This is a genomic window from Sulfoacidibacillus ferrooxidans (assembly GCF_022606465.1).
Lineage (GTDB): Bacteria > Bacillota > Bacilli > Alicyclobacillales > SLC66 > Sulfoacidibacillus > Sulfoacidibacillus ferrooxidans.
Genome location: NZ_JALBUF010000009.1, coordinates 1 through 57671, shown reverse-complemented (window position 1 = coordinate 57671; position 57671 = coordinate 1). Strand labels below are relative to the sequence as shown.

Below are 57671 nucleotides of genomic sequence, written 5' to 3'. Positions count from 1 at the left end.
TGCGCGCTTGACCTATCAACCGTTATTTGTTACGCTCTTAAAGACATACTTTGTTCCTTTAAACAAGTCCCGTGAGGCTTGTAAGGAGTTCGGCAGATTGGTTTGTTTATATCTTGCATGTCGCTACTAAGGTTGCTAGCGTAGTGCTAGATATAGATTACCACCCTAGGCGTTCTCCTAGGGTGGTTTTTTATGTCTGCGAGAAGAAGGGAGCTTATTATGGGAAACATTCAATTGCATGACCCTGATTCGATGCGTCGGGCTTTGTCCCGTATTGCACATGAAATTGTAGAGCGTTCTGGCAGTAATGAGGATCTTGCATTCGTCGGTATCCGCACAAGAGGATGGTATCTTGCTAAGCGCCTGGCGAATCGAATGACACAGATCGAGAGTTGGGAAGTCCCTTGTTTTTCACTAGATGTGTCCGATTTTAGAGATGATCGAGGGCATAGTGAACGAGATCAACAGAAGACAGTCAGTGCTTATGACCAACAACCGTTTCTACACGTAGATCCGTTGGAGGGAACATTTCATCTGCCGGATTGGTTATCTAATCAATGGGTGCAAGGCAAACGGGTTATTTTAGTAGATGATGTTCTTTTCACTGGGCGTACGGTGCGCGCTGCACTTGATGCACTTAGTCGGTATTCACGACCAGCTGTGATTCAGTTGGCTGTTCTCATTGATCGCGGTCATAGAGAACTACCTATTCGCCCTGACTATGTGGGGAAAAATGTTCCGACAGCTAGAGAAGAGAGGATCTCTGTAAAGATGGAGGAAGTAGATGGGGAAGATTCTGTGTGGTTGCATAAGTCACCTGTAAAATAAAAGGAAGTGAGAAACTTGAGACATCTGATCAGTGCTAAGCATTTAAAGAAGCCAGATATTTTGCATATGATCGAGCAGGCACGACACATGGAAGGTGTTTTGCAACGTGGTGGTAGTCGTGATATGGAACACATGATCATGGCAGCTTTGTTTTTTGAACCTTCCACCCGTACGCGGTTATCGTTTGAAACAGCGATGTTGCGGTTAGGAGGACAAGTGATTAGCACAGAAAGTGCGCGTGAATTTTCCTCTGCGGTTAAAGGTGAGACGCTTGAAGATACCATCCGTGTTGTCGCAGGTTATGTGGATCTCATCGTGCTAAGGCATCATGAGATCGGAGCAGCAGCACGTGCTGCAAGCGTTAGTACAGTCCCCGTTTTGTCTGCGGGTGATGGAGCTGGAGAACATCCAACGCAGGCACTGCTTGATCTCTACACGATCGCTCGGGAAAAAGGGCGATTGGATGACTTAACGATTGCGTTAGTAGGAGACCTTTTATACGGCCGTACAGTGCACTCGCTTGTGTATTTAATCAGTCAATTCCCAGGTATTCGCTTACTTTGCACAGCTCCTGCAAGTACACCACTGCCTGATGATGTACGCCAATTTGCTTTAGCACATGGTGTTTCCGTTGAGTTGCGAGCTAGTTTGCAAGAGGTAGCTGCAGAAGCGGATGTGATTTATCAGACACGGATTCAAAAAGAGCGTTTTGCGTCACTTGTTGAGTATGAATCGGTGAAAGGATTATATGTGATCGATGAGGCGATCGTACATGCTATGCGCAAGGATGCCATCATCATGCACCCGCTTCCGCGAGCAGGTGAAATTGTGCCGGCTGTGGATCGCGATCCGCGAGCGGCGTACTTTCGCCAATCGCACTATGGAGTGCCCGTTCGAATGGCTATTGTGCAACATTGCTTAGAAAACGATTGAGGGATGAAATGAGGCGAAAGTAGTGGGCAGATTATTTCAAGGGGCCGTGGTCGTTGATCCGATGACAGGGCAAAGTCGTGTATTAGATCTATTGGTAGAAGGTCAAATGATTGCACAGATTGGTGTGGATCTTGAAACGTCGTCACATGAGGTGATCGATTTACGAGGACTTCACGTGCTGCCTGGGTTAATCGATCCACATGTTCATTTGCGAGAACCTGGGCAAACGCATAAGGAAACGATTGAGACAGGCACCATGGCAGCTGCCGCAGGTGGATTCACACAGATCTGTTGTATGCCAAATACTTCTCCAATCGTTGATTCAAGTGAGTGGGTCACGTTTATTCGCACGACTGCGGATCGTTTTGGATATGCCACAGTTCATCCAATTGCGGCTATTACGAAAGGTTCAAAAGGGGAAGAGTTAACGGATTTTGACGCTCTTAAAAAAGCTGGAGCGGTAGGTTTTTCGGATGATGGACGTGGTGTGCAATCTGCCCGTGTGATGCGAGATGCGCTGATGGCAGCGAAGCTGCTCGATCTACCGATCATTGTGCATGCGGAAGATGAGACTTTGTCTGGCGCAGGGTGTATGAATGCAGGTGATGTTGCACAGCAACTGCAAGTCCCGGGAATACTTAGTAGTGCAGAAACAGTCATGATTGCGCGCGATGTCATACTGGCACAGGAAACTGGTGCTCATGTTCATATGTGCCACGTCAGTCCAGAAGCTGCCGTCTCTGTAATTCGCTATGCAAAGCAACAACATGTACATGTCACAGCAGAGGTGACGCCACACCACCTGTTGCTCACAGACGAGCTTGTTTTGACATTAGGTGCACAGGCTAAGGTAAATCCACCGCTACGCAGCGAAGCAGATCGTGCGGCGTGTGTACGAGGGCTTTTAGACGGCACACTCGACATGGTTGCAACCGATCATGCCCCTCATACGGAAGAAGAAAAAGCACGTGGATTAGTGTCAGGCCCATTTGGATTTGTCGGTCTAGAGGTGAGCTTTCCGCTACTATATACAGCTTTCGTAAAAAGCGGCATCTTATCACTAGAAAAACTAGCGTACATGATGTCAACGGCACCTGCAAAACATTTTCACTTGCCAGGTGGGCGCATAGAGGTTGGTGGATTAGCTGACTTTGTGGCTGTTGATATTGCACATGAAAGAAGAGTCGATGTCGCGCGTTTTCGCTCCAAAGGACGCAATACGCCATTTGTGAATCGAATGCTCTATGGGTTTCCAGTCATGACCATTCATCGTGGGCAAACTGTTTTTCTAGATGCACAATAGTACGTACTCGTTAGGGGTGAAGAACAATGACAGCAAGATTATTGCTTGAAGATGGAACATTATTTGAAGGGTTGCATTTTGGCGCTAGTGGAGAGTCTTTTGGAGAAGTCGTGTTTAACACTGGGATGACAGGTTACCAAGAAGTACTTACTGATCCATCTTATTACGGTCAAATGGTTACAATGACATATCCGCTTATTGGAAATTACGGCTGTACAATTGATGATTTAGAATCCACGCGCTCACATGTTCGCGGATTGATTGTACGAGAGTACGAACCTGTGCCGAGTCACTTTAAAAGTGAAAGTAGTATCCATGATTTCTTGGTACGGGAAGGTGTCGTTGCTATTGCAGGGATTGATACGCGTCAATTAACACGTATTTTGCGCGTTCATGGGACGATGCGAGGCGTCATCACAAGTCTTGATACACCACTTGAAGAATTAAAAAGAAAGCTTCTTGACTATACGTTACCTACAGATCAGATTGCTCATGTGACGACGAAGGCTGCCTATCGACTTCCTGGTGAAGGGCTACGTGTGGTGTTATTAGACTTTGGTGTGAAAATGGGTGTTTTACGATCATTGCGAGCCCGTGGGTGTGATGTAGTGGTCATGCCAGCTTATAGCACGGCACAAGAGATTATGGCGTGGGGACCGCGAGGTGTCATGATGTCAAATGGACCCGGCGATCCAGCAGACTTACCGGAAATTGTGGATACACTACGTGAATTGATTGGCCGCGTTCCGATATTTGGAATTTGTATGGGCCATCAGTTGTTATGTCTGGCACGCGGGGCGCAAACAGAAAAATTGCGGTTTGGTCATCGCGGTGTCAACCATCCAGTGAAAGATTTGCGAACGGGCCGCGTCTATATGACATCCCAAAATCATGGCTATGTTGTAAAAGAATCGTCACTTCAAGATACTGGTCTTCTGCTCACACATATCAATCAAAATGATGGCACAGTAGAGGGCGTATGGTTAAAACAAGAATCTGCGTTTTCTGTTCAGTATCATCCAGAGGCGCGTCCGGGTCCAGATGATAGTGATGCATTATTTGATGAATTTATTCAGTTGATGGAGCAATTCTCAAGGGGAGGCGTAGCACATGTCTAAACGCAGAGATATCAAGTCAATCCTTGTGATCGGGTCTGGACCTATTGTCATTGGTCAAGCGGCGGAATTTGATTATGCAGGTACACAGGCATGTCACGCTTTACGCGAAGAAGGTATACGAGTCGTATTAGTTAACTCCAATCCAGCCACGATCATGACCGATCCTGAAACGGCTGATCGCGTGTATATTGAACCACTAACGAAAGAATTTTTAGCGCAGATTATACGGCAAGAGCGACCTGATGGAATATTAGCCACACTAGGAGGACAAACTGCGCTAAACTTAGCTGTTGAATTATCGGAAGATGGAGTATTAGAGCGAGAAGGAGTCCAATTGCTTGGCACCTCACTGTCCTCCATTAGAATGGCTGAGGATCGAGAAGAATTTCGCGAGCTCATGAACAGATTAGGTGAGCCTATACCAGAGAGTAAGATTGTAACCTCGCTGCAAGAGGCGGAACTCTTCCTCAAAGAAATTGGACTCCCAGTCATTATTCGACCGGCTTATACGCTAGGTGGTACTGGTGGTGGAATTGCAACCACCAATGAAGAATTTGTAAAAATAGCTGCACTTGGGTTGTCTCTTTCACCGATCGGGCAAGTGCTCATAGAGCAAAGCATTGCTGGATATAAGGAGATCGAGTATGAAGTGATGCGCGATGGCGCAGATAACTGTATCGTCATTTGTAATATGGAGAATTTTGACCCGGTGGGTGTTCATACAGGAGATAGTATTGTCGTGGCACCAAGTCAAACACTCTCTGACCAAGATTACCAAATGCTGCGTTCTGCTAGCTTGCGGATCATCAGAGCACTTGGAATTGAGGGTGGCTGTAATGTGCAGTTGGCATTAGATCCAGTCAGCAAGCAGTATTATGTGATTGAAGTCAATCCGCGCGTAAGTCGTTCGAGTGCACTGGCTTCTAAAGCGACCGGTTATCCGATTGCAAAAGTGGCCGCAAAAGTAGCACTCGGATATACATTAGATGAAATCTTAAATCCCATCACAGGTCAGACGTATGCTTGTTTTGAACCTGCTCTGGATTATGTAGTGACTAAAATTCCGCGCTGGCCATTTGACAAATTTGCAAGTGCGGAGCGCAACCTTGGAACACAAATGAAGGCGACAGGAGAAGTTATGGCGCTAGGGCGGACGATGGAAGAATCATTGATGAAGGCAGTGCGTTCGCTGGAAATAGGGCTCTATTCATTAGAATTACCTGCACTTAAAAACCTATCGGACGAAGAATTGTGGCAACGTGCCATCCATCCTGATGATGAAAGAATATTTATTCTATACGAGCTCTTGAGAAGAAATGTTGGCATTGAACAGTTATACGATGCTACAAAGGTAGATTCGTTTTTTCTTCGCAAACTACAAAATATACTTCGACTCGCCAATGATTTAGAAGCACATGGGCTCACGGATCAGCTTCTATATCTCGCCAAGCGCAGTGGGTTTGTCGATGCGTATATTGCCAAGCTAACAGGGCTTACACTACAAGAAGTAGAGCAACGGCGGCTTTCCAAGCATCTTGTGCCCGTGTACAAAATGGTGGATACATGTGCGGCGGAGTTTGAGGCGCAAACACCGTACTATTACTCCACTTACGAAACAGAAGATGAAGTCGAATCTTCTGATGCAAAAAAAGTAGTTGTACTAGGTTCTGGTCCAATTCGGATAGGGCAGGGAATCGAGTTTGATTACTGTTCTGTTCATGCTTCGCTTGCATTACGCAAAGAGGGCTACGAATCGATCGTTATTAACAATAATCCAGAAACGGTCTCCACAGATTTCAATATGTCTAGCCGCCTATATTTTGAACCATTGTACGTAGAAGATGTAATGAATGTTATCGCACGCGAACGTCCTGAGGGAGTCATCGTGCAGTTTGGCGGTCAAACAGCCATTCATTTGGCAAAACCACTAGCGGACCTTGGAATTAAAATTTTGGGAACGCATGTAGAAGACATCGATCGCGCAGAGAATCGAGAGAAATTTGATGATTTGCTTTCTAAACTAGATATTTTACGGCCGGCAGGCAGGGCTGTAACGAAGCTTTCGCAAGCCATGGATGCTGCAAAGGAGCTCCAATTTCCAGTGCTCGTACGCCCATCGTATGTACTAGGTGGACGCGCAATGCAAATCGTATACACGGATGTTGAGTTATCGCAGTATATGCAAGAAGCTGCGCTTGTTTCACCCGAGCATCCTGTACTTATTGATCGCTATTTACTTGGAGTAGAGGTGGAGGTAGATGCCATCTCAGATGGTGAAACGGTCATTATTCCGGGAGTTATGGAACACATTGAACGCGCTGGAGTCCATTCTGGCGATTCGATTGCAGTCTATCCGGCGCAGTCGCTCACGCATGAGTGGAAAGAAAAGATCATCTCTGATACCGTGCGGATTGCTCGTGAGCTACACGTTGTTGGCTTGCTAAACATTCAGTTTGTCATTCACGATCACAATGTCTATGTATTAGAAGTGAATCCGCGCTCCTCTCGGACGGTGCCATTTCTAAGTAAAGTGACTGGTATTCCAATGGTTGATTTGGCTATGCACGCTGTTCTTGGTCAAAAACTAGCGGATCTTGGTTGGCAGACAGGGCTTGTCCCCGAAAAGCAGCTCATATCTGTTAAGGTTCCTGTGTTCTCCTTTGCAAAACTGCGGGAAGTGGATGTGACACTGGGACCTGAGATGAAGTCAACTGGTGAAGTGATGGGTACCGATGAAACACTAGGAAAAGCTCTTTATAAAGGGATGTTAGCTGCAGGATTTCGCTTCCCTGCACACGGTGCAATTATCGCGACGATCGCTGATAAAGACAAGGAAGAAGCACTCCCGATCTTGCGCGGATTATCTGCACTTGGATTTCACTTATATGCAACAGAGGGCACAGCCAGTTTCCTCATGCGCTATGGTATTGCATCCACGCTTGTCAATAAAATATCGCTTGAAGGGCCGTCACTGCTCGATATGATTCGAAAAGGACAAGCGATGATGGTCATTAACACCCTCACACGCGGTAAGAAGCCTGAGCGCGATGGATTTCGCATTCGACGCGAGGCGGTTGAACATGCGATCCCTTGTCTCACATCACTTGATACGGCAAAAGCGGTGTTTGATGTATTGAGCTCGTTGCATTTTTCTACGCGACCGCTGCAAGCGGTAGAAGAGAGGTAAGGCGAAGGTGTCACTTGTTAAGATCCACTCTCATACCGCCATCGGATCAGAGATTTATGAACTAACGTTTGTTTCGCCTGTCGATTTACAAGCTGTGGGGTGTGAACCCGGACAGTTTTTACACATTCGCGTGACCGATTCATTTGATTTTTTACTGCGGCGTCCGTTGTCTCTGTGTAAAATGGACATTGAACATAATTTGGTAACTGTTGTGTATCAGGTCAAAGGAGCAGGGACCAAACGATTGTCTGAAAAACAAGTAGGTGATGTTCTCGATGTGCTAGGACCGCTTGGTCATGGGTATCCTCTACATGCATTGGATCGGGCGGCACTTTTGATTGGTGGTGGGGTGGGAGTTCCGCCACTTGTTGAATTAGCAAGACAACTGCAAAAAGCAGGAAAAGTCGTTCACACTGTAGTTGGTTTTCAGTCGAATCAACACGCTATACTCATCTCTGAACTAGCGGCATATGGAGCGGTGACAGTTGTAACAAATGATGGCTCTTTGGGTCGTAAAGGACTAGTAACCGATGAATTGACAAATGATTTTTGTTCTTCTTATGATCGTTACTATGCGTGTGGTCCCACACCTATGCTGCAAGCTGTACAACAGATACTTGAAAAACACAAGCTACCTGGTTATCTCTCGCTTGAAGAGCGTATGGGATGTGGAATCGGTATCTGTGTAGGTTGCGTGCACAAGGTTTCCCGAGATGGGCAAGAGATGAACGTAAAAACTTGCAAAGAAGGACCCGTGTTTGCGGCGCAGGAGGTTTTATTTACATGACAGGACAGGAAAATACAGCGAATAGAGAGTTGCCTTATCGCGCGATAAGAAATGTGGATCTTACAGTTCCTTTCTTGGATATGAATTTTAAAAATCCAGTCATGCCAGCATCAGGTTGCTTTTCTTTTGGACGCGAGATGGCAGCGCTGTACGATTTGAATCGACTAGGTGCAATTGTAGTTAAGGCCACAACACTTGATGAGCGACAAGGCAATAAAACTCCACGGCTTGCAGAAACGGCTGCAGGCATGCTAAATTCCATCGGATTACAGAATCCGGGAGTTGAGCGAGTGATGAGTGAGGAACTACCCTATCTCACGCAATTCAATCAATTGCCGGTGATTGTCAATGTGGCTGGAACGGCGATCGAGGATTACGTCATGGTTGTACAGAGACTATCGGACATGGATTCCATTACGGCGATTGAATTGAATATCTCCTGTCCTAATGTGAAGTGTGGGGGCATCCAGTTTGGTACAGATCCAGCTATGGCACAGAGTATGATTCGCGCGATTAAAGAAGTCGCGCGCATGCCTGTGATCGTAAAGCTTTCGCCAAATGTTACAGATATTGTACAGATGGCAGTTGCCTGTGAAGAGGCTGGTGCCGATGCGTTATCGCTGATTAATACACTGATTGGCATGCAAATTGATGTCGAGCATAAGCGACCACTGCTAGCCAATGGTGTAGGTGGATTGTCGGGCCCAGCAGTAAAACCTGTGGCAGTACGCATGGTGTATGAAGTCACTTCTGCTGTTAGCATACCTGTTATAGGCATGGGTGGCATCATGACAGGTGTTGATGCGATAGAATTTTTGATGGCTGGTGCAAGCGCAGTACAAGTGGGGACGGCAAACTTTGTGGATCCATATGCGTGTATTCGAATTATCGATGAGCTTGGTGCATGGTGTGATGCGCACGGTGTACGGGCTGTCACTGAGCTTATAGGTGCGGCTAAAGCTTGAGAGGGGCTGTCATGTGATCAATGAGAAGCAACAACAAGTAGAGGTACCTGTATTTGTAGCATTAGATTTTGCTCACGCGCACGAAGCGCGCGAACTTGTTCAAAAGTTAGGCGAACATCATTCGCACTATAAAATTGGATTGCAGCTATATCTAGCAGCAGGGCGGGCATTTGTTTCGGAACTAGAATCAGAAGGAAAATCTATTTTTCTTGATTTAAAGTTTCACGACATTCCAAACACGGTACATTTTGCAGTAGCAGAAGCTGCTAAGCTTGGCGTGGACTTTGTGACTATCCATGCAGGAGGGGGTAAAGAAATGATGAAATCTGCGGTTGAAGCAGCTCATCATCATTCTTTGCCGCAGCATCAAACAAAAGTACTTGCTGTAACGTTACTTACAAGCTTGCATGTTAACGATCTCGTGCAACTTGGATATATGACTACTGATCTAGTTAAACAAGTGCAACGACTGACTTATCTTGCGCAGGATTGTAATGTGCATGGTGTAGTGTGTAGTGCACATGAAGTAGCTGCGGTAAAAGCAAGCACTGGATTAAAGACTATGGTCCCAGGTATTCGCACAAGTGGCGATGCTAAAGGTGATCAGGCTCGTGTTGCCACACCTGAGTATGCTGTGCAGTGTGGAGCAGATTATCTGGTGGTTGGACGCCCTATAACACAGGCGGCAAATCCTGTGCAAGCGTTGCAAGAACTCAAGGCGTTGATCAGTGGTAGCCAGCATGAAACAGGGGAGATGAATGTATGATTGATCAACGTGCTATTGCTGATTTGTTATTGCGTATCGGAGCTGTCAGTTTACGTCCACAAGAACCATATACATGGACATCAGGTATACAATCGCCCATTTATTGTGACAATCGCTTAACCCTTTCTAGTGTCGTTGCACGCAAACTACTCATCGATCAATTGATAGAAATGATCGCACGAGATTTTCCGCACGTAGAGTGTGTAGCTGGAACCGCAACTGCAGGTATTCCGCATGCAGCATGGATCGCTGATCGTTTGGGATTACCTATGGTGTATGTGCGAGGTTCGGCTAAGGGACATGGCAAACAAAATCAAGTGGAAGGACGTATTATTGAAGGCCAAAGAGTATTGGTGGTCGAAGATACCATTTCTACTGGGCAAAGTGCTTTAGGTGCAGTAGACGCTTTGGGCCATCTAGGTGCACAAGTCATTGGAGTTGTGGCTATTTTTAATTATGGATTTTCTGCCTCAGCACAGGCTTTCGCTGATAAAAATTTGCCATTGTCGACGCTCACTGACTTTGCTACACTCATACATAGTGCAGTGCAGCAACAGCTTGTGGGATTGAAGGATGTGGAAATTCTCGAGCAGTTTGCACAAAATCCATACGGGAGATAAGTGATGCTCGAATTAGAGTCTGATGACGCACGGTATAATGAACGCGTCAGCATTTTGAATGGTAGCTTTGCCAATATAGGAATTAGTATTGTGAGTAACTTCGCACCTCTGTTTATCATTGAGGCACTTCATGCCAATAGCCAAGAAGTAGCTTTGTTAAATGCTCTTCCTTCTCTTTTTACCATCATGGCCACGTGGCTTGGGGCTTTATGGTTGTCCCGTACGGTGAGTAAAAAGTGGTTTTGCATTCGCGCTACAAGTGTGGCGCGAATGTTTTATGGGCTCATTGCAGTGGCGCCTTTCTTTATACATGGTCCGTTATTGCCTCTTGTGATTGTCATTTTAATAGCTATAATGAATATTCCTCAGTCATTTAGCGGACTTTCATGGACGTCATTGATTGGCGATCTCATTCCAGATCGACGACGAGCTGTTTTTTTTGGTTTGCGCAATCAAGTGCTAACAGTGATTGGCATGGTTGCAACGATCGTTCCAGGATTGATCTTACAACACTTTTCACCTACCTATCTTCCACCGTATCAGTGGTTTTTTATGCTTTCTTTTTTATTTTCTGGACTGGAAATTTATTATCTGGTGTTGCATCGAGAACATCCAGCTACGCATGCGGATCAAGCGAGTGTGCTTGTAGTACGCCCCAAACGTCGCATCGCTTATTTGCGACATCAACCCTATCGACAATTTCTAATTGGGTCAATTATTTTTAATTTGGGTTGGCAGATGGCGTGGCCACTCTTTAATATTTATCAAATTCAGATGGCTGATGCGACTGCAGTGTGGATTAGCGCCTTTACTGTTGCTGCACAGCTAACGCAAATTGCTACTTTTCATTTATGGGGAAAATGGTCGGAGAAAAGAGGCAATACGTTCACATTAGCTATCGCTAGTTTAGGAATGGCCATTACGCCAATCGTGACAATTTTAAGTAAAAACCTCGTGTATTTAACAGGAGTCAACTTATTTTCAGGAATATTTGTTGCCGGGGTACAATTATTATTATTTAATCATTTATTAGAAGTTGCACCTAAAGCAGAACGCACATCCTATATCGCTCATTACAATATGACGATTGCTTTTGTGGGGTTTATTGCTCCAGAGATCGGTGTATGGCTGTTGCACTTGCTACACATGGATCAGACGATGGTGATCTCGACTGTGGTGCGGCTAGTGAGTGTTGTGCTATTTCTTATTGTAGCAAAGCAAGTAGTCAAGCGACAAAATAGGATCCGTGTATAACAGTGAAGTTATGAATGTTACACGTATGATAGGACCGATAAATTGCGACATTTGGGGCATTCTTTAGGATATAGCCCTAAATGGAGATGAATGCACTGCTAAAAAAGATGATCTTACATGCTGTGGTGTCGGGTACTGTCATTATTCTTATCTTTACCTTATCACCTAAAGGGTTTGCAGGAGATACGGATACGGCTCGAAACTATTTAAGTACGATTGTTTCAAGTTTGTCCACCATTTTAGCGTTATGTATATCGATCACATTGGTTGCTATTCAATTGACAGCAAGTCGATATACGCATCGCGTGTTGGATTTATTTCTAAAGATGCCATTTAATGTTTCTCTAATCTTGTTTTACTTTGTCACGATTATTCAAAGTTTGTATTTACTTTCGCGAATTTCTGAACCCATTCGAGAGACACTCCCGTCCTATTTGCAGCCGCAAATGACGGCAGACATGGTTCTTGTCGTCTTTTGCTTCGCTATTCTTATCGCGTATCTATATGCAGTTATGCGACTATTAAAGCCAGAGCACATTGTTGCTGAGATTGAACGTGAGTGCCTCTATGCCATTATGCGCAAACGCAAACATGAGGCGTTAGATAAGGTAGAACAAATTTGTGATATTGCAAAGCGCGCTGCAGGTGATATGGATTCAACTACAGGTCTTATTGCAATTGAATCACTTGGGAAAATCGCTATCCATGGATCGCGTGCAACACGGTCTAGTGTGACAAAACAGTTTGTAGAGATTGCAGCAATAGCCGCCAAAGAACGTGAAGGTGGCATGCTTGGTTTTGTGTTATCCGGGCTCTATGCCATTGGTGCAGAGGCATTGCAAACGGATCGCATGCAAGATGCACGTGATGTTGTACATGCATTTGAACGCATTGCGCGGACTGCGTTAGTTGGTCAACAACTGGTTCCTTTTGTAGAAGAAGCGATCGCGGCCATGTATCGCTTGACGAGTGTGGTTATTCAAAAAGAAACGAAAATAATGACGAGAGAACATGTGGAATTTGCAGAAAAAACATTTCGCTCGATTTGTCAAATAGGCGAAGAAGTCCTGCTTAGTGAAGGTGATGGCGGTGCCTATGTGGCGAGAGTGATACTCGCTCATCCATTTGGTCGACTACTCCACCACCTTGAACATTTGCCGGAATTAATCACAGATGATGGGTGGCCGTTGTTAATTGACTATGCAAGGCTAGCTAAACGTCTAATTCATTTGGTGCAATTAAGTGATCTGACACATATTACATCTTGGGTACGGGATGACTTGACGCATGCAGTAGATCATGAAGCGTTGATTCGGCATGAACTTATACTGATGATCTTGCTTGCCGCACTCAGCCATTACGAGGAACAAAAGGCACATGTACGCTTGTTTGTTCATGCCATTGCGAGTAAGGTAGCCTTGCCATTGCCTATCTTCAACGAGATGATAGGCAATTATCGCTTGCTACGCGCTTTGTTTGACTATCGCGATGCAAGGCCGCATGTACTCGCTATACAAACAGTTTGGGAAGAGTATACAGAAAGTCGGTCAGTGGAAGTCAATGCCTCTTTGAGCTTTCTAACAGTGTAGCGATAGCATGTGGCTCAAGCCTTGCAACGATAGTCCGCTGTCCTTCGAAAAGTACAAAACCTGGTCGTGCTTGATTGGGCTGCCAGATGTTTTTGACTAAGACGACATCTACGTCCACTTTTCCTGCGTCGCGATGTTTGCTAAAGTATCCAGCTAACATCGCCCCTTCATAAATAGTTTCTTCTGTAGGGGAGGGTGAACGAATGATAACATGTGAACCAGGAATATCTTTTGCATGTAACCAGGTATCTGTCTTTTTTGCTATTTTTAAAGTGAGCTGATCATTTTCTCGGTTATTGCGACCTACAAAAATTGGAGTTCCATCCGTTGCGTAGAATGTGGCATGTTTGATACTTGGCATCTTGCTCGATGGTTGCTTCTGCTGTTTTGCACTTCTCTTTAAGAGTCCGACTTCCTGCAATTCAAGTTCTATGTTTTTTACGTCTTCAATTTGACAAGATTCTAATTCGTGTAAAACACTTTCTAAATAGGTGGCTTCCGTTCTTGCTAGATCGAGCTGTGTTTTTGTGATGTCGCGCCCTTTTTTATACTTGCTATAGCGTTTGTAATAGGCATTTGCATTTTCTAGTGGCGTTTTAGCAGGGTCTAATTCGATCGCTAAGAGGCGTTCGTCATCATAAAAGTTGGGCAAAGAAATGGTTCGATCTCCTTTTTTGAGTTGGTGGATGTAAGCTGTCAGCAGTTCCCCCGTGACGCGCCACATCTCAGCGTCTTCTTGGGATGCAAGAAGAGTTTCGAACTTCTCGATTTTTTGTAGGACACGCATCCATTCCGTGCGTACGAGTCGAATATATGCGCCTGTTTTTGATCGTGCGATATCGGCGAGAGCCCGCTCTTGATAGAAATCTTCCACACACTGATTGACACTCTCATACGATTGCTGCGTTCCTACCACATGTGTTGGTGGGAAAATATAAAAATCACTAGCAGTGCCCCACTCATCTCGTAAGATGGTTGGGTCTTTTGCCGCCTGTGCTTTTGCAATCAAAGTCGCGAAGACTTCCCATTCAGCATTTGCCGTTATTTCATGTGTCTGTTCACTGTCTGTATGTTCTACACGACTAACGAATTCGTCTGCAAAAAACGGCCCCACTCCAAAGTAGTGAGCGATCAGATAGCGCTTTAGTGGGACAAGAGGAGACTGTAGTCGAGCAGAGACAAAATTATCTTTTGATTCCTGAAATGGATCGACTTTATCTTGAACTGGTGGATACACATACGCCCTACCAGGAAGTACTTCTCGATGACGATTGACTGCGTGTGATGTATGTGTTGTAGCTTCTAGAATGATGCCATCTGGTTGATCAAGTAACAAGATATTGCTATGTCGCCCCATAAGTTCAACGACGATGCGCCTGACGACCTTGTCCCCTAATTCATTGTACGCATCCACATCGATAAAGAGAATGCGCTCACGTCCAAACTGGGTAATCGAGCGAATTCGTCCCCCCTCTAGATGTTTACGCATCAGCATACATAGCATCGGTGCTTGCGCCGGGTTTGGCAATTGTAATGATGAAACGATATGTACGCGTGGATAGGATTTATTTGCGCACAGCAATAAGCGATAATTTGTGCGCTCCGAGCGAATCGTCAAGATAAGATCCTGTTCTGTTGGTTGTTGAATTTTATCGATGCGACCGGCCGTGAGTACATCTTGTAGTTCTTTTGTAATGGCTGATAATACAAGTCCATCTAAGGACATCTCATGTCAACTCCTCAAGCTGATCCACCGTAAATTGAGCTTCTTGATCAGCCGTTTGCACCGTATAGAGGCTGCGGCGGTTGACGCGATCAAGTCGATCTGTCACAGTTGCAACTTTATTCCATGGCAACACATAGACCATAGTTCCAATCTCAAATGCAATTGGATCGAAGACCTCTTTTTTCCCACTGTCGTAGTGTCCAAGTACGTCTTCCCCATTTGTTAACGATAAGATATTGCCTGTGACAAAGCGCGCTTCAGGTTTCACAAGAAAAGAGATCATGGCAGCCAGATCTCCTCCTACAGGAGTGCGATAACCTTCCATTTGCAAAAGTGGCATCGGAGCTTCTTTTTTTGCACCGCGAATATCTCCTGGACAGATCATGTTGGCAGTAATGCCATTTTCTCGTTCTTCAATGGCAACGGTTTTTGTTAGTGATGCTAGGCCAACTTTAGCGGCTGCGTATGCGGATCGATACCCCCATCCAGGGGCTTGTTCGATGCGATCAAAACCAATGGTAACAATACGGCCAAAACCGTGTGGTCGCATGAGTGGGATGATTTTACGAAAAAGATAGAATGCAGATGTTAAGTTTCCATCGATCATTTCGCCCCATTCATGATCAGCATACTCGGTCAATCGTTTACGTTGAAAAATAAACGGACCCGCGCTATGAATTAAAATATCGATGCGACCAAAATGTTCTTTGGTTGCATCAACCAGTTGTTCAATATCCTGTTTCTGTGTCATATCTGCCTGGTGGACGAGCGTATCTATGGCGTAGTGGTGTTCTAGAGTCTGCGCGAGTTGCTCACAGCCAGATTTGTTTTTTCTGTAGTTTAAAACAAGATTAAAACCATCTTGTGCCAGCTGACGGGAAAATGCTACGGCTAAACCGCTCGCGCTAGCAGTGATAAGTGCGACTTTTCGCACGCAACTTCACCCCTGATTGATTGCACTTTCTTTAGTATAACACAGGCATAACAAGTGCCCGTATTAGCAGTTCACAATGTGTACAATCGGTACTGTTTGTCCATTAAGACGCATAGGAAGTAGTAATAGCGCAAACTGTGTAAGGACGGTGTATTCTCTTGAAACATGGGCAACTGTGGCATACCCAATCATGGGAAGAAGTATTGACGACTTTGGAAGCTTCAAATGATGGATTAGTGGATGCAACTGTTGAACAAAGGCGGCTTGTGTATGGGGACAATCAGTTGCAAGAGCGTACACGCGTGTCTCTTGTGAGTACTTTTTTTGATCAATTTCGCGATTTTATGGTGATCGTGCTTTTAATTGCGACACTTATTTCTGGACTGCTAGGAGAATTTACGGATGCCATCACGATTATCGTGATTATTGTCGCAAATGCGGTTCTAGGATTCATCCAGCAGGTGCGCGCAGAGCGCTCGCTCGCATCGCTAAAAGAATTGACGGCACCGACTGCAAGAGTGCTGCGCTCTGGAGAGTGGCGAGAAATTCTTGCGCGCGAATTGGTTCCGGGTGATGTTATCGGTATTGAAGCGGGTGATCGCATTCCAGCGGATGCGCGCATTTTGCACTCGGAAGAGTTAGAAACTGTGGAATCCTCATTGACAGGTGAGTCACTACCTGTGAGTAAGCACGTGGCACTCGTTCATGATCCAGACGCTCCACTTGGCGACCGTACAAACATGCTTTATATGGGTACCGTGGCTACACGCGGTGTCGCACAGGCGGTGATCGTGGCCACTGGTATGGCCACTGAAATGGGTAAAATTGCAGATCTGATACAATCCAGCGAAGATGCGATGACACCACTTGAGAATCGTTTAAATCAGCTTGGTCACGTTCTTGTGTATGTTTCTGTGGTGATAACGATCATTGTAGTGATTGCAGGCCTCTTTCACGGGCATGAAATGTACGAGATGTTTTTGGCGGGAGTTAGCCTTGCCGTGGCGGCGATCCCGGAAGGACTGCCGGCTATTGTGACGATTGCTTTAGCACTTGGCGTACAACGTATGATTAAACGCAATGCGATTGTCCGCAAACTTCCAGCTGTTGAAACGCTTGGCTGTGCCACAGTCATTTGTTCTGACAAAACAGGTACGTTAACGCAAAATCAGATGACAGTAAAAGAAGTTTTTATTGAGGGTCGCGCTATTTTAGTAGAAGGGGATGGTTATGATCCAATCGGTCAATTGGTGGATCGAGGGAAACCATTGCAGTCTTTCCCGCCAAGCTTGCAACGTTTAATCGACATTGGGATTACATGTAATAATGCTCACCTTGTCGTTGAAAATGACAAACAGGTTGCACTTGGTGACCCGACAGAAGCGGCTCTTCTTGTGCTTGCTCAAAAGGTAGGGCGCACTGACGCGTTTGCTAGAGTAAAGGAATTCCCTTTTGATTCGACACGTAAACGGATGACAGTAGTTGTTCGCCACGAGAATGGAATGACTGCATTTGTTAAAGGAGCTCCAGATTTACTGTTAGGTCAATGCGCGTTTGTACAGCTGGGGACTGAAGTTGTGCGTCTGACAGAACAAAAGCGGCAGGAAATTGTGCATGGACTCGCGAATATGGCAGGACGTGCGATGCGAACATTAGGGTTTGCTTATCGGGACGTCAAGACGATGCCCGCATCTGTAGAGGCAGCAGAACGCGATTTAGTTTTTGTTGGTTTTGTTGGCATGATTGATCCACCGCGACAATCTGTACGCGAGTCAATTCAAACCTGTAAGCAAGCAGGGATTCGCACAGTCATGGTCACAGGGGATCATCAACTCACAGCGGAAGCTATCGCGCGCGATCTTGGCATCCTACCGCGACATGGAGTTGTTATGACAGGAGTAGAATTGGACCGCTTAACGGATCGCATGTTAGAAGATCAAGTGGACGATGTGTATGTATTTGCAAGAGTATCTCCATTGCACAAATTGCGGATCGTGAAGGCACTACAAAATAACGGTCATGTCGTGGCGATGACGGGGGATGGAGTCAATGATGCTCCTGCTATTAAAGCGTCAGATATTGGTATCGCGATGGGCAAGTCTGGTACCGATGTAGCTAAAGATGCTTCTGCTCTCATTTTGGCAGATGATCATTTTGCGACTATTGTAGCTGCTATCGAAGAGGGACGCGCTATTTATGATAATATTAGAAAATTTATACGGTATTTGCTCAGTTCCAATGTAGGCGAAATTATTACTATGTTTATTGCCATGATTGCGGGGTTACCGTTGCCTTTGTTGCCCATTCAAATCTTGTGGGTCAATCTTGTCACAGATGGTCTTCCTGCGATTGCGCTTGGTCTTGATGCACCCGAAGAGGGAAGTATGAATCGACCACCGCGTAGTGTACGAGAAGGAATTTTTGCCCGCGGATTAGGCCGTAAAATTATTACTAGGGGTTTTTTAATAGGTATCATGACACTTCTTGTATTCTACGGAGCACTTTCTGTCTATCATACAGGACTGCAGACAGCCCAAACAATGGCTTTTGCTACACTCGTCATTGCGCAACTTATTCATGTTTTTGCTTGTCATAGTGGAGATGACAGTCGCTTTATTCTTCATATGTTTGAAAATTTATGGCTTGTTGGTGCTGTTGCGAGCTCACTTGTCATGCTCTTAATCGTGATTTATATTCCTTCATTACAAGTGATTTTTCATACGTCCAGACTGCCGCTGTTGTCATGGTTAGCTATCGTTTTGGCAGCACTTATTCCAAGTCTTGCACTTTCGCTGCGACGTAGATCGAGGTCCATTCGAACCGTTTCTGTTCGTACAAGATAGTTGCTTCTTTTTCCCGTGCTTGTCATGCAGATCTGCGCTGCGCTACAATATAAGTGCCGGAAACACGGAGGGATTCATCTGATCGTTAGTATGACAGGCTATGGTCGCGCAGAGATGACGCTACCTGAACACAAATTGTTAGTAGAGATGAGGGCTGTAAATCATCGCTTTGCAGAGGTGATCGTTCGTATGCCTCGCGAATGGATGGGAATGGAAGAACGTGTGCGAAAGCTAGTGGGATCGGTTGTTGCACGTGGTCGGGTTGAGGTTTTCATTAGTGTGCCTACCTTATCTCATGTGGACAGCTCTGCAATTGAAGTCGATCGCGAGCTACTTTCTAGGGCTTTAAAGTTGATTCGCGAGGTAAGTGTTGGTAGTGAAGTCGACTTTGAACCGCCAAGTATTGGCGCTTTACTTGCGATTCCAGGGCTTTTTCGCCAAAAGGAGCAAGAGATTGACGCTAGTGCGATTGAAGAAGCTCTATTTGAGACAGTAGGTACTGCTCTTTTGCAATTGCAACATGCGCGAGAAGTAGAAGGAAAGCATGTAACAGAGCATGTATCGACTCGATTACGGGAACTGTTGCGCACGGTGTTACACATGCAAAAGCGAGCGCCAGAGTTGGTTGACGGTCTTCGGGATAAGTTGACATTTCGTCTCCAGCAATTGCTTTTAAGCGACGTGGCTCCTGAACGCATTGCTTTAGAAGTTGCCATCGCAGCTGAAAAGACTTCTGTTGAAGAAGAAACGGAACGATTAAAGAGTCATGTGGAACAATTTTTAAAATTGATGCACAGTGAGGAACGCGCAGTTGGGCGTCGCTTGGATTTCTTATTACAGGAGATGAATCGGGAGGTCAATACCATCGGTTCAAAATGCTCCGATCTTGAGATGACCGATGCGGTGCTGCTGTCTAAACACGGAATTGAGCAGATGCGCGAACAGGTACAAAATATAGAATAGCGTTACGGTTTGAAACCCGGTTAAGGGGGAGAAGCTGTGAGTGTTCGCTTAATCAATATAGGTTTTGGCAGTATCGTTTCAGCTAATCGGATCATCTCAATTGTCGGTCCAGAATCAGCTCCTGTTAAACGTCTCATTCAAGATGCCAAGGATCGCGGTAGATTAATTGACGCCACATTTGGGCGACGTACGCGAGCAGTCATTATTTGTGATAGTGATCACGTTATTTTATGTGCAGTGCAACCGGAGACAGTAGCGAATCGGTTATCAAACCAACCGAAAGATGGACCATCGGATGAAGAAGAAGAGGAGTAGTTGCGACTATGATTTTGTATCCATCTATTGATAAGTTAATTGACCTCGTGGATAGCAAGTACACACTTGTCATCGCATCTTCAAAGCGTGCGCGGATGTTGCAAGAAGGAGCTCGGCCTCATGCAACTGCAAAGTCAGGTAAGTTTGTGAGTGTGGCGTTAAAAGAACTTGAAGATCAATCCATGACGTACGTTCGTACGCGTGAAGGTATTAAATGATAGAGGGAAAGCGCATTATTCTAGGTATTACAGGAGGTATCGCCGCTTACAAAGCGGCGATTTTAGCAAGTGCACTCACAAAGCGAAAAGCAGTGGTTACTGTAGTTATGACGCGTGGGGCAATGCAGTTTATTACGCCCCTTACGCTTCAAAGTCTGACGCGCCAACCAGTCTATGAAGATGTGTTTGATGAGCGCAATCCTGCTCGCATTACTCATATAGAACTAGCAGATGAAGCGGACCTTGTGGTTGTAGCACCTGCAACAGCGGATGCTATAGCTCGTTTCGCACACGGCATTGGTGATGATATGCTGACAACGCTACTATTGGCGACTAGAGCGCCAGTGGTGATTGCACCTGCAATGAACGTTCATATGTACGAAAATGTAATTGTTCAACATAATATGAACAAATTAATAGAAGCTGGATACCATATTGCGGAACCAGGTGTAGGTCCGCTTGCTTGTGGATATACGGGCAAAGGAAGATTGATGGAGCCTGAAGACCTTGTGGAATTTATTGATATGATGTGTACAGATAAGATTCTAGCTGGCGAACACGTGCTTGTAACTGCCGGACCTACTCGTGAACGCATAGATCCTGTTCGCTATATTGCCAATGATTCAACGGGTACCATGGGTTATGCATTAGCTCAGATGGCTTGGCGAATGGGTGCAAAAGTTACTTTGATCTCAGGTCCAGTAGATAAAGAACCATTGATGGGTGTGGAAGTTATTTATGTGACATCTGCTACAGAGATGTACGATGCAGTGATGCATCATGTGCCACAAGCATCGATTGTGTTAAAGGCAGCGGCTGTTGCAGATTATCATCCTACTGAAGCATCAGATAGTAAGCTTAAAAAACAAGGGTCAGATCCACTCACACTGACACTTGTACAGAATAAAGATATTTTAAAAGCGATAAAAGAACAGCGGACTACAACTCAGTTCATTGTGGGATTTGCAGCGGAAACGCATCATGCAGATTATTATGCACGCAAAAAATTGGTTGAAAAAGGCTTGGATTTGCTTGTACTCAATAACGTACTTGAGCCTGGAGCAGGATTTGGAACAACGACTAATCACGTTTCTCTCTACTATCCAAACCAGGTTGTGGAGACTTTACCACTTGCGCCGAAACTAGATGTGGCGCACGATATTTTGCTAGCAGTTGCACGAGAGGTAAAGCGTAAGCGAGAGCTTGCCCATCTAGTTGTAAGTGAAGAGGATGCATGAGTATGATCGCAAAAGTTGCGGTGGACATGCGGGCAAAGCCAGTCGATCGTCTGTATGACTATATCATTCCTGATCACGTATCGGTAGAAGTAGGTAGTTGTGTTGAAATTCCATTTGGTCAGCGCGTTATAACAGGATACGTTCTTGCGCTGATTGACGAGGATGGATCTTCTGGTGATTCTCATCCACTACGGCCTATTGTGCGTGCATTAACTGCGGAAGCTTCATCACTTCATCCGGAAATGATGGGAGTCATGGCATTTTTAAAGGATCGCTATCTTTGCACGTGGGGAGCTGCTTTGCAAACGGTGTTGCCGCCTATGACAAGAGCAAAAGCATCTGCTCGCTATGTTCTTTCTGAACATGCGGATGAAGGGCAGCTTGATGCGGCTCTTTTTTCTTATATCAAACGGTATAAAGGGATTACCAAAAAAACTCTTATAGACAAATTTGGTATAACCAAACGTCAACTCGACATGTGGGTGGCACAAGATGTACTGCAATTAGATATACGCCATACGGCTCGGCTCGGGAAAAAACGTATCAGCAGTCATGAACATGCTGTGACTAGGGAAGAACAACTTGAATCTGCCTTACCTTTATCTATAGCACAAGAAGAAGCGTATCAACAGCTAAGTGTTGCATTGCATGAAGGTAAGATGCGTACGTTTGTATTGCATGGTGTAACTGGCAGCGGTAAAACAGAAGTGTATTTGCAAGCGATAGAGTGTGCTTTACAGGCAGGGCACACAGCACTGATGTTAGTTCCGGAAATCGCGTTGACAGCGCAAATGACGACGCGGTTTCGTCGCCGTTTTGGACAGCGGATAGCTGTGTTACATAGCCGACTCTCTGATCGAGAGCGTTATGAAGAGTGGAACCGCATCGTGCGCAAGGAAGCAGATGTAGTGGTTGGGGCTCGTTCTGCCATCTTTGCTCCATTGTCACATGTGGGGCTCATCATTATTGATGAAGAGCATGAACAAACCTATAAGCAGGAATCTGATCCGCGTTACGTGGTGCGCGAAGTGGCTGAATGGCGAGCAAAGTATCATCGTGCAGTGGTGGTTCTAGGGAGTGCTACCCCATCACTTGAAACCATGTACCGAGTGGAAAGAGAACGCTATACTCTACTTACACTGCCTGATCGCATCGGAGCGCGTCCGTTGGCTGAAGTACAGGTAGTGGATATGCGTGCGGAATTTCGCAAAGGACTTCATTCACTTTTTAGCGAGCCATTAAAGCTTTCATTGGAACAGGTATTAGAGCGAGAAGAACAGGCGATTTTATTTTTGAATCGACGAGGATATACGACTATTTTATTATGCCGGGATTGTGGGGCTGCAGCGACATGCCCTGATTGTGATCTTTCTTTAACTTTGCACAAGGTACAGGGAGCTTCTGTTTTACGATGTCACTTTTGTGGACACATGGAGCCATTGCCAACGCACTGTGTGAATTGTGGGAGCACGCGAATACGCCAATTTGGTGCAGGAACGCAAAAAGTAGAGCAAGCCTTAGTAGAACAATTTAGTGGTGTTCGCGTGATTCGTATGGACGTTGATACCACAGGGACTAAGGGTGCTCATGAGCGTATGCTCGGTGAATTTGAGCGCGGTGAAGCAGATGTGTTATTAGGCACACAGATGATTGCCAAAGGATTAGATTTTGGTCGCGTGACTCTTGTTGGTGTGGTGGCTGCAGATACATCCTTGCATATACCGGATTTTCGTGCTGCAGAGCGCACATTTCAATTATTAGTGCAAGTAGCAGGACGAGCGGGGCGGCATGATTTACCAGGGAAAGTGGTGATTCAAACATTTTCTCCTGATCATTATGCGATCATGGCTGCACAAAAACATGATTACGCACAGTTTTTTGTTACAGAAATGGCAGCTCGCAAAGCGATGCAATATCCTCCTTATACGGAGATTACTCAGTTTTTAATTGCCCACGACACAGAACAAGTTGCTTTGCAAACAGCGCAGACGCTTCATGAGGCATTGCTAAGTGAACTATCATTGCAAAAAGATGTACGTATATTTGCAGCTGTACCGGCATCGGTTCCGCGTCTGCGGGGAGTGTATCGCTATCAAATTACCGTCTTATATCCCTCTTTTATGCGCGTAAAAGAGGGACTTAGTCGGGCCTATCAAACAGTACTTGGGTCAGCAACATTTCATGCGACCATTGTAGTTGATGTCAATGCACAAATGCTTTTTTAAGTTGAGTGGTGGATATTCTCTTGTGAAACGAAGGGGGTTTTTGCGTGCAAAATGAAAAGCCAAGAATTCTTTTTATGGGAACTCCGCAATTTGCTGTGTCCGCATTAGAGTTGTTAATTGAACATCACTATCCAGTGGTTTGTGTGGTTACGCAACCAGATCGGGCGGTTGGCAGGAAACGTATTTTAACACCTCCACCTGTGAAAGAGGTCGCTTTGCGTCACGGGTTAGAAGTATTTCAACCTGAACGTATTAGGCGCACTGAGGCGCTTGAAAAGATCGCACAATATCACCCGGATTTGATTGTGACGGCCGCCTATGGTCAAATCCTTCCTGTTCAGTTATTAGCGTTAGCACCTGTTGGGGCACTGAATGTACATGCCTCTCTATTACCGAAATATCGCGGGGCGGCTCCTATTCAGTGGGCGATTATGCGCGGCGAAAAGCAAACGGGTGTGACAATTATGACGATGGTAAAGGAACTGGACGCAGGTCCTATATGGGATTCCGTTTCAGTCGATATCGGTGCGGACACAACGTATGGTGAATTGCAAGATATGCTTGCACAAGAAGGTGCTAAATTGCTCATTGAGGTATTGCCTAAGATTGTGCGCAAAGATTTGCAAGCAAAGGAACAAAATGCACAAGAAGCCACTTTTGCACCACCAATCAAAAGAGTAGACGAGCAACTGGATTTCACACAGTTATCTCAGCAGGTATATAATCACGTGCGGGCATTATCACCGGTTCCTGGGGCGTATACACACTTAGGGGATCAATTATGTAAAGTGTGGTCTGCTAAGCCTCTACACGATTGGCATGGTGTTGCAGAACCTGGCATGATCGTCGAGTTGTCAAAGGAAGGTCCTGTGATTGCCTGTGGACGTGGTGCCATCATCGCAACAAAAGTTCAATTAGAAGGAAAAAAAATACAGTCAGGTGATGAATTTGTGCGAGGGCTGCATCATGTGGACGATTTGCGGTGTACCAAACAATGAAGACGAAGGTTTCTGCGGCGCGCTTGATGGCGTATGATGTATTATGGGCAGTAATCAAACATAAGGCGTATGCGCATGTCGCTTTACATGAGGTATTGGAACAGTATCGTCCAAGACCAGAAGATGCTGCGCTTGCGAGTGAGATTGTTCACGGAGTATTGACATGGGAGCGTTTGCTGGATCATTACATTAGTGAGCACAGTAGCGTACCTCATCAATCGCTTGATATGAAAGTACTTGTAATTTTGCGTATGAGTTTGTATCAGTTGCGGTTTTTTTCGCGCGTTCCATCGTACGCTATTGTATCGGATGCAGTTGAACTTACAAAAGATGTCGCAGTTCGGGCGCAGGGATTTGTTAATGGAGTGTTGCGCGCAGCCACACGATCAACAAACTGGGTCATGCCACTGACAAAGGATGAGTGTCCTTTATGTGATAAAGGACAGTGGGGATTGCGTTTATCTTTTCCACAATGGATGGTAGATCAGTTGATCGATCACTTTGGTGAACAGGAAGCTTGCCAACTCATGTGTGCTTTGAATGAAAAGGTGCCACGGACTGTGCGAGTGAATTCTGCACACTATACGCGTGAAGAGGTACTTAGCGCCTTAGAACAAGAGGATGTTCGTGCAGAACCATCACCTATCTCACCTTATGGAATAAGGTTGCCTGCAAAAGTGAGTCCTATAGCAAAACTCGCTTATCGAAATGGCATGTATTCTCTACAAGGGGAAAGCTCCATGTTAGTTGCACCGCTCTTTGGAGATCTCACAGGTAAACGCGTTCTCGATGCTTGTGCAGCTCCAGGTGGTAAAGCCTTGCATATGGCGGAACTCGCCAAGGATCAAGCGATGATTGTGGCAGTAGATGTACATGAGCATCGCGCAAAAATGATAGATCAACAGGCAAAAAGGTTGGACTTGTCATCTGTGCAAACGATCACTCAAGATGCGCGTTCAATTGAAGGGCAATTTGACGCTGTTTTACTCGATGCACCCTGCTCTGGGTTAGGTACCATTGCTCGAAAACCAGATATTAAATGGCGAGTAACGTCACAAGATATCGATAATTTGACTAAAATACAAGCTGAACTCTTGGATGCAATGTCATTGCGGGTGCAAACAGATGGTTTATTGATATATACTACATGTACATTGTCAGCATGCGAAAATGAATGGCAAATTCGTCATTTTCTTTCGCGCCACCGCGAGTTTGAGCTTGAAGAATTGAATCTGCCCCTGGAACTAAGAGCTAATGATCAAGTAAATAACAATGATCGTAGCTTGGAGCCAGGCATGGCTTATATCTTCCCGCAACAGGTAGGCTCTGACGGATTCTTCTTTGCAAAATTACGACGGAAACATGTTGAGATCAACGAATGAAAAAGTAGGATATTCGGTATTGGAGGAGGGGTGAATTTGACAGTATCCTTATATGGTATGACATTTGCTGAGTTGGAAAGTTGGTTAGTGGATCAAGGTGAACCCAAGTATCGTGCAGCACAAATTTATAAATGGCTGTATCAAAAAAGAGTAACAAGTGTAGAACAGATGACTGATCTGTCGAAGAGTCTGCGTGAACGTTTAAAAAATCAGACACAACTCATGACACTAAAAGAGATTACACGCCAAGTGGCTAAAGATGGAACGGTTAAATTTTTATTTGCTTTAGCTGATGGATCGACGATTGAGACTGTGATCATGCGCCATGATTATGGAAACAGCGTGTGTGTGTCGACACAGGTCGGATGTAAAATGGGTTGCAAATTTTGCGCATCGACATTAGGTGGATTGATTCGCCATTTAGATGCAAGTGAAATTGTTGAGCAACTCGTTATTTGTCAACGCCTTTTAGATGATTCTGCACAGCGCGTATCGAGTGTAGTACTGATGGGGTCGGGTGAGCCATTAGACAATTATGATGCATCACTCAAATTTGTGGATATTATTACGGAACCGGAAGGCTTGCGGATCGGGCAACGCCATGTCACAGTCTCTACTGTGGGGCTGGTACCGGCTATCTATCGCTTAGCAGATGAGATGCGTGGAATTACACTTGCCGTATCACTTCATGCAGGGGATGACGAAACGCGTAGTAAAATGATGCCTGTCAATAAAGCGTATGACATCGATGCACTTCTCACGGCGTGCTCGTACTATTATGAAAAAACAGGGCGCAGATTAACCTTCGAATACGCTTTGATTCGTGATCACAACGATCACTTGGGGGATGCGCGAAAATTAGCGAAACTACTTCAAGTGTTGCCTTGCCATGTCAATTTGATTCCCGTCAATTATGTGCCTGAACGAAACTTAACGAGAACATCCAAAAATCAAATTCAGGCATTTGTTCAAGAATTGCAGCATTTAGGCATTAACGCAACGGTTCGACGAGAAATGGGTAGCGATATCGCAGCTGCATGTGGTCAGTTGCGCGCTGAGCATTCTTCGCAAAGCGTTTAGGGAGTGAGGGGCATGCAATGTGCGGCTGTGTCCCATGTGGGACTCGTGCGTAAAGTCAATCAGGATGGTTATTTAGTTCGTGAAGAACCAGGTAAAGAATATCTTGTTTGTGTAGCTGATGGTATGGGCGGCCATGTAGCAGGTGAGGTTGCGAGTGCGATGGCTTTACAAACGATTGAACAAGAAGTGCAAAATAAAACAGAGATCGATCCGCTCAATCGTTTAGTGGGAGCTGTTTTAAGTGCCAATAAACAAGTTTATGAGCAGTCCACGCATACTGAGATTTATGCGGGGATGGGTACGACCATTGTTGCGGCATTGCTCCAAAAAGATGTGCTTTGGATTGCACACGTGGGTGATAGTAGGGCTTATATGGTAAGAAAGAATCAGGAGTTTGCACTACTTACAGAAGACCACTCACTTGTCAATGAACTTTTGCGGCGTGGACAGATTAAACCAGAAGAAGCGATACGCCATCCGCAGCGCCATATGTTGACACGCGCGCTTGGTACATTACCAGATGTTGTGGTTGAGTCAAGAGAAATCGCTTGGCAAGAAGGTGATATTCTTGTTATTTGCTCAGATGGTCTAACGACACATGTTTCTGATGAACGAATGCAGACCATTCTTTCAGGGTCGGGAGAATTACAGAGTAAAGTGGATCAGTTAATTAAAGAGGCGTTGGATCAAGGTGGACATGACAATGTGACTGTGGTTGCCGTACAAAATGATGGGCGTCTGGAACAGGAGGTTGACGAATGACTGAACGCACTCTAGGCGGTCGCTATCAAATATTGGAGCGAATTGGCGGGGGCGGGATGGCGATTGTCTACCGTGGCATGGATGTATTGTTGCGGCGCCCAGTAGCCATAAAGACATTGCGCTCAGAATATGCACTAGATATGGATTTCGTTCGCCGTTTTAAACGGGAGGCACAGGCTGCAGCAAGCTTATCGCACCCAAGCGTCGTCAATATTTACGATGTTGGGCAGGATGAGGAAATTCACTATATTGTGATGGAATATGTAGATGGCAAAACGCTAAAGCAAGTGATCGAGGAACGTGCGCCATTACCAGTAGATGAGGCAGTAGAAATCGCGCGCCAAATCTGTGAAGCGCTTGCACATGCACATGAACATCATATTATTCATAGAGACGTGAAACCGCATAATATTTTAATTAGCAAAGCAGGGCGTGTGAAGGTTACTGATTTTGGCATTGCCCGTGCGATGTCTACCAATACGATTACACATAATAGTTCGACTGTCCTGGGTTCTGTTCATTATTTTTCACCTGAACAGGCGCGCGGTGCACTTGCCGATGCTAAATCAGATGTATACTCTCTAGGTATAGTACTATATGAGATGTTGACAGGGAAACTACCGTTCTCGGGTGAAACACCAATTAGTGTAGCCTTAAAACACTTACAGGAATCATTTATTGAACCACGGATATTGGCTCCGCGCATCCCTCAGAGTGTTGAAAATATTGTTTTGCGCGCTCTTATGAAAGATCCGCGTGAACGGTATCAGTCAGTTCGGGCTATGGCTGACGATTTAGAGAGAGCCTTATTGTTACCAGATGTACCGAAATTCATATCTACTGCACAAAGCTTTGATGATAGTCCATCTATACAAATTCCTATTATTGCAAGCGATGCATTTGTTCCTCATAACACCTCAGACGAAGCTGTAGAACAATTGGAAGAACCACCGCGGTCTCTTAAACGCAAGATCTTGACGACGCTTGCGTGGATTTTTGGATTTGGGGCACTCGTTGTTCTTGCGGCTGTTGCAGCCATTTATATTGTAGTCACTTATTTGCGCGTACCGACAGTACAAATGCCAAATGTTGTAGGTATGCCCTATATGCAAGCTCGGTCAGAACTTATTACTCATGGTTTTGATGCAGGGAAAATTCATGAGGTTCTCGATTCGAAGTCGACTTCAAAAGTGGCACAAGGGGATGTGGAGTCGCAAAGCCCTGCAACTGGGATGGTGCAAGCGACGCAAGATATTACGTTAACCGTAAAATCTGGTTCTGCACAGATGACGATGCCACCTTTAGTCGGGTATTCTGAGAGTGAAGCGGAACAGCGTTTGAATGATATGGGCGTACCGAGTGGCAATATCTCTATCCAGTCGGTTCCAAGCTCAAGTGTCCCATCTAATCAAGTTATTTCTACTACACCTGCATCCGGTGCAAGTATAGCAACTAATAGCTCACAGCAGATTACGCTTGTCGTTAGTTCGGGTACACAATCAGCAGCAGTGCCAAATGTCCAAGGACAATCGGTAAGCAATGCTTCATCTATGCTAAAGTCAGACGGATTTGCTGTTGGTCAAGTAACCAACACGCCTTCTTCAACAGTTCCCTCAGGTCAGGTCATTAGCCAATCACCGCTACCTGGACAGCAAGCCGTGGCAGGATCTGCCGTAAACTTAACGGTAAGTAGTGGGGAGCCAGCAGGTTCAACACTTGTAACAGCTAATGTGAATGTTTCACTACCACCAGGGACTGCTCTTCCGGCGACTGTAAAAATAGTTGTCACAGATGTGCTTGGTACACGCACAGCAGTAGATACATCGCAATCGACTGCACAAGCAAGTTATGCCGTGCAGGTGACAACAACGCCATCTCATCCGGCGCAAATTGATGTGTATGAAAATGGCCAACTGATTGGAAATGATGAGGTCAATGGCAATCAAGTGACAGCAAACGGTGGTGCGGGGCCTGCGCAAAATAACCCTGCGCCACCTAACCCAGGAAAAGGTAAAAATAATTAGCGTGGTGGATGTATACCTTCCTTAGTGCGTGTAGACGTGCCAAGAAAGGTATACATCCGCTTACACACTGGATCTGCTGTATGGGTACTGTCGATAGGGGGGTAAATGTGACTGGACGAATCGTAAAAGCCATTTCGGGATTTTATTATGTGCGCTTAGAGGATGGTCGCGTTCTTCAATGCAAGGCGCGGGGTGTGTTTAAAAAACGCGACATCAATCCATTGGTGGGCGATCTAGTAGACATAGATGCACAGGGGACGCAAGAAGGTACGATTACTGAAGTGCATCCTCGCCATTCAGCACTGGTGCGACCGCCGGTTGCAAATGTAGATCAAGCGCTACTTGTCGTATCGCTTGTCCAACCCCCACTATCGCTGTATCAACTTGATAAAATGCTGGCGATGCTCGCTTTGTCAAATATTGAAGTGGGGATCGGGTTTACCAAGGTCGACCTTCCTTTTGCGCAACAAGTGCTTGATGAAGTAAAGCCTGTTTATACGCAATTGAATTATGAAGTGCTAGAATTAAATGTGCGCAGCGGTGTAGGGTTGCAATCTCTAGAGCGCTTTTTAAAGGGTAAGATCACTGTATTGACAGGACAATCTGGAGTTGGGAAATCCACTATGTTAAAAACATTAGTACCTGAGTCAGGTGCTTTAACAGGTCATGTGGGACATCGTTCCAAACGCGGTCGGCAAACGACGACACACGTCGAATTGTATCCCTATACAGATGGATATGTTGCGGATACACCAGGGTTTTCTCAATATGACTTTGATAAACTTGAGCCTACACACTTAGGGTCGCTATTTAGGGAGATTGCACAATATAGCGCAGATTGTGAGTACCGTGGGTGTCTTCATATCACGGATTCTGGGTGTGCGGTGCTCGCTGCAGTGGAATCTAATCAGATTGTCAAGTCACGCTATCATAGTTATGTGCAACTAGTAAAAGAATTGCAGGAAGCTAAAGCGAGGAGATATTAATGTTTGTACAAGTGGCACCATCTATATTATCTGCTAATTTTGCAGCGCTTGGACGTGCAGTGGAAGAATTGACTACGGCTGGGGCAGATATTATCCACGTAGACGTGATGGATGGGAGATTCGTACCTAATTTAACGATAGGCCCGCCAGTGATAGCTGCTATTCGCGAGCACACAAATCTGCCTCTTGACGTACATTTAATGATAGAAGAACCTTCGCGATACATTTCTGATTATCGCAAGGCAGGTGCAGATATGATCACCGTTCATATGGAAGCGTGTACTCACTTACATAGGACGATTACGATGATTCGCGATTCTGGAGCAGAAGCCGGTGTTGCGCTTAACCCTGCTACTTCTGAAGAAACGCTGAAGTATATTTACGAAGAGATTGACTTAGTATTGGTAATGAGTGTGAATCCTGGCTTTGGTGGTCAAAGTTTTATCTCCTCTAGTGTGCGTAAGGTAGCCAACATTCGCAAATTATTAAATGATTCTGGGTATCGTAGCGTACGCATTGAGGTAGATGGCGGGGTTACTGCATCGAATGCACCCAATCTTGTAACAGCTGGGGCGGGGATTCTTGTTGCGGGTTCATCTATTTTTTCTGCGCCTACATTGAACGAAGGAATTCGAAGTTTAAGGATAAAGTAGGCACATATCTGCAGTAGCATTCATATATTGAAGTGATGGATCTGGACATGAAAACTAGGTTGTGGGTGTTGGTTGCTCGCCTTGTTGATGCGTCTGTTGTGTACGTGATCGTGATCGCAGACAGGATGTAGGAGGGGTGTATGGATGCGGTTTTATACGATTAAATTGCCAAGGTTTCTTGGAGGCATTGTCAAGGCACTGCTCGGGGCGCGAGGGCGCAATTGAATCATTTATCATTTTTCCCACGCTCTTTACGCAAAAAAGCACCCTAAGCGGTGCTTTTTTCGGGCTATACACCTATATCGATGCTAGACCGCACGAGCAACTCTTCCACTCTTTAAGCAACGTGTGCAAACGCGTACGCGCTTGACCGTTCCGTTAACGTTGGCTCTAACAGATTGTAAATTCGGGAGCCAGCGCCGTTTTGTAAGGACGTGGGAGTGACTGACTGCGTTACCCACTTGAGGTCCTTTACCACAGATATCACAACGTTTTGCCATGCTGTGCACCCCCTTTTATAGATATTCAACCTGCACATCATAGCATAAGGAATAATGGGACGCAACCGCCTTTTCTTCCCTGGAGTGGTGTAGTACACTTATAAAAACTCAATGTATTGTGAGGTGGGATTTTATGCCGACAGTGACTGTGAATGAGATGGGTAAAATCGTGATTGCTGATGAAGTGATTGCAACGGCAACAGGAATTGCTGCACTTGATTGCTATGGATTAGCTGACATGGCACCGCGTAAAGTGATGCGGGATAGTCTTTCTGGATTTTTAGGGCGTGAGAATCCGGCACGTGGCGTAGATATTACATCACTTCCCGATCGCTTAGAAGTTGAGTTATCCATTGTAGTGAGTTACGGCACGCGTATCCCAGAAGTCGCAGAAAATCTTCGTGAAAAGATAAGATATACATTGCAAGATACATTTGGAATCCAGGCAGATAAGATTAACATTCACGTTCAGGGTGTAAAAGTGCCAGGAGAACGGTAGGGGGGCACGAACGAGTGCAGCAACAGGGAAGGCTCGATGCGGCAGGGTTTCTTGCTATGTTACAGAGCGGACAGCAGGAATTAGGCAAACATAAAGAAGATGTGAATGCGCTCAATGTTTTTCCGGTACCAGATGGTGACACTGGCACCAATATGTACTTGTCCTATACATCTGGGATTGATCAAGTGCTGAGTTTACCCGAGGGGACAGCACTAGAGCAAGTAGTATCTGCTTTTTCAGCAGGTCTTTTGATGGGGGCACGGGGTAATTCAGGCGTTATTTTATCGCAATTATTTCGCGGCTTCCAGCTCGCCTTTGGGAAAGCTACAGAGGTTGATGCACCATTATTCGCTGCGGCTTTACAAAATGGTGTACGAATCGCCTATAAAGCGGTATCACGTCCAGTAGAGGGAACGATTTTAACAGTTGCTAGGGAGGCTGCGCTTGCAGCTGAAAGTGCTGTGAAAAAACAAGATGTCACGATCGAAGCGGTTATGTTAGCAACGCTTAAGCGAGCAGAGCAGGTATTAGATAAAACACCGGATATGTTGCCTATCTTGCGCCAAGCAGGTGTGGTTGATTCTGGTGGACAAGGGCTTGTGTATATATACCGAGGATTTTTATCTGTACTAAGTGGGTCATTGACGCCACTTGTAGAGCGTTCTTCAAACAAGGATGATACACACAGTACTGCTACATCTACTGCATCCCTTGCATTTGCTTCGTCTGAAGTTCACGGTGAAGGAGAATACGGGTATTGTACTGAGTTTATTATTCGTCTTGATTCAGACAAAATATCTGAGGTTGCTGAACGACAAGTGAGTGATGTCATGGAAACACATGGTGATTCACTATTAGTTGTGCAAGCAGATGATTTGATTAAAGTGCACGTGCATACTCTGCATCCAGGTGCTGCGCTAGAATCTGCGCAACATTTTGGTGCCCTGATACGCATTAAAATAGACAATATGACAGAGCAAAATCAAGCATTAATGGAAAAGCCTAAAGTGGAAACAAAAACCTTAAAAAAGGTTTGTGGTTTAGTTGCAGTTGCAGCTGGAGAAGGTTTTTCGGAGATCTTTCGTGGCCTTTCTACAGATGTAGTGGTACACGGTGGGCAAACGATGAACCCGTCAACTGAAGACCTCTTAGCTGCGGCCAATAACGTCGCTGCGGATTACGTTATCTTGTTGCCTAATAACCGCAATATTATTATGGCGGCGCAACAGGCTGCGGCTGTTAGCAATGGTCGCATTCATGTTGTAGAGACGCATTCCATTGGACAAGGTTTAGCAGCTGCTCTTGTATACCAGGAGAACCATACCGTGTCAGAAAACGAAAAGGCGATGAAAGAGGCTATTTCGCATATTATGTCAGGCTCGATCACAACGGCTGTTCGTGACACTATGGTAGGAGATCATGCTATTGTAGAAGGCGATTACATTGGCATATCCGAAGGTGAAATCACATTTGTACATTCAGTTCGCGCTGATGTTCTGGTATCCATGCTTGAATATTTCTGTGGGCGTAAAGCCGAAATCTGCACCGTATTTTATCAGGAGTCAGGGTTAGTATCAGAAGTAGAAGAGGCTTTTGAGTCACTTTCAAAACGATATCCAGAAGTGGAATTTGAGCTTCAATATGGCGGGCAACCCCTGTATAGTTATCTAATTGCTGCAGAGTGAGATCCCTTGCGACATTTGGGGGAGGGTAGAGTTTTTGGATCTATTTACAGTTGACGTAACGAACATTCCGGGAATTGGGCCAGCACGAGCAAAACGGTTAGCTCGCCTGCAGATCACAAGTGTGGGTGATGTTTTATTTTACTTCCCAGCACGTTATGAACGTGTACATAGGGAGTCTGATCCACTACAAGACGGGGTACAGGCGGTCGTAGAGGCAGTCGTATCTGGAAGTGCTTCTGTGAAACTTCAAGGTAAGCGCTCAACGATGTCTGTTCCCATGAAGATAGGCAATAGTAACGTAAAAGCGCTTTTTTTTAATCAACTATATCTTCGTCACCAGCTTATTGTAGGTAGAAAGCTGCGATTATACGGAAAGTTTCATGAATCTACACAAAGTTTCATGGTCAATCGATACGAAGTGATCAAGCCAGGAAATCGAATTCCAGAGTTTATTCCTATATATAAATTGACAAAGGATCTGACTCATTCGGCTTTTCGTGGGATGATTCAGGATGCGATGAGAGTGTATGCGGATCATGTTGAGGATAGTTTGCCTATGAATATACGAGAGCGGTTTAAACTTCGTTCACTTAGAGAGGCTATGATTTGTGCACATGAACCCAAATCAGAAGAAGATATTCGGCAAGCTCATCGACGGCTAGTGTTCGGTGAATTTTTACATTTTCAGTTGCAGGTGCTCGGTTTTAGACGTATGCGAAGTCAGACACAGCAAGTAACATTGGATGAACAAGATTTGAAAGAAAAAGCCTATTCTTTTATTGAACAGTTGCCTTTTGCCTTAACTAAAGGACAACAACACGCGATTCAAACGATGATCCCTGAGATAGCCAGTTCAAGTCCTATGCATCGCTTACTGCAAGGAGACGTAGGTTCGGGTAAAACTGCTGTTGCCTTTGCCGCAATTGCCGCTGTTGCAGGGCTTGGATGGCAGAGCGCCTACATGGTTCCAACAACGATTCTAGCTATGCAACAATTTGAAGTTGCCACGTCATGGTTAGTGCCACTTGGCTTGCGCGTAGCGTTGCTCATAGGGGGACAAGATGTTTCGCTAAGGCAAAGCATTCTTGCTGATTTAGAAGCGGGAAAACTGGATCTTGTCATTGGCACACACGTATTGGCACAAGAGCAGGTGCATTTTAAAAACCTGAGACTTATCGTTACAGATGAACAACATCGTTTTGGAGTGACTACACGGAAACTACTGCGCGCGCAAGGCATATATCCCGATGTATTGCAGATGACCGCAACACCTATCCCTAGAACACTTGCCCTCACACTATTTGGCGATATTGCTGTAACGTCTATTCGGGAGTTGCCGCCTGGACGTCAACCTGTTGAAACAAAACTATACTCACGGGCACAGGATGCGGCCGTGATTACACTTGTGCGCACTGAGCTTGCTAAAGGACGGCAGGCTTTCATGGTGACTCCTCGCATTGATCCAACGGAGGAGTCAGATATGACGAGCGCAAAAGAATTATATGACATTCTAGGCGAGGAATTGGCCGGTTACACGGTGGGTTTAATTCATGGTGGAATGCCCGAACGAGAGCGTACCTTAGTTATGCAGAAGTTTGTGCACGGGGATATCGCAGCTCTTGTTGCAACGACGATGATTGAAGTCGGGGTTAGTGTTCCAAATGCGACGATGATGGTCATTTATGATGCCGATCGATTTGGCCTTGCCACATTACACCAACTGCGTGGACGTGTAGGACGAGGCGCATATCCTGGTCAATGCATTCTTTTAGCTAACAAAGGTAGTGATGCTGCACAAGAACGATTACAAGCCATGCTACACACGCAAGATGGGTTTATATTGGCTCAACAAGACCTCACGTTGCGAGGCCCTGGTGAACTTTTAGGCGATCGCCAAAGTGGGATGTCTGTTTTTCGACTAGGTGACATTGTGAGGGATATGAAGATTATGGAGGTGGCGCGTCAAGTTGCATCTGAATTAGTGCATGATGAGGAGTTTTGGTTGCTGCCTAACTATCGCTCTTTACGTAAGTATGCATATGTGGGTAACACGAAAGATTTATATGTAGATTCGTAATCCGGTTAATGGCCACACCGTTGCATGATTGAAAAGGGATTGGGCAAACTACTTTTCAATAGGGGGTGATAAGTGTGGCTACAGGTCAACATTCGAACACTCATCTGGTAAAAGGTATTAGCAAGGCAATGGATCAATTCAAGTATGAAGTAGCTCAAGAACTCGGAATTACGCCTCCGTCAGACGGTTATTGGGGCATGATGACTACGCGGGACACTGGTACAATTGGTGGACATATGACGCGTAAACTTGTCGCGATGGCGGAGCAGCAGTTGTCTGGTCGGCAATGATTGTACGATAAATCATTTTAAGATAAAAAGAAACCATGTCCATCGCAGGACATGGTTTCTTTTTATCCAAGTTGATGATCATAGGAAAGAACAGATCAAAAGAATCGGACATTCTCTATATGGTACAATAGTAAAGTTACGCGATGATGATGGGGAGCGTTTTATAGAATGAACCGATGGGACCCATGGCGACTAGGGTTATTAGTTTTGCCTAAAAGGCTGCTCACTGCTTTGGCGGGACGGGTATGTCGCAGTTCATTGAGCCGACCACTTATACCAGCATTTATTTGGATGTATCACATTGATTATAAGGAAGCAGAAAAGCCATACCAAAGCTATCGCTCGCTCACGGAGTTTTTTTCTCGTCGCGTGAAACGAGCAACAGATCGTTGCGACAAAGAGACGGTGGAATCATTTATTGTGTCACCAGCAGATGGACACATTGCTGAGGTTGGACACATTGAATCAGATCGAGCCATACAGGCAAAAGGTGTCTATTATTCTGTATCAGCTTTGCTCGCTGAGAACGCCATGCAATTTAATTTAGGAACGTATATCACTATTTATTTAAGTCCGGCTGATTATCATAGGATTCATGTGCCTGTGAATGCAAGCGCACGACGTATCGTGCATATTCCCGGAACACTATTTCCTGTGAATCGCTTAGGGGTTAAACATATTACGTCTCTTTTTACACGCAATGAAAGAATGATTACTTGGTTTCACAAAAATGCACAGTCTATTGCAATGGTGAAAGTTGGGTCAACAATTGTGGGCAGTGTGCAATTGGATCGGGAGTTTGGTGTTAATGCGTCGTTGTATCAGAGAAGTATAGGGAATCCTGTGGTTGTTTGGAATGGAGACCGCATGATGCATCAAGGTGATGAGTGTGCGTGGTTTGAGTTTGGCAGTACAGTGATTTTATTGTTTCCTCCGCAAGCTGCGATTATTTCTGTTCAGAAGGGGGATCGCGTAAAAGCACTACAAATTATTGGTACATGGATTTCACCTCAATGTGCAGATGAAGAAGATAGGAAGACAGCAGGAGATGGGCTAACGTAAGTCCATCTCCTGCTGTCTTGAAGAGCTTTAAAATCTAGTAGACTGCGCCAGGTGCCATAGCTGCTGCGCCTGTGTTGTAACCAGCGTAACCTGGTACAAGTAAGAAGAATAGAACGAAGATAATTAAGAATACAACTGCCCATCTTGTATATCCGCCAAATGTGCCCATGTTAAAAAACCTCCTTAGTATGGTTGGAAATTTTTTTAAAGCATGTTACTTAGTACACTGGAACTGTTGTGCATTGGGTAGTATAGGTTGGGATGAGCAGGAAGAAAAGCACAAAAATGATTAGAAAAACAACTGCCCATCTTGTGTATCCACCGAATGTTTCCATGTTGACCTGACCTCCTTTTCTGTCTGATCACCACATGAGTATAGAATGCAGGGACAAGATACTTTGTAAGGGCGTATGTCTTTGGTTATGAAAATAAAAAACCCCTCTCGCCCGGGTACGCGAGAGGGGTTGCCTGATGCGGCCTTTATGTAATACTCCGCATTCGGCTACTGGGAGAGGAGAAACCGGAAGAGAGTGCATTTGACTGACTCTCTCTGGTTGCCTATGCGACGTTTGGCGTCGCTATCCCATATTGTGGTCAATGTAAAAGGTCTTTATACAAAAAACACGTTGTTTTTTTTCATTTGAGACGAGTAAATTTAATGTGTTAAAGTAGGATGAAGAAGGTGATAAGTATGCGTGTAATTGCTGGTGATTTGAGGGGGCGTACCATACACGCACCGAAGGGCACAGCAACGAGACCTACAACAGACCGCGTTCGTGAAGCCATTTTTTCAATGATTGGACCCTTTTTTCATGGTGGGATATGCCTTGATCTATTTGCTGGATCTGGTGCACTTGGCATAGAGGCGATTAGTCGTGGGATGGATAAGAGCATATTTGTTGACATTTCTAGTAGTGAAACCATTGATGACAACGTAAAAAAACTTGGCATCGATAAGCAGGCACAGGTGTATGCCCTTTCTTATTCAAAGGCAATACAGAGAATAGCACGTATAGGACTGCAAGTGACGGTGGTGTTTCTTGACCCTCCTTATCAGTTGGGTGTACTTGAAGATGCTTTGCGTTCTCTTGTAGTAGCAAAAATTTTATCTCCGCACGCTGTACTCGTTGCAGAAATGGATCAAAAAACAATGACTCCAGATATCTTGTCACTGCATGTGCGTAAAGAGGTTCGGTACGGATCAACAAAAGTGGTGATTTATGATTATGACGCGTCTATTGATGAGTAACAACGACTTTGATCTGAGGTGATGATTGATGCGTACAGCTGTCTATGCAGGGAGCTTTGATCCACTCACAAATGGACATGTAGACTTAATTGAACGTGCTGCCTCTCTGTTTGATATGTGTATCGTTGCAGTGCTTGTCAATGTAAAAAAACAGGCTTTATTTAATCCTATGGAACGTATAGAACTCATTCGAGAAGCTACGCAGCATCTAAAAAACATACAGGTTGACCAATTTCCTGGGTTACTGGTGGATTATTTGAAGACTCAGCAAGTACATATTGTTGTGCGTGGAGTACGCACATTCGTAGACTTTGAGACTGAAATGCAATTGGCTGCGTTAAATAAAGATTTACTTCAAAGTGTAGAAACCATTTTTCTACCTGCAAGCCGTGAGTTTGCACATGTGAGTTCAAGTATGATCAAGGAAATTGCAAGCTATCATGGTGATGTCAGTGCATTTGTACCACATCATGTGGCAAAAGCACTCAGCAGAAAGTATGCATAGAGGCGGTAAAGGAGATGAGCGCGTGCAAGATCGTCTGCATATTGGACTAGCACTTGGTAGCGGAGGCACCCGCGGATTCGCTCATATCGGAGTGTTACAAGTTCTTGAAGAAGCAGGGATTGAGGTTGAGGCGATTGCGGGTTCGAGTATGGGTAGCTTAATTGCCTCTGTATACGCTACAGGAGCACCTATTGATCGAATGGAGCAGTTGGCACTGCATTTACCTTTAAAACGATGGGTTGATGTGACGGTGCCAAAGTTAGGACTGGTAGCTGGCCGACGCTTTCATGAATTGATCAAATTATTAACCAAAAACATGGATTTCTCAGATACATCGATTCCTTTAGCCGTCGTGGCGACTGATATTGAGCTTGGTGAGCGCGTCATATTTACGAGTGGTGCCATTCACGATGCGGTGAGGGCAAGTATTGGCATTCCCGGTATTTTTGTGCCTCATCGAATAGGTGATCGCATGCTTGTCGATGGAGGGGTAATTGAGCGAGTACCCATACAAGCAGTGCGCGATCTTGGCGCGGATTTTGTTGTTGCTATAGATGTCGGGTTATTTGAACGTTTACCTCCTGTGAAAAATACCTGGGATGTGATTGTGCAAACTATGGATATTATGGAGCGTGAAGTTTTTCGCAATCGCATCTTACACGCTGATTTTGTGGTTCGTCCTAAACTCGATTTAATGAGTTCCATTTCTTTCACAGGGGTTAGTCAAGCGATTGATGTAGGTCGTCAAGCGATGAAAGCCGCGTTGCCAGAGCTTTTATTAACACTGCAAACAAAGCGAGGTGTGTCGTAAATTGGGATCGGATAGAACGCTTCGATTTAAATCACGTAAACGTTGGCCCCTTTTTACTGGGGTGATCGTATTGGCGATCGTGCTCATTCTTATGAACTTCATCTCACTACCCTATTACATTTATTCGCCAGGTGAGGCGTTGCCATTACAATCGATGATTAGCGTAAAGGGTGGCCATAAACCAGCTAAAGGCGAATTTATGATGACGACTGTATATGTTGTGTATGCGTCCAATATATACAATTTTTTGTATGGACTCATGTTGCCGCATCATCAAATATTACCGGCCCCTACGGTCAATGGAGGATTGACCAATACAGAATACAATCAACTAGAAGCATACATGATGACATCGGCACACCAAGGTGCGGAAATCGCAGCCTTACATTACTTACACAAGCCTATTTCAGTCACTACGACGGGTGTCATGGTACTATCAGTACAACGTGGAACAGCGGCATACGGACATCTTTTCCCAGGTGATATTATTACTGTAATGGACGGAGAGTCTTTAAAAGATCCAAATCGCATTTTAACAATATTACAACACGCCAAAGTGGGTGAACGAGTGTCGCTTACGGTGATTCGCCAAGGACACATCAAACATCTACTTTTGCATCTTATGGCGCTACCTCCCTTACCGGGTCATCACCACGAACGACCTGGACTGGGTATTTTTCTGGCACCTGCGCAAGTCGTACATACTCCTATTCACATTGTCATTCATAGTGGTGATATTGACGGCCCTTCTGCGGGGTTGATGTTCACATTAGAAATCATTAATCAACTGGGTTCGGTGAATTTAACGCGGGGATATCGCATTGCCGGTACAGGAACGATGAGCGCAGACGGAACAGTTGGTCAAATTGGCGGCGCAGCTCATAAAATTATTGCTGCATCGAATGCAGGTGCAAATTATTTCTTTGTTCCGGCAGACACAGCTGCAGGAGATACAAACGCTTTGCATGCAGAAGAGGAAGCAAAAAAAATTGGTACAAAAATGAAAGTTGTGCCTGTCAGTTCTCTGCAACAAGCTATTTCCTTTTTAATGTCACTTCCACCAAAGACATCTTAACGGTGATAAAGCAACAGATGTTTGACAGGTTGTATTTGACTAGGTATACTATGACATGTTGTGATCGGGGTGACAGAGATCGTGAAGGTGTTATGGACTTCTGCCACGAAGCTAGGTGGAGCAGCCTTTTCGGGCACGTTGGACGATATGTCGTTGTTTCGTGATGAAAAAGATGTTGTTCATATTGCGCCACTTCAGGTTCAAGGCATAGCTTCAGTGACGATGCCAAACATTTGCGAAGTGAACGGTACCGCTTCAACGGATGTAACGTACCGATGTGTTCGTTGTCTGACAGAATGTACACGATCGTTAGATATAGTGATTCATGAGGTGTTATCAAGAACTCCGCTTACTGCAGCGCAAGAAGAAGCTGATGTTTTTTATGCGCCCGAGGAAACGATTGATCTTGAGCCGCTGATTGAGCAGGCACTTGTTTTAGCTATTGAGGTGCAGCCTCTCTGTCGTGATGATTGTCGGGGCTTGTGTTCGGAATGCGGGACTGATTTGAACGTTTCGACTTGTGTATGCCACGTGCAACAGGTGGATCCACGCTTGCAAGCTCTATCTCGGTTTTATGATGTATCAAAAACTGAAGAGTGATCGATGCAGGTGTGTTTTGGAATGGAGGTGTTCGCAGATGGCAGTACCGCAGCATCGAGCGTCGAAGACAAGAAAAAGATTGCGTAGAACGCATTTTAAATTGTCAGTGCCGGGTATGGTTGAATGCCCGCAATGTCATGAATTTAAACTGTCTCATCGCGTGTGTCCAAACTGTGGAATGTATAATAAACGCCAAGTATTGGAGAAACGTGCATAGAGGCCAAGAGGGTCGGGGCGCTTTGCGTCCAGGGCGCTCTTTTTTTATCTAACAGTACATAACATGAATGTTTCTAATGTGATATACGATGGTAGTAGATCGTGTAAGTAAAAGAGGTGGCTCTGACGTGGCAAAAGTGAGTAGGCGAGCGCGACAAGAGCGACTCGTAGAAACGTTAGAGCGGGAGCCGTTTTTGACTGATGAGCAACTTGCCTCTCGCTTTGATGTCAGTGTACAGACCATTCGTCTAGATCGCTTAGCACTTGGCATTAAGGAATTGCGTGAACGCATAAAGGGAGTGGCTGAGTCTCGGTATCCACACGTGCGATCACTTGCTCCAAATGAAGTATTTGGAGATATTGTAGAATTGGATCTCGGCGTACATGGATTGTCGATATGGCGAGCTGATGAAGAACATGCTTTTTCTCGCTCACAGATCGTCCGTGGGCATTATCTTTTTGCACAAGCAAACTCCCTGGCTGTCGCTATTGTAGATGCGGATCAAGCGCTAACAGCAAGAGCGGTTGTGAAGTTTATGCGTTCTGTTCAAGCGGGGTCCTATATGATTGCACACGCACATGTCAAGGGTGAACGGCATGGCTATATACGAGTCAATGTAAGAACGACAGTAGATCAAAAAGATGTTTTTATAGCAGATTTCTTAATTATGCGCAAAGGCTTAGACATGACAGGGGGAAGTACCGGTGAGAATCGCGATTGACGCTATGGGTGGAGATCATGCGCCGAATGCACCTGTTCTTGGCACAATACAAGCTGCTCGCGACTTGCCTGATGTAGAATTTATCTTAGTTGGTAGAGATGCTGAGATACGGGTAATTACGAGTGAATTTCCGCCAAATGTAACGATTGTTCACGCAGAAGATGTGATTGCTCCAAATGCAGAACCTGTTAAATCTGTTCGTAAACAAAAAGATTCCTCACTTGTTGTGTGTACTACAATGGTTCGTGATGGTACTGCTGATGCGATGGTTTCTGCAGGAAATACAGGTGCTTTTATGGTTGCTGGTTTATTTGTGGTTGGACGCATGGAGGGGATTGAACGACCTGCTCTGGCAGCCATGATGCCAACATTTAAAGGTCAAGGCGTCTTGTTAATGGATGCAGGTGCCAATACGGATTCGACGGCTAAAAATCTTGTTCAGTGGGCGCACATGGGACAAGCATATATGCGGTTAACGCATGGATTATCCCATGTGCGCGTCGGACTTTTAAATATCGGGTCAGAACCTGGTAAAGGAAACGAACTATCGAAAGTAGCATACGAATTATTGGAACACGATTGTTCCCATTTTGTGGGGAATGTCGAAGCGCGCGAACTTCTAAATGGCGCATGTGACGTTGTTGTATGTGACGGATTTGTGGGGAATGTGTTAGTTAAATTTTACGAAGGAGCAGGAATGGGATTTCTCGAATCTCTCAAACACATTTTTTTTGCAAATCCTCTTACAAAACTTGCAGCTCTTTCGATGCGTAGTGGATTAAAAGCATTTAAGAAGCGCTTTGACTATGCAGAATATGGTGGGGGTCCATTTTTGGGCGTGCGTGGTGTGCTAGTTAAAGCACATGGCTCTTCTAATCCAAGAGCGTTTGAGATGGCCGTGCGACATGCCTACAACATGCAACATAGCGGTTTAATTCAAGATCTTGAACAATCCATACATGGGTAGAGTAGTTGGTAAAGGCATCTTACATCCATTTCTTTGTATGATCGGATATCGTATAGGGTGGTGAGACAGTTGGGGGTAGCATTTGTTTTTCCCGGTCAAGGTGCACAGTACGTTGGCATGGGGAAGGAATTGATGGAGCATTCGAGTGAGGCGAAAGATATCATCACGCAAGCAGATGAGGCACTTGGTTTTTCACTTAGTAAAGTGATGTTTGAAGGCCCAGATTCTGATTTGCGTTTGACTTATTATACGCAACCGGCTTTATTGACGGTAAGCATTGCTTGTTTGCGAGCACTCCAGGCGCAAGTAGACATCTCGCCTGAAGTCGTTGCAGGTCATAGCTTAGGTGAATATAGCGCACTCGTTGCCACAGGGGCACTTCCGTTTGTGGATGCGGTGCGCGTGGTCCATTTGCGTGGAAGATACATGGATGCTGCGGTCAATGCCGGGATTGGTGCCATGGCTGCATTACTAGGTGGAGATTTTGAGATGATTCAGCAACTGTGCACCGAGATTTCCGCGGCGCATGAGTTGCCTGTGGAACTTGCAAATATAAATTGTCCCGGCCAACTAGTTGCCTCAGGAGGCGCAGTTGCAGTTGAAGAATTGATCAGGCGGGCAAAAGAGGCACAAGTCAAACGTGCTATTAGACTTGACGTAAGTGGTCCGTTTCACTCGTCGCTCATGCAACCTGCTGCCGATCAGTTAAGTGACGATTTACAGCGCCAATCGTTCTCTGTACCGAGTTGTCCTATAGTCGCCAATTATTCTGCAAAACCGATGACAACCATTGACCATATGCAAGTAGCACTTGAAAAGCAAGTGGCTTCTCCAGTACTATGGGAAGCGTCAGTGCGCGAAATGATTAAACTTGGGGCGACGACCTTTATAGAACTTGGTGCGGGGACGGTTTTGTCTGGTTTGATTAAAAAAATAGATAAAAGTGTACGTCTTTTGCACGTTGAAGATATTTCTTCGCTGATGGAGACTGTAACTGCTTTGCAAAGCGAGGGGACATCGATATGAATGAATCTTTGAAAGATCGCGTAGCACTTGTTACAGGTGGATCAGGAGGAATTGGGAGAGCCGTTGTCGAAGAATTAGTGAGTGAACACGCTAAAGTGGTGATTGCTTATTCGTCCAATGTTGCTAAAGCTACTGAACTTGCAGATCGGTTGACTGCTCAAGGAGCGCAGGTAGCTATAGCGCAGGCGGATGTCTCGACTAGTGATGGAGCAAAGGCGCTCGTCGATGTGGCTGTTAAACAATTTGGTCACCTAGATATCTTAGTAAACAATGCGGGCGTGACGAAAGATGGCTTATTTTTGCGAATGAAAGAAGCAGATTTTGACATGGTTCTTTCTGTGAATCTAAAGTCTGCATTTCTATGTACGCAAGCAGCCTCGCGGCAACTACTGAGATCGCCACATGGACGCGTGATTAATATGTCGTCGGTGGTGGGTATAACAGGTAATATTGGACAGGCCAATTATGTAGCTGCAAAGGCAGGTTTGATCGGTCTTACAAAAACGCTTGCGAGGGAGCTTGCGAGTCGTGGAGTGACCGTCAATGCCATTGCACCAGGCTATATAGAAACAGATATGACGGCAGGTCTAACACCGGACATTCAGACTAAGTTGTTTGAACAGATTCCTTTGCAACGTTTGGGTCAACCACATGATGTCGCGGCATTAGTGCGATTTTTAGCTTCTGATGATGCGGCATACATAACTGGTCAAGTATTACAAGTCGACGGCGGACTTGCGATGTAATATAATTCGGGAGGAGGTGAAAGTATGTCCGATGTTTATGATCGCGTAAAGCGCATTGTGGTTGATCGTCTTGGGGTCGAAGAACCGCAAGTGACCATGGAGGCTTCCTTTAAGGATGACTTAGGCGCTGATTCTTTGGACGTGGTCGAGTTAGTCATGGAGTTAGAAGACGAGTTCGACTTAGAGATTTCTGATGAAGATGCGGAGAAGATCACCACAGTGGGCGATGTAGTAAAATATATCGAATCACGTGAGTAACTTTAGGCGTTATCGTTCATAGAAGATGAAACCCCGTGCTTTGCGCGGGGTTTCACATATAAGGAGGGCTAACGATGAGACGTGTAGTTGTCACTGGTATGGGTGCTATTACGCCAGTAGGTACTGGGGTAGAGAAGTTTTGGAACGCTCTGTTAGCTGGTCAATCAGGAGTAGGGATCATCGATCGTTTTGATGTATCTGAATATCCCACTAAAATTGCGGCGCTTGTAAAAGACTTAGATACTGATGATTATATAGACAAGCGGGACGCAAGAAAAATGGATCGATTTGTCCAATTTGCTGTTGCCGCATCTACGATGGCGATGGCACAATCAGAGTTACAAGTAACTGAAGAGTTGGCACCGCGGATCGGAGTTTATATCGGTTCAGGCATCGGTGGGTTACAGACATTAGAAGATCAACATCGTATATTGCTTGAACGTGGACCAAAGCGGGTGAGTCCCTTTTTTATTCCAATGATGATTGGGGATATGGCGTCTGGACAGGTATCCATACGCTTCGGGGCAAAAGGCCCAAATAGCGCACCCGTTTCGGCCTGCGCTACAGGTTCGAATGCTATAGGTGACGCTTTTAAGATTATTGAACGCGGTGCAGCTGATGCAATGATTTGTGGTGGAGCAGAATCGACCATTACGCCACTTTCACTTGCAGGCTTTTGTGCAGCTAAGGCACTCTCTGAACGCAATGATGATCCAGCAGGTGCTAGTCGTCCCTTTGATGCACAGCGAGATGGGTTTGTCATGGGGGAAGGTGCAGGGATTCTCGTTTTGGAAGAGTTGGAGTTTGCTAAGGCGAGACATGCAACGATTTTGGCTGAAATTGTAGGCTATGGTATGAGCGGAGACGCTTACCACTTTGTTCAACCAGCACCCGGAGGTGCAGGTGCTGCGCGTGCTATGAAAGCAGCATTAGAGGATGCACACCTGCGACCGGATCAGATTGATTATATCAATACACACGGTACTTCAACTCCCATTGGCGATGAAGTAGAATCGATTGCCATTCGTTCTGTCTTTGAACAACATGCAAGTAAACTGGCAGTTAGTTCCACGAAATCGATGACTGGGCATTTACTTGGTGCAGCAGGTGCCATTGAAGCAATTGCCTGTGTGATGGCACTACGTGATCAGATCATGCCACCTACGATTAATTATGAACATCCTGACCCACAATGTGATTTGGATTACGTACCGAATGTAGCACGGAAGCAAGAGCTACAGTATGTGATGTCTAACTCATTTGGTTTTGGTGGACATAATGCAACTTTGATTATTAAAAAATTTCAAGAATAGGGCGTAGAAAACGTGAATTCTTTGCCACTGTCTCAGCTATGTAGCAAATTAGAAGTAACTTTTTCGGATCTTACGCTATTAAAGGCTGCATTTACACACTCTTCGTTTCGCAATGAACATAAACGTGAACATATGAAGGACAATGAACGGTTAGAGTTTCTTGGTGATGCTGTTTTGGAATTATGTGTAAGTCAATATTTATTTCAAGCTTTACCTGATGCACCTGAAGGTGAGTTAACGCGGATGCGATCGACAATTGTATGTGAATCTTCTCTTGTTGCTGCAGCTCGTAATCTTGATTTCCCACGTTATCTCCGTTTGGGTAAAGGAGAAGAATTATCAGGTGGTAGAGAGCGTCCAAGTTTGGTGGCGGATGTTTTTGAGGCGTTTATTGGAGCGCTATTCTTGGATCAAGGGTTGCATGTTGTTGAACAATTCATGACGCGACACTTTTATCCGCGCATTGAGATTGTTGGTGAACGATTGCACAGAGACTATAAGACCATGCTACAAGAATACGTTCAAAAACAGAATCTAGGCGTCCTCATGTACGATATTATTGCAGAACGCGGTCCAGCACATGATCGTGAGTTTGTCGCTCAGGTTATGGTGGGTGGCACATTGTGGGGAGAAGGCGTTGGCCATTCTAAAAAAGAGGCAGAGCAAAACGCCGCTCGTAAAGCCCTCCATCGTTAGGCAAGTATGTAGCAAGTACGCGTTGTTGGAGTGCTTTTAGATCACGCCATGGCGAGACTCGCATATAGGGTGGAGTAGATATGTTTTTAAAACGGTTAGATGTTTTTGGATTCAAGTCGTTTGCAGATCGCATAGAGTTAGAAATCGCACCTGGAGTCACCGCAGTTGTAGGTCCTAATGGTAGCGGTAAAAGCAATATTTCGGATGCCATTCGGTGGGTGCTTGGTGAGCAAAGTGCACGATCGTTGCGCGGTGCGAAAATGGAAGATGTTATTTTCTCAGGTAGTCAAGCAAGAAAAGCTGTGAATTTTTGCGAAGTAACGCTCACACTCGATAATCGTGAGCGTGTTCTTCCACTTGATTACGCAGAGGTATCCGTAACTAGAAGAGTCTATCGGTCTGGAGAAAGTGAGTATCTGATCAATAAGTCTCCCTGTAGATTGAGAGACATCTCTGAATTATTTATGGATACGGGTGTGGGTCGAGAGGCGTATTCCATTATTGGACAGGGTCGTATTGAGGAGATTTTATCAAATAAATCAGATGAGCGTCGTGGAGTTTTTGAAGAGGCGGCTGGAATTGTTAAGTTTAAGTGGCGAAGGCGTGAAGCAGAACGCAAGTTAGCAGAGGCTGATCAGAATCTTCTCCGGGTACAAGATATTTTATCTGAACTAGATGGGCAAGTGTTGGCACTTGAGAAAAAAGCGGAGATTGCAAAACAGTATAAGCAAGTAGTAGGCGAAGTAGAACGGCTTCATATCATGGTACTGGCTGCGGATATTCACGATTTATCGCAAAAAAGAATGGCTATGATGGCTGAACAAGATGCATTGCAAGCAAAATTGATGTTACAGGAACAAAAAGAGGCTGAGTCTGAAAATCAGATGTCAGACATTAAAGCTCAATTTGATGACGTAGAGACTGAGTACTCTGCTTTATCGTCGGAGTTTATCGATGCTACGTCGGCTATGGAACAATGTGAAGCCAATCGACGAGTTAGTGTTGAACGTCAAGAACACATGATAGCCCAAGTAGAGTCATTGCGTGAACAACGTGTTCGAGTCATCGCTTCGCAAGCGACTTTAAAAACAAATGTGGAATTAAATGCACATCAGGTAAGTGTACTTGAACAGCAAGTGAGAACACTTCGTGAAGAAGTTCGCGTGAAACTTGATGAACAAGATGGTCAAGGTGTTATTGCTTTATTGCGTTCTAAGATAGCTGAATCTCGCGCCACTATGATTGAAGTGATGCGGCGTCAAGCGAGTGATCGCAATGAACAAAAGACTTTGTCTCAAGAGCGTACAAAGCATGTACAAAAGCTGGAGCGTTATGACAGGGATATTGTAGAATTGGACACATTGATTACACAATTACAGAAAAATGCAGAGGATCTAAATAGCGATAGACAAGCATTGGAGTTATCTTCTAAAGATGTCGCCATGCAATCTGAAGCTCTCTATGAAGAACTCTTAAAAAAGGAACAATATCTTTCGCAGCTTGGTGTTACAGCAGAACAATTGGAACGACACAAGGTCGAACTTGAGAGTCGACATCGAACGCTACAAGATTTACAGAGAGATTTAGATGGGTATGCGAGTGGACCAAAGGCCATCCTAAGATCTAAACAGCGGGCAGAGTTACAAGGGATTCACGGAGTTGTAGCCGATCTTGTACAAGTATCAAAAGAATACGAGATTGCCATTGAAATAGCGCTCGGTGGGAGTTTGCAACATGTTGTCGTTGAAACAGAAAGCGATGCGCGAGCGGCGATTGAATATCTAAAAAAGCGACAATTGGGGCGGGCAACATTTCTTCCTCTTGTAACGATTACTGGGAGGAAATTGGCTGTTCGCGACGTGCAAGCCATGTCAAACATAGATGGCTTTCTTGGAGTTGCAAGTGATCTCGTTCAAACTGATATAAAATATCAGGCGGTTATTGAATCGTTACTTGGAAATGTAGTGATTGCAAAGCAACTTGCGCAGGCCAATGTGATTGCAAAGATGATGCAATATCGCACTCGTATAGTTACAATCGCCGGAGATGTAGTAAATCCTGGTGGGTCAATGACAGGTGGTAGTATAGGCCGCAGAGGTACTGCATTACTTGGGAGAGCACGCGAAATTCAATTACTTGAAGAGCAGATGCAGGAAGTAACTGTAAAACTCGACTCCGTACAAATGAATAAAAAGAATGCTCAAGTACACGTTACAACACTTCGGGATAAACGGGAGAAGTTGCAAACGGAATTAGGTAGCCTGGTAGAGCAAGTTCGTGCTTACGATCTAAAACAAAATATGCTCATAGCCGAATGTAAAACGGTGGAGAGTAAACGGCAAGCACTTGAACAGGAACGTGAATTTGTTACTGATGAACTGAGAATTTGTGAAACTCAATTGGACGCACTTGCATCTGCTTTACAGGTGATCAGTGAAGAAGGGGCTCGCTCAGAAAGTGAATTAAAGGCGCTTGAAGATCATATGTTGCAGGAAGAAGCCAGGGTGATAGGTCATCATGATTTGCTAACTGACTTGCGAGTTTCTCTTGCAGAGCAAGAAGAGGCATTGCGAGGTGCAATTGTTGCAGGCGATCAACTTTCACTTCAACTAGATGCATTAAGGGTTGAAAGTGAGAGACTTGATGGCGAACAGCAGAAGATGATCTTGCGCATGGGAGAACTAAGTCAAGTGTTGCAGGAACAGGAGCGCTTAGCCACAGAGGCAATCGCAGCGCGAAGTGAGGTTAGTAAGCTGCTCGAATCGGTTCGTATGATTCGCACTAGTTTGCTTCAGCAGATAGAAGCGAGTGACCACTTTTCTCAAGCTATTCGAGCTGAATCTTTAAAACTTAGACAGAAAGTGCATCAGGTTGACGTTCATTTGAGTAAACTTGATGGAGAACTTGAAACTAAAACTGAAAGCCTTAGGAATGATTACGAACTTGGTTTTGAATTAGCTCAACAACGGTACCCACTTATCGAACCACTAGATGGTGCTAAAGTTCAATTAGCAGATCTGAAACGCCAATTGGATGCGCTAGGCGAAGTAAATATATTGGCTATTGAAGAATATGAGCAAGTGCGTGAACGGCAGTTGTTTTTGCAAACAGAAGCTAGTGATTTGACGCATGCTAGAGAGCAATTGCAGGCATTAATTAGCGACATCGATTTAGAAATGTCTACACGTTTTATGGAGTCGTTTGCAGATATTAGACGACACTTTCGAGAAGTCTTTGCATCGCTTTTTGAGGGTGGACAGGCAGATGTGTTCTTGCTCGATGAGGCGAATCCGCTTCAATCAGGAATTGAGATTACTGCTGAACCACCAGGGAAAAAGATGCAAACCTTATCCTTGCTTTCAGGGGGTGAGCGTGCACTTACTGCGCTAGCCTTATTATTTGCGATTCTACACGTGAAACCAGTACCTTTTTGTGTGCTAGATGAGGTTGAGGCAGCTCTTGATGAGGCGAATGTGAGTCGATTTGCAGATTACTTACAAAGCTTTGCGCGACAAACGCAGTTTGTAGTGATTACACATCGTCGTGGTACTATGGAAGCGGCAGACGTGCTGTACGGTGTGACGATGCAAGATTCTGGTGTTTCGAAATTGGTGTCAGTACGAGTTTTAGAAGAAGAAACGGCTTCTGCATAACGCCACAAAGGCGAATGATAGAAAGAGGCAAAGCACATGGGTTTTTTTGAACGCCTAAAAGATGGTTTATCAAAGACGCGGCAACGATTTACAGAACGAGTAGAAAGTGCTTTATTTCGTCGCAAAATTGATGCACAGGTGTATGAGGAATTAGAAGATGCACTTTTAGCTGCAGATATGGGCGTAGCCACATCACAATATTTACTTGAACGCATAGAAAAAGAAGCGCGTAAACAAAAGCTTAGTACTGCAGATCAATTGATTCCAGTTTTGCGGCAATTGATCGTTGATATTTTACATGAAAATCCCACAGCCATGAATATGGTAGACACAGGCCTTACAATTGTACTTTTAGTCGGTGTCAATGGTGTGGGAAAGACCACGACAATTGGCAAAATGGCACATTATTATCGCTCACAAGGTAAAAAAGTAATGCTAGCTGCGGGCGATACTTTTCGTGCAGCTGCGATTGAACAGTTAGTTGTATGGGGGGAACGAGCGGGCGTTGAGGTGATTAGGCAGACGACCGGCTCTGACGCAGCGGCAGTTATCTATGATGCGATCGCCGCGGCTCGTTCTCGGAAGGTGGACATTCTTTTTTGTGATACTGCAGGAAGATTACAAAATAAAACTCATTTAATGGCTGAATTAGAGAAAATATATCGCGTCATTACGCGCGAGATTCCCGATGCTCCACATGAAGTGTTACTCGTCTTAGATGCTACTACTGGGCAAAATGCGATTGTACAAGCTAAGTTGTTTAAGGAAATCGCTCATGTTTCTGGCATTGTGTTAACAAAGCTTGATGGTACAGCAAAAGGTGGAGTCATCATTGCGATTAACCAGGAGCTAGGGATTCCTGTGAAGTGGATTGGTATCGGTGAACAAAAGGATGATTTACAGCCTTTTTCTGCTGATGAATTTGCAAAAGCGCTATTCCCGAATGAAACATTGTCTAGTTCAGAAGAGTCCATGGATGACAAGTAATTATGCTTGACAGCTGAAGAGTAGAAGGGTAAACTAAGCCTATACTACCATGAGCGGTGAGCTATATGAGCGGGCAGTGGAACACAGTTGAAACCCATTTGCTTTTTGATTATTACGGGGCACTACTTACGGAACGACAGCAAAAGGTACTTTCTATGAGGCTCTTTGATGATCTTTCGTTAGCTGAAGTTGCGCAAGAGCTAGAGATTAGTCGCCAAGCTGTACACGATCTGGTTCATAGGACGATTGATCAGTTGCAGGGTTATGAAGAAAGACTCCACTTGATTGCAAGTGAAAGGCGACGTTTAAAGTTGCTTGATGAACTGATTGATCAGCTTAAAAGTGAGTTTCGTGTGACTGAGGAAGTAGCTGGAGTATTGCGTGAACTTATGCGGGGTTAGATAGAATAAGAGCGAGAGGTGCTATATGTTTGATACATTGACGACTCGCCTGCAAGGTGCATTTCAAAAACTGCGCGGCAAGGGGCGTTTGTCTGAAGATGACGTTAAAGACGCTTTGCGTGAGATTCGACGCGCTTTACTTGAGGCGGACGTCAACCACGTTGTTGCTAAAGATTTTATAGATCGCATAAGAGAACGCGCTGTGGGCCAAGAGATTTTACAGAGCTTATCTGCTGCACAGCAAGTCATCAAGATTGTGAACGATGAGATGACAGAGCTTATGGGTGGAGAACAGGTGAAGATCGCTCATGCGGCTAAACCTCCTACTGTGATCATGTTGGCAGGGTTGCAGGGAGCTGGTAAGACAACAGCCGCCGCGAAACTTGCTCTTCATTTAAAAAACACAGAGCATCGTCATCCATTATTGGTGGCAGCAGATATTTATCGACCTGCAGCAATTAAACAGTTACAAGTTCTCGGCGGACAAATTGGGGTATCTGTTTTTTCGCTAGGAGATCAGGTGAGTCCGCAAGATATTGCACGACAGGCCATGGATGAAGCGAGACGTGGAGGTTTTGATTACGTCTTGATTGATACGGCTGGGCGATTGCATATCGATGAGGCATTGATGCATGAGTTGCTAGATATACAAAGAGTTGCTGAACCGGATGAGATTCTTCTTGTAGTAGATGCGATGACTGGGCAAGATGCTGTCAATGTTGCACAACATTTTCATGAGCAACTTTCATTGACTGGTCTGATTATGACGAAATTAGATGGGGATACGCGTGGTGGTGCTGCCCTTAGTGTGCGGCATGTAACAGGCTGTCCCATCAAGTTTGTTGGGACAGGTGAGAAACCTGAAGCGCTAGAGCCTTTTTACCCAGATCGCATGGCGTCTCGCATTCTTGGCATGGGCGATGTGATGACTTTAATTGAACGTGCGCAAGCTACGATTGATGAAAAAGATGCGCGTGAGTTGGAAGCAAAGATTCGACGCAACGAGTTTACTCTTGAAGATTTTTTATCGCAGTTGCAACAGGTTCGCAAGTTGGGTCCACTCGACCAATTGCTTGGGATGATTCCTGGAATGGGCAAGATGAAACAATTGCAAGGTGCATCTGTAGATGAAGGGCAGATCAAAAAGATCGAAGCTATTATTTATTCGATGTCTCTCGCTGAAAGGCGTAATCCTGATCTTGTGATGAAAAGTTCCAGCCGGCGGCAAAGAATTGCAAAAGGTAGTGGCATGGAAGTTCGAGATGTGAATCAATTATTGCGCAAGTTCGATGAGATGCGTAAATTGATGAAACAGTTCTCGTCGCTTGGGAAGAATCCATCGCGCGCATTAGGTGGACTTGCTGGTCAATTTAAGGGTGGCGGTTCATCATATGGTGGTTCGCGCAAAGGAAAACGAAGGCACTAAGTGAAGAAGTATTTGTAAAATCCTTGTAAGGAGGTGAGAAAAATGGCAGTGAAGATTCGTTTGAAGCGTATGGGAGCAAAAAAATCCCCGTTTTATCGCGTGGTTGTGGCAGATGCAAGATCACCTCGCGACGGTCGTTTTGTGGAAGAAATCGGAACTTATAATCCACTAACAGATCCAGCGCAAATTAAAATAAAAGAAGATCGTGCGATCTATTGGCTACAAACTGGAGCGCAACCTTCTGATTCAGCTCGTAATTTATTGAGTCAGATTGGTATCATGAAGAAAGTTCATGAAATGCGTCAAGGTAAATAAGAACTCCGTCACATTTAATCTCGCGTCTTTTAGTGGGGGCGATTCAGGTGAAAGAACTAGTTGAACTTATCGCACGTGGATTAGTTGAACAGCCTGAGGCTGTCTCCGTGCGAGAGGTGCAAAGAGAACAAGTGACTGTATATGAAATATCCGTTTCTCCATCTGATGTTGGCAAGATTGTAGGCAAGGGGGGACGCTTGATAAAAGCGTTTCGAACATTGCTATCTACAGCGGCAATCTCGGATGGAAGACGCGTTAGTATTGAGATTGTGTAGGGGCGCTGGCGGAAACGCCGTGTCCCTATTTTAGGTTATGGTATGTGTGACCTTGTTATCAGATATGGAAGGTAGATACTTGATTTCACGCGGGAGTAGTCCCATTTTATTTGAACTAAGGAGTGTATGAGTTTGTTAACTATTAGACAACCTGTTGCTGTGAAAGTGATTTTGACTGAAGAAACAAAACAAAGTTGGTTAGCGGAATTGCGCCGTCACATTAATACAACGATTGCTGAACTCGAAGAACTTGAATTTCGTGGAAAACAAATGTTGAGGGATGCTGAAAAACAGGGTGATGGAGCTGTCCAAGCGACAGAACAACATCTAGAAAATGAACGAAATCAACGTATTACTAGACGTGAACAATTGATTCAGCAACTTACGCAGATTCAGCAAATGGATTTGAATGCGGAAGTTCCGAATGGGACGCTGGAGACAAGTGCGGATATCCGTGTTGGGGATTCGTGGGATCAAATTTTATTAGGTAGCGAGATCGTTTTAAAAGATGGTGTTGTAGTAGAGATTCGTCGTAATGGCATGAAAATTGAATAGTAGTACTCGTTATAGGAAGGTGAACTAGTCTGAGTGGGGAAACGTTGTATACTGTTGGGGTTATTGTTGGTACTCATGGACTAAAGGGAGAAGCGCGCGTATTCTCCCGCACTGACTTTCCAGAAGTCAGATTTACTAAAGGCTCAAAACTTTTACTAGTTAAACCATCGGGTGATGTGATTCCGGTTACAGTTAAGACCGGAAGACCGCAGGGACGCGTCTACGTAGTGAGTTTTCATGAATATGAAGGAATGGATGAAGTAGCTAAACTACGTGGATGTGAATTAAAAGTTGTTGAGTCAGAGTTAGTTTCTTTACCAAGTGGGCATTACTTTATCCATGAGTTAGTCGATTGTCAAGTTTATGAGAACGGCATTCTTTTGGGGATAGTGCGCGAAGTGCTAACTCCTGGAGCAAATGATGTATATGTTGTGAGGACACAGGAAGGTAAAGATATACTACTTCCTGCTATTCCTGATTGCATTTTACAAGTAGATACGAAAAACAAACGGATGGATGTTCACATCCTACCAGGATTACTGGATTAAGTCGGAGTGGAACAATAGTGAAAGTTGACGTTTTGACGTTATTCCCGGACATGTTTTATGGGGTAATAGGCTCAAGCATGATGAAGAGGGCTCAAGATCAAGGATTTGTTACAATTGATATAACTAATTTTCGTGAATTCTCGCAAGATCGCCACCATACTGTTGATGACTATCCGTTTGGTGGTGGTGCCGGTATGGTGCTAAAACCTGATCCCATCTTTCGCGCAGTTGAGTCGCTTACTATTGATGCTACCACTAAACCGCGAGTAATATTGCTAACCCCACAGGGAGTTCCGTTTACGCAAGAAAAGGCTTTGGAGTTAGCTGGAGAGCCTAGGATGATCATGATTTGTGGTCATTATGAAGGATATGACGAACGAGTCCGCGAGCATTTAGTAACGGATGAGATATCGATAGGGGATTATGTTCTCACTTCTGGAGAGCTTGCTGCAATGGTCGTTATGGATGCGGTAGTCAGACTGATTCCAGGGGTGCTAGGAAATGAAGAAAGTACCGATACGGATTCATTTTCACATGGATTGCTAGAGTTTCCCCAGTATACTCGACCAAGAGATTTTAGAGGTTGGTGTGTACCGGATATATTACTCTCAGGCCATCACAAAAATATTGCTGAGTGGCGGCATGAGCAGGCTTTGTATCGAACGTATACAAGACGTCCAGATATGATCGAAATTCTAGAATTGAGTCTCGCGGATCAACAACGCATTCGCAAATGGAAACAGGGGATCGACATTCCCAAATAAGTACCTTAATAGGCTGCGTGTGAGCGAATTGTCACTGATTCAATTTGATATGTTATGTATTAGTTTGAGTCCATCGAGCAAGTGCTAGTTTACTGTATCCCCGTGACTGCGCCAGTCGATGGACTCAACGTACCATATGCGTTTTCATAAGCACCTGTGCCTTAGAAAACGCCTTAAAAATAAAATTTCAGTACGAACTGTATTCAAAAAAGTTAACGTCTCGATGTGCATGGTCAGACTCACTATATAGTATAGTCGAGAATCGGCTTATTTTTGTGAGTTATTTTTTGATATTTATTTGTAATTTTGAATGAAATTCTGTACTGCGTAATAAGATTGAATTCCATAAAGTAGACGCTGTAATTCCCACGATATGCATCATCATGTAAACTAATTTTTCCGATGTTTGGATGAGGCGACATAATCATAGTTGAACCATAACAATGGTTATTGCATGCAATCGAGTCCATGACTACATTGATAATTACTTTAATCATTATGAGATTATGTAAGCTATTCATGGGTAATCAACAGGTTGATGATGTTGGGATTTATTTCAATGTTTTTTATCAATAAATTAGTTCTTGCAACGTTGACTTAGGCGGGTGTAAGTGGTATATTACTATCTGTCGCCACGAACGGCGGCGCGAAGAAGGCAAGCAAGTGGATCCTTGAAAACTAAATGCAACAAGAGACAAACACGCGAGCAAAGAAGTAGTAGACATGAATTAAGAGTTTGATCCTGGCTCAGGA

56 protein-coding genes are annotated in these 57671 nt (G+C 44.9%); 52 read left to right on the top strand and 4 right to left on the bottom strand.

The window, feature by feature from the left end:
- Positions 1-219: 219 nt before the first annotated feature.
- From pyrR to MM817_RS12290, 11 genes are all read left to right on the top strand, one after another.
- On the top strand, positions 220-828 hold the full coding sequence (gene pyrR, locus MM817_RS12340; protein WP_241715618.1) for a bifunctional pyr operon transcriptional regulator/uracil phosphoribosyltransferase PyrR: 609 nt from the start codon (positions 220-222) through the stop codon (positions 826-828).
- A 6-nt stretch (positions 829-834) separates the two neighbouring features.
- Positions 835-1761 carry an aspartate carbamoyltransferase gene (pyrB, locus tag MM817_RS12335; protein ID WP_241715616.1) on the top strand — a complete coding sequence of 309 codons (927 nt, stop codon included), beginning with the start codon at positions 835-837 and terminating at the stop codon, positions 1759-1761.
- A gap of 22 nt (positions 1762-1783) precedes the next feature.
- Positions 1784-3064, top strand: a complete 1281-nt coding sequence (locus MM817_RS12330) for a dihydroorotase (protein ID WP_241715614.1) — start codon at positions 1784-1786, stop codon at positions 3062-3064.
- Positions 3065-3090: 26 nt separating this feature from the next.
- Complete coding sequence (locus MM817_RS12325) at positions 3091-4182, top strand: carbamoyl phosphate synthase small subunit (protein WP_241715612.1); 1092 nt, start codon at positions 3091-3093, stop codon at positions 4180-4182.
- A complete protein-coding gene (gene carB / locus MM817_RS12320) occupies positions 4175-7369 on the top strand; it encodes a carbamoyl-phosphate synthase large subunit (RefSeq protein WP_241715610.1) in 3195 nt (1064 codons plus the stop codon). Before MM817_RS12325 ends, carB begins: the two co-directional genes overlap by 8 nt.
- Positions 7370-7376: 7 nt before the next feature.
- Entirely contained in the window at positions 7377-8156 is a 780-nt protein-coding gene (locus MM817_RS12315) for a dihydroorotate dehydrogenase electron transfer subunit (protein WP_241715608.1), read from the top strand.
- A 44-nt stretch (positions 8157-8200) separates the two neighbouring features.
- A complete protein-coding gene (locus tag MM817_RS12310) occupies positions 8201-9121 on the top strand; it encodes a dihydroorotate dehydrogenase (RefSeq protein WP_241715662.1) in 921 nt (306 codons plus the stop codon).
- 13 nt (positions 9122-9134) lie between these two features.
- Positions 9135-9887 carry an orotidine-5'-phosphate decarboxylase gene (gene pyrF, locus MM817_RS12305; RefSeq protein ID WP_241715606.1) on the top strand — a complete coding sequence of 251 codons (753 nt, stop codon included), beginning with the start codon at positions 9135-9137 and terminating at the stop codon, positions 9885-9887.
- Positions 9884-10507 (top strand): orotate phosphoribosyltransferase, encoded by a 624-nt coding sequence (gene pyrE / locus MM817_RS12300; RefSeq protein ID WP_241715604.1) that lies wholly within the window; start codon positions 9884-9886, stop codon positions 10505-10507. The genes pyrF and pyrE overlap by 4 nt, the downstream gene beginning before the upstream one ends.
- A gap of 3 nt (positions 10508-10510) precedes the next feature.
- A complete protein-coding gene (locus tag MM817_RS12295) occupies positions 10511-11761 on the top strand; it encodes an MFS transporter (protein ID WP_241715602.1) in 1251 nt (416 codons plus the stop codon).
- Positions 11762-11841: 80 nt separating this feature from the next.
- Complete coding sequence (locus MM817_RS12290) at positions 11842-13350, top strand: DUF2254 family protein (protein ID WP_241715600.1); 1509 nt, start codon at positions 11842-11844, stop codon at positions 13348-13350.
- Here MM817_RS12290 and MM817_RS12285 read toward each other — a convergent pair.
- Complete coding sequence (locus MM817_RS12285) at positions 13319-15076, bottom strand: Rqc2 family fibronectin-binding protein (RefSeq protein ID WP_241715598.1); 1758 nt, start codon at positions 15074-15076, stop codon at positions 13319-13321. The two genes, MM817_RS12290 and MM817_RS12285, sit on opposite strands and share 32 nt — an antisense overlap.
- 1 nt (position 15077) lies before the next feature.
- A complete protein-coding gene (locus MM817_RS12280) occupies positions 15078-16010 on the bottom strand; it encodes an SDR family oxidoreductase (RefSeq protein ID WP_241715596.1) in 933 nt (310 codons plus the stop codon).
- A gap of 158 nt (positions 16011-16168) precedes the next feature.
- Here MM817_RS12280 and MM817_RS12275 point away from each other — a divergent pair, with 158 nt between their 5' ends.
- From MM817_RS12275 to spoVM, 14 genes are all read left to right on the top strand, one after another.
- Positions 16169-18853 (top strand): calcium-translocating P-type ATPase, SERCA-type, encoded by a 2685-nt coding sequence (locus MM817_RS12275; protein ID WP_241715594.1) that lies wholly within the window; start codon positions 16169-16171, stop codon positions 18851-18853.
- Between the two features lie 90 nt (positions 18854-18943).
- Positions 18944-19816: a YicC/YloC family endoribonuclease gene (locus MM817_RS12270; RefSeq protein ID WP_241715592.1), complete on the top strand. Its 873-nt coding sequence runs from the start codon at positions 18944-18946 to the stop codon at positions 19814-19816.
- Between the two features lie 36 nt (positions 19817-19852).
- The gene (remA, locus tag MM817_RS12265) at positions 19853-20131 is read left to right on the top strand and encodes an extracellular matrix/biofilm regulator RemA (protein ID WP_241715590.1); all 279 of its coding nucleotides are present in this window, start codon (positions 19853-19855) and stop codon (positions 20129-20131) included.
- Between the two features lie 8 nt (positions 20132-20139).
- Entirely contained in the window at positions 20140-20349 is a 210-nt protein-coding gene (gene rpoZ, locus MM817_RS12260; protein WP_272879958.1) for a DNA-directed RNA polymerase subunit omega, read from the top strand.
- The gene (gene coaBC / locus MM817_RS12255; protein WP_241715589.1) at positions 20346-21587 is read left to right on the top strand and encodes a bifunctional phosphopantothenoylcysteine decarboxylase/phosphopantothenate--cysteine ligase CoaBC; all 1242 of its coding nucleotides are present in this window, start codon (positions 20346-20348) and stop codon (positions 21585-21587) included. The genes rpoZ and coaBC overlap by 4 nt, the downstream gene beginning before the upstream one ends.
- Before the next feature lie 2 nt (positions 21588-21589).
- On the top strand, positions 21590-23812 hold the full coding sequence (priA, locus tag MM817_RS12250; protein WP_241715587.1) for a replication restart helicase PriA: 2223 nt from the start codon (positions 21590-21592) through the stop codon (positions 23810-23812).
- A 74-nt stretch (positions 23813-23886) separates the two neighbouring features.
- Positions 23887-24810 (top strand): methionyl-tRNA formyltransferase, encoded by a 924-nt coding sequence (fmt, locus tag MM817_RS12245; RefSeq protein WP_241715658.1) that lies wholly within the window; start codon positions 23887-23889, stop codon positions 24808-24810.
- The gene (rsmB, locus tag MM817_RS12240) at positions 24807-26192 is read left to right on the top strand and encodes a 16S rRNA (cytosine(967)-C(5))-methyltransferase RsmB (RefSeq protein WP_241715585.1); all 1386 of its coding nucleotides are present in this window, start codon (positions 24807-24809) and stop codon (positions 26190-26192) included. Before fmt ends, rsmB begins: the two co-directional genes overlap by 4 nt.
- 30 nt (positions 26193-26222) lie before the next feature.
- Entirely contained in the window at positions 26223-27272 is a 1050-nt protein-coding gene (rlmN, locus tag MM817_RS12235) for a dual-specificity RNA methyltransferase RlmN (protein ID WP_419723391.1), read from the top strand.
- Positions 27273-27284: 12 nt separating this feature from the next.
- Positions 27285-28034 carry a Stp1/IreP family PP2C-type Ser/Thr phosphatase gene (locus tag MM817_RS12230; RefSeq protein WP_241715583.1) on the top strand — a complete coding sequence of 250 codons (750 nt, stop codon included), beginning with the start codon at positions 27285-27287 and terminating at the stop codon, positions 28032-28034.
- Positions 28031-30058, top strand: a complete 2028-nt coding sequence (gene pknB / locus MM817_RS12225; RefSeq protein WP_241715581.1) for a Stk1 family PASTA domain-containing Ser/Thr kinase — start codon at positions 28031-28033, stop codon at positions 30056-30058. The genes MM817_RS12230 and pknB overlap by 4 nt, the downstream gene beginning before the upstream one ends.
- Positions 30059-30165: 107 nt before the next feature.
- Positions 30166-31044, top strand: a complete 879-nt coding sequence (gene rsgA / locus MM817_RS12220; RefSeq protein ID WP_241715579.1) for a ribosome small subunit-dependent GTPase A — start codon at positions 30166-30168, stop codon at positions 31042-31044.
- Positions 31044-31697, top strand: coding sequence for a ribulose-phosphate 3-epimerase (gene rpe, locus MM817_RS12215; protein WP_241715577.1), 654 nt, complete (start codon positions 31044-31046; stop codon positions 31695-31697). The genes rsgA and rpe overlap by 1 nt, the downstream gene beginning before the upstream one ends.
- A gap of 144 nt (positions 31698-31841) precedes the next feature.
- Entirely contained in the window at positions 31842-31922 is an 81-nt protein-coding gene (spoVM, locus tag MM817_RS12210; protein ID WP_241715654.1) for a stage V sporulation protein SpoVM, read from the top strand.
- Positions 31923-32005: 83 nt separating this feature from the next.
- Here spoVM and rpmB read toward each other — a convergent pair whose 3' ends face one another.
- Entirely contained in the window at positions 32006-32197 is a 192-nt protein-coding gene (rpmB, locus tag MM817_RS12205) for a 50S ribosomal protein L28 (protein ID WP_241715575.1), read from the bottom strand.
- A gap of 133 nt (positions 32198-32330) precedes the next feature.
- Between rpmB and MM817_RS12200 the strand changes: the two genes are divergently transcribed.
- The 5 genes from MM817_RS12200 (at position 32331) to asd (ending at position 37810) form a co-directional block, all read left to right on the top strand.
- Positions 32331-32696 carry an Asp23/Gls24 family envelope stress response protein gene (locus MM817_RS12200; protein ID WP_241715573.1) on the top strand — a complete coding sequence of 122 codons (366 nt, stop codon included), beginning with the start codon at positions 32331-32333 and terminating at the stop codon, positions 32694-32696.
- A gap of 14 nt (positions 32697-32710) precedes the next feature.
- Positions 32711-34381: a DAK2 domain-containing protein gene (locus tag MM817_RS12195; RefSeq protein ID WP_241715571.1), complete on the top strand. Its 1671-nt coding sequence runs from the start codon at positions 32711-32713 to the stop codon at positions 34379-34381.
- Positions 34382-34415: 34 nt separating this feature from the next.
- Positions 34416-36458, top strand: coding sequence for an ATP-dependent DNA helicase RecG (recG, locus tag MM817_RS12190; protein WP_241715569.1), 2043 nt, complete (start codon positions 34416-34418; stop codon positions 36456-36458).
- A gap of 74 nt (positions 36459-36532) precedes the next feature.
- Positions 36533-36748 (top strand): alpha/beta-type small acid-soluble spore protein, encoded by a 216-nt coding sequence (locus tag MM817_RS12185; protein ID WP_336605176.1) that lies wholly within the window; start codon positions 36533-36535, stop codon positions 36746-36748.
- A 168-nt stretch (positions 36749-36916) separates the two neighbouring features.
- Positions 36917-37810: an archaetidylserine decarboxylase gene (gene asd / locus MM817_RS12180; RefSeq protein WP_241715567.1), complete on the top strand. Its 894-nt coding sequence runs from the start codon at positions 36917-36919 to the stop codon at positions 37808-37810.
- A 34-nt stretch (positions 37811-37844) separates the two neighbouring features.
- Here the strand turns inward: asd and MM817_RS17005 are convergent, their stop codons facing one another.
- Complete coding sequence (locus tag MM817_RS17005; RefSeq protein WP_272879955.1) at positions 37845-37979, bottom strand: hypothetical protein; 135 nt, start codon at positions 37977-37979, stop codon at positions 37845-37847.
- A gap of 513 nt (positions 37980-38492) precedes the next feature.
- On the opposite strand from MM817_RS17005, the gene rsmD reads away from it, so the two are divergent.
- The 22 genes from rsmD to trmD all read left to right on the top strand — a co-directional run bounded on the left by rsmD (position 38493) and on the right by trmD (position 56918).
- The gene (gene rsmD / locus MM817_RS12175) at positions 38493-39059 is read left to right on the top strand and encodes a 16S rRNA (guanine(966)-N(2))-methyltransferase RsmD (RefSeq protein ID WP_336605175.1); all 567 of its coding nucleotides are present in this window, start codon (positions 38493-38495) and stop codon (positions 39057-39059) included.
- A gap of 28 nt (positions 39060-39087) precedes the next feature.
- Positions 39088-39564, top strand: coding sequence for a pantetheine-phosphate adenylyltransferase (coaD, locus tag MM817_RS12170; protein ID WP_241715565.1), 477 nt, complete (start codon positions 39088-39090; stop codon positions 39562-39564).
- Positions 39565-39586: 22 nt separating this feature from the next.
- Positions 39587-40375, top strand: coding sequence for a patatin-like phospholipase family protein (locus MM817_RS12165; protein WP_241715563.1), 789 nt, complete (start codon positions 39587-39589; stop codon positions 40373-40375).
- A gap of 1 nt (position 40376) precedes the next feature.
- Positions 40377-41450, top strand: a complete 1074-nt coding sequence (locus MM817_RS12160; protein WP_241715561.1) for a SepM family pheromone-processing serine protease — start codon at positions 40377-40379, stop codon at positions 41448-41450.
- Positions 41451-41531: 81 nt separating this feature from the next.
- On the top strand, positions 41532-42050 hold the full coding sequence (locus MM817_RS12155) for a YceD family protein (RefSeq protein WP_241715559.1): 519 nt from the start codon (positions 41532-41534) through the stop codon (positions 42048-42050).
- A 37-nt stretch (positions 42051-42087) separates the two neighbouring features.
- On the top strand, positions 42088-42267 hold the full coding sequence (gene rpmF, locus MM817_RS12150) for a 50S ribosomal protein L32 (protein ID WP_241715558.1): 180 nt from the start codon (positions 42088-42090) through the stop codon (positions 42265-42267).
- 127 nt (positions 42268-42394) lie between these two features.
- On the top strand, positions 42395-42988 hold the full coding sequence (fapR, locus tag MM817_RS12145; protein WP_336605174.1) for a transcription factor FapR: 594 nt from the start codon (positions 42395-42397) through the stop codon (positions 42986-42988).
- Positions 42972-43955 (top strand): phosphate acyltransferase PlsX, encoded by a 984-nt coding sequence (plsX, locus tag MM817_RS12140; protein ID WP_241715537.1) that lies wholly within the window; start codon positions 42972-42974, stop codon positions 43953-43955. The genes fapR and plsX overlap by 17 nt, the downstream gene beginning before the upstream one ends.
- A gap of 69 nt (positions 43956-44024) precedes the next feature.
- Complete coding sequence (fabD, locus tag MM817_RS12135; protein ID WP_241715534.1) at positions 44025-44981, top strand: ACP S-malonyltransferase; 957 nt, start codon at positions 44025-44027, stop codon at positions 44979-44981.
- Positions 44978-45727, top strand: a complete 750-nt coding sequence (gene fabG / locus MM817_RS12130; RefSeq protein WP_241715532.1) for a 3-oxoacyl-[acyl-carrier-protein] reductase — start codon at positions 44978-44980, stop codon at positions 45725-45727. Before fabD ends, fabG begins: the two co-directional genes overlap by 4 nt.
- Positions 45728-45751: 24 nt before the next feature.
- A complete protein-coding gene (locus MM817_RS12125) occupies positions 45752-45985 on the top strand; it encodes an acyl carrier protein (protein ID WP_241715530.1) in 234 nt (77 codons plus the stop codon).
- 74 nt (positions 45986-46059) lie between these two features.
- On the top strand, positions 46060-47298 hold the full coding sequence (gene fabF, locus MM817_RS12120) for a beta-ketoacyl-ACP synthase II (RefSeq protein ID WP_241715528.1): 1239 nt from the start codon (positions 46060-46062) through the stop codon (positions 47296-47298).
- A 12-nt stretch (positions 47299-47310) separates the two neighbouring features.
- Positions 47311-47994 carry a ribonuclease III gene (gene rnc / locus MM817_RS12115; protein ID WP_241715526.1) on the top strand — a complete coding sequence of 228 codons (684 nt, stop codon included), beginning with the start codon at positions 47311-47313 and terminating at the stop codon, positions 47992-47994.
- Between the two features lie 80 nt (positions 47995-48074).
- A complete protein-coding gene (gene smc / locus MM817_RS12110; RefSeq protein WP_241715524.1) occupies positions 48075-51647 on the top strand; it encodes a chromosome segregation protein SMC in 3573 nt (1190 codons plus the stop codon).
- A 36-nt stretch (positions 51648-51683) separates the two neighbouring features.
- Entirely contained in the window at positions 51684-52634 is a 951-nt protein-coding gene (gene ftsY, locus MM817_RS12105) for a signal recognition particle-docking protein FtsY (protein WP_241715522.1), read from the top strand.
- A gap of 65 nt (positions 52635-52699) precedes the next feature.
- On the top strand, positions 52700-53035 hold the full coding sequence (gene ylxM / locus MM817_RS12100; protein WP_241715520.1) for a YlxM family DNA-binding protein: 336 nt from the start codon (positions 52700-52702) through the stop codon (positions 53033-53035).
- Between the two features lie 25 nt (positions 53036-53060).
- The gene (ffh, locus tag MM817_RS12095) at positions 53061-54461 is read left to right on the top strand and encodes a signal recognition particle protein (RefSeq protein WP_241715518.1); all 1401 of its coding nucleotides are present in this window, start codon (positions 53061-53063) and stop codon (positions 54459-54461) included.
- A 42-nt stretch (positions 54462-54503) separates the two neighbouring features.
- Positions 54504-54776: a 30S ribosomal protein S16 gene (gene rpsP / locus MM817_RS12090; protein ID WP_241715516.1), complete on the top strand. Its 273-nt coding sequence runs from the start codon at positions 54504-54506 to the stop codon at positions 54774-54776.
- A 47-nt stretch (positions 54777-54823) separates the two neighbouring features.
- Positions 54824-55051: a KH domain-containing protein gene (locus tag MM817_RS12085; protein ID WP_241715507.1), complete on the top strand. Its 228-nt coding sequence runs from the start codon at positions 54824-54826 to the stop codon at positions 55049-55051.
- A 132-nt stretch (positions 55052-55183) separates the two neighbouring features.
- Positions 55184-55606 (top strand): YlqD family protein, encoded by a 423-nt coding sequence (locus tag MM817_RS12080; protein WP_241715505.1) that lies wholly within the window; start codon positions 55184-55186, stop codon positions 55604-55606.
- A 44-nt stretch (positions 55607-55650) separates the two neighbouring features.
- Positions 55651-56154: a ribosome maturation factor RimM gene (rimM, locus tag MM817_RS12075; RefSeq protein ID WP_241715503.1), complete on the top strand. Its 504-nt coding sequence runs from the start codon at positions 55651-55653 to the stop codon at positions 56152-56154.
- A gap of 17 nt (positions 56155-56171) precedes the next feature.
- Positions 56172-56918, top strand: coding sequence for a tRNA (guanosine(37)-N1)-methyltransferase TrmD (gene trmD / locus MM817_RS12070; protein WP_241715492.1), 747 nt, complete (start codon positions 56172-56174; stop codon positions 56916-56918).
- Positions 56919-57671 lie beyond the last annotated feature (753 nt).

Coding starts and splice junctions, on each gene's coding strand:
- asd (WP_241715567.1), top strand. CDS start 36,917: ATGAACCGATGGGACCCATGGCGACTAGGGTTATTAGTTTTGCCTAAA.
- spoVM (WP_241715654.1), top strand. CDS start 31,842: ATGCGGTTTTATACGATTAAATTGCCAAGGTTTCTTGGAGGCATTGTC.
- rpmB (WP_241715575.1), bottom strand. CDS start 32,197: ATGGCAAAACGTTGTGATATCTGTGGTAAAGGACCTCAAGTGGGTAAC.
- MM817_RS12230 (WP_241715583.1), top strand. CDS start 27,285: ATGCAATGTGCGGCTGTGTCCCATGTGGGACTCGTGCGTAAAGTCAAT.
- pyrE (WP_241715604.1), top strand. CDS start 9,884: ATGATTGATCAACGTGCTATTGCTGATTTGTTATTGCGTATCGGAGCT.
- rpoZ (WP_272879958.1), top strand. CDS start 20,140: ATGATTTTGTATCCATCTATTGATAAGTTAATTGACCTCGTGGATAGC.
- MM817_RS12285 (WP_241715598.1), bottom strand. CDS start 15,076: ATGTCCTTAGATGGACTTGTATTATCAGCCATTACAAAAGAACTACAA.
- rsmB (WP_241715585.1), top strand. CDS start 24,807: ATGAAGACGAAGGTTTCTGCGGCGCGCTTGATGGCGTATGATGTATTA.
- smc (WP_241715524.1), top strand. CDS start 48,075: ATGTTTTTAAAACGGTTAGATGTTTTTGGATTCAAGTCGTTTGCAGAT.
- fabF (WP_241715528.1), top strand. CDS start 46,060: ATGAGACGTGTAGTTGTCACTGGTATGGGTGCTATTACGCCAGTAGGT.
- MM817_RS17005 (WP_272879955.1), bottom strand. CDS start 37,979: ATGGGCACATTTGGCGGATATACAAGATGGGCAGTTGTATTCTTAATT.
- rpsP (WP_241715516.1), top strand. CDS start 54,504: ATGGCAGTGAAGATTCGTTTGAAGCGTATGGGAGCAAAAAAATCCCCG.
- fabG (WP_241715532.1), top strand. CDS start 44,978: ATGAATGAATCTTTGAAAGATCGCGTAGCACTTGTTACAGGTGGATCA.
- MM817_RS12270 (WP_241715592.1), top strand. CDS start 18,944: ATGACAGGCTATGGTCGCGCAGAGATGACGCTACCTGAACACAAATTG.
- MM817_RS12200 (WP_241715573.1), top strand. CDS start 32,331: ATGCCGACAGTGACTGTGAATGAGATGGGTAAAATCGTGATTGCTGAT.
- fmt (WP_241715658.1), top strand. CDS start 23,887: ATGGGAACTCCGCAATTTGCTGTGTCCGCATTAGAGTTGTTAATTGAA.
- pknB (WP_241715581.1), top strand. CDS start 28,031: ATGACTGAACGCACTCTAGGCGGTCGCTATCAAATATTGGAGCGAATT.
- rpmF (WP_241715558.1), top strand. CDS start 42,088: ATGGCAGTACCGCAGCATCGAGCGTCGAAGACAAGAAAAAGATTGCGT.
- rpe (WP_241715577.1), top strand. CDS start 31,044: ATGTTTGTACAAGTGGCACCATCTATATTATCTGCTAATTTTGCAGCG.
- coaBC (WP_241715589.1), top strand. CDS start 20,346: ATGATAGAGGGAAAGCGCATTATTCTAGGTATTACAGGAGGTATCGCC.
- ftsY (WP_241715522.1), top strand. CDS start 51,684: ATGGGTTTTTTTGAACGCCTAAAAGATGGTTTATCAAAGACGCGGCAA.
- MM817_RS12290 (WP_241715600.1), top strand. CDS start 11,842: ATGGAGATGAATGCACTGCTAAAAAAGATGATCTTACATGCTGTGGTG.
- MM817_RS12125 (WP_241715530.1), top strand. CDS start 45,752: ATGTCCGATGTTTATGATCGCGTAAAGCGCATTGTGGTTGATCGTCTT.
- MM817_RS12325 (WP_241715612.1), top strand. CDS start 3,091: ATGACAGCAAGATTATTGCTTGAAGATGGAACATTATTTGAAGGGTTG.
- priA (WP_241715587.1), top strand. CDS start 21,590: ATGATCGCAAAAGTTGCGGTGGACATGCGGGCAAAGCCAGTCGATCGT.
- ylxM (WP_241715520.1), top strand. CDS start 52,700: ATGAGCGGGCAGTGGAACACAGTTGAAACCCATTTGCTTTTTGATTAT.
- coaD (WP_241715565.1), top strand. CDS start 39,088: ATGCGTACAGCTGTCTATGCAGGGAGCTTTGATCCACTCACAAATGGA.
- ffh (WP_241715518.1), top strand. CDS start 53,061: ATGTTTGATACATTGACGACTCGCCTGCAAGGTGCATTTCAAAAACTG.
- carB (WP_241715610.1), top strand. CDS start 4,175: ATGTCTAAACGCAGAGATATCAAGTCAATCCTTGTGATCGGGTCTGGA.
- MM817_RS12295 (WP_241715602.1), top strand. CDS start 10,511: ATGCTCGAATTAGAGTCTGATGACGCACGGTATAATGAACGCGTCAGC.
- pyrR (WP_241715618.1), top strand. CDS start 220: ATGGGAAACATTCAATTGCATGACCCTGATTCGATGCGTCGGGCTTTG.